Below are 57,671 nucleotides of genomic sequence, written 5' to 3' on the forward strand. Positions count from 1 at the left end.
GGTGGCATGTGCATGATGACCATGCCCATAGCCTGCGCTGTGCAACGCCATGCCGCCACGCATGGCGTGCTCGTCTGACGTGGCGAAACAGCGTGTCTTTGACATGATTTCTGACCCGTTTCCCTGCCCGCGCATTCAAGTGGCGAGCCTCATCTGCCATGGGGGGCGCAGGACAATGTCTTCCCATCGGTTTTCACAGAGGCCTTATTATAATGCGGGACCGCATGACGTAGTCCCTGCTTTCGGTCAGGTCCGACATCAACATCATGATGGCGCGCCTGTCATTCCATGATGGACCGAAGCATGAACCGCACCATGCGCCCGCTTCTGTCCATCGCCATAGCCTGCGCCGTGGCGTGGGGTCAGCCCGCGCGGGCGCAGATGTCGCAGTCCGGCCCGTCATTCCATGAAGCGGTCGGCATGGCCTGGGCCATTGATCCCGTCCGCACCGAACTGCAGGTCGGCCACCATTCCGCCCGTGCCCGCGCCAGCGCGGCGGGGTCATGGTTTGCCGGTGGTCCAACCCTGTCGGGTGAATATATGGATGACCACATGCTGGGCAGTAACGAAGGCTATACAACCTATCAGGGTGGGGTGTCCGTGCCGCTGTGGCTGCCGGGACAGGGCAGCGCCACGCAACAGGTCGCCAGCGCGGAAGCCGCGTCGATTGATGAACAGCTCAATGTCGAACACATGGCGCTGTCCATCCGGGTGCTCGACGCTGGCGCCGCCGCCCTGATCGCGCGCAGCCGGGTGGATGTGGCCCGCACCCTGTATGATGCGACCGCGCGCATGGCTACAAGCGCCACGCACGCGGTGCATGGGGGCGAACTGGCCGCGACCGACGGGCAGATGGCGCAGGCAGCGATGGAAAATGCCCGCAACGAACTGGCCCTGGCGCAGGAGGAGGCCGAAAACGCGACCGCTGCGCTGGAAGTCCTCCTCGGTCGCCCGGTCGTGCCGGATCTCGCGCGTTACGGCGAAGGCGACGTCACCCACGCCCGCTTCATCGCCCCGCGCGACATGGAAGACAATGATCCCCGCATCAGGGTGGCGCACCGCAATGTTGAAGCTGCCGAGGCCAACATGAAGCTGGCGCGCCGTTCCTTCATGCCCAACCCGGAAATTGGCGTGGATGCCATCCATGAAAAGCAGTACGGCAGCCCGTGGGATGACCGCGTGGGGCTGAATTTCAGCATTCCCCTGCCCAGCGAGGTCCGCAATACCCCCATTATGTCCGAAGCACATAACCGGCTGGCTACGGCCACCAGCCAGGAGACACAGGCACGACGCATGGTGCACCTGGAACTGCTACGCGTGCGCGAACGCCTGATTACAGCCACCACGGCACGGCAGGCCACCCGCAGCGCCGCTGAAAGCATGGAGAAGCGCGCCGTGGCACAGGAACGCGCCTGGCGGGCAGGCGAAGCCAGCCTGGACACGGCACTTGCCGCCCGGCAGGCGGCAGCCAATACCCGACTGGCCAGCGCGCGGGCGGAGGTGGAGTGGCATGTGGCCAGCATCCGCATGCTGGTCGCGACAGGCATCGTGCCATGAAGCCCGTTACCCTCGCCCTGCTGCTGCTCATGCCCGGTTGCCTTGCGGCCCGGGCGGAGGAAGCCACGCTGCCGCCCGTGGTCAAGCTGGATGCGGCGGCACTCACCAATGAAGGCATCAGCGTGGTCACGGCCACGCCCGGCACGGTTGCGCCCGTGCTGCCGGTCATGAGCCGGGTCACGGCCGATACGACACGGGTCGTGCATATCCATCCCGCAGGCAGCGGCAAGGTGCTGGCGGTGCTGGTGCAGCCGGGCGCGCATGCGGCGCGCGGGCAGGCGCTGGTGCGCTATCAGGACCATTCCCTGCATGTCGCGCGCCTGCAGGCAGCCCAGATGCGCGCCGCACTCACGGCGGCCATCGCGGCCCGTGCGGATGCCGCCGGTGCCGTGCAGCGGGCGAAAGCGCTGGCGGGCGAGAGCATCTCCATGGCCGAACTGCGCCGCAGGCAGGACGTGCTGGCGCAGGCAGACGCCACCCTGCGCGCCCGGCAGGCGGATGTGGACACGCTGGGCCACCGCTTTGCCGAGGAGTTCAATTCATCATCGGAACAGGACAGCAAGGGTGTGGAGGATGAGACCTCAACCCTGATTTCCCCGCTCGATGGCACGGTACAGGCGATCAATACATCGGTGGCCGGCGACGTGGACCCGACCGTGGATGTGGCGACCGTGGCCGACCTGTCCGGCATATGGCTTGTCTCCGACATCCCGCCCGACCAGGCGGCGCGGATCGGATCAGGCGGCCAGCAGGTGACACAAGCGCCCGGTGGCCCGCTCATCTCACGTATCGATACGGTGGATGGCATGGCCAGCCCGCTGACCGGGCTGGTCCGGGTCATCAGCGCCGTGGCCAACCCTGGCGGCGCCCTGGTGCCCGGCATGGTAATGGATGCCACGTTGGCGCAGCGCGACAGCATGGCGGGCATTGTCGTGCCATCCGAAGCCCTGCAGCATATTGACGGGCGCAGTGCCGTGTTCGTGCGGGTGAGCGAAACCGATTACCGGCCCGTCGTGGTCGATGTGGCGCTTGATGACGGGGTGCGGGCGGTCATCCGTTCCGGGCTGGAAGGCGGCGAGCCGGTCGTATCCCATGGCAGCTTCGCCCTGCGTTCGGTCATCGGCCTTGCCGGGATGGATGCGGACTGATGGCGCACAGATACCTCGAGGCCCTGCTGCGCGGGCGCATGCTGGTTCTGGGCGGCCTTGGCCTGCTGCTGGCGGCAGGCATCATGGTGGTGCTTGGCCTGCCGGTGGAGGCGGTGCCCGATATCTCGCCCAGGCAGGTGCTCGTCTCGGTCGTTGCCCCCGGTCTTGCGACGGAAGAGGTGGAAAAGCTCATCACCTTCCCGCTTGAGGCCAGCATGACTGGCATTCCCGGCATGACCGACCTGCGCTCCGTCTCCCGTGGCGGGGTGTCGGTGGTGTATGTGCAGTTTGCCGACGGGACCGACATCAACCTGGACCGCACCCGCGTCAATGAACGTATAGAGCAGGCCCGCGCCAGCATATCCGTGCCCGGCATTACGGTCAGCATGGGGCCGCTGGCCACTGGCATGGGCGAGATCATGCAGTTCCAGATCCGTGGCGCCGGGCGCTCGCTCATGGACCTTAACCGCATCATGAACTGGACCGTGGTGCCGCAGATGCGCCTCGTGCCCGGCGTGGTGGATGTCAACGTCAATGGCGGGGCGGAAGAAACCTACGAGGTGACGCTGGACCCTGCGCGGCTGATTGGCAGCAACCTGTCGGTGGGCGAGGTCTATCGCGCGGTTGATGCCAGCAATGCGGCATCGGGCGGCGGGTGGATCACCCATCATGCCGAACAGCAGAGCGTGGTCGGGCGCGGGCTGGTGGGCAGCCTGGCGGATTTTGGCAATATCGCCGTGCGCACCAACCCCGATGGCTCCGCCGTGCGGCTGCGCGACCTCGGGCGCATCACCACCGGCGCGCGCACCCGGCTGGGGGCCGTGACCCGTGATGGGCAGGGCGAGATCGTGATCGGCGTGGTGATGATGGAAAGCGGGGCGAGTTCCAACGCCACCCTTGCCGCGATAGACCGCGCCCTGCCGGGCATAAGGCAGGCGCTGCCCGCCGGGGTTACGATCGAACCCTATTACACCCGCGCCACCCTGACCGGGCAGACCATCGCCACCGTGCGTGACAATCTGGTTATGGGCGCGGTGCTGGTGGCAGGCGTGCTGGTGGTGGTGATCGGCCACTGGCAGGCGGCGCTGGTCATCGCCTCGGTCATTCCGGTGGCCCTTGTCTGCGCCATGGCGGGGATGCGACAGTTCGGCATTTCCGCCAACCTGCTCAGCCTTGGCGCGATCGATTTCGGCATGATCGTCGATGGCTCGCTGGTGGTGATCGAGCATGTGCTCTCCCGGCGCGAGGAAGAGCCGGAGATGGAATTCATGCCGCTGGTGATCTCCTCGGTGCAGGAGGTCATGCGCCCGGTGGGGTTCGCCATACTGGTCATCATCATGGTCTATCTGCCCATCCTCACCCTGCAGGGGATCGAGGGGCACATGTTCCGCCCCATGGCGCAGACGGTCATCATGGCGTTGCTGGCGTCGCTTGCGTACTGCTTCATCTGCATCCCCGTGCTGGCCAGCCTAGCGCTGGGGGGCGTGCGGCCTGCGGGCGATACGCGGCTGATCGCCTTCATGCGCCGGCCCTATACGCGCATGGTGACATGGGGCGAGGGGCATCCGCGCATCCTGTTTGGCGGTACGATCGCGGTGCTGGTCCTCTCGGCGGGGCTGGCCACGCGGCTGGGCGGCGAGTTCATTCCCCAGCTTGACGAGGGCGCGCTGGCGGTCACCACCACGCGGCTCCCTTCGGCCTCGCTTGACACCGTTCTGGCCTCGGTCACGAAGCAGGAGCAGATCCTGCGCCGCTTCCCCGAAGTGCGCTCCGTGGTCAGCAATACCGGCACATCGGCCATTCCCACCGACCCGATGGGCATGAACGAGACCGACAGCTTCATTTTCCTCAACCCGCCCTCCACATGGAAAACCGCCCGCACGCAGGCCGGGCTTGTCGCCGCGATGGACGACACGTTGCGGCGCGAACTGCCCGATGCGCTGTATTCATGGAGCCAGCCGGTGCAGATGCGCATGGATGACCTGCTCTCTGGCGTGCGCACGCAGATTGCCGTCTCGATCTTTGGCGATGACCTGACCACGCTGGCCGAACTGGGCGACCGGGTCGTGGCCGCCATGTCAGGCGTGAAGGGTGCGGCGGACGTGTCGGCGGCGGGCGATGGCACCGTGCCGCTGATCGTGGCTGACATCGACCGCACGCAGGCGGCAAGCCGCAACGTGGCGGTGCAGGACATTCTGGATACGGTGGAGGCGATTGGCGGGCATATCGGCGCCCGGCCGGTCATTGTCGATAACGCCATCATCAGCACGCAGGTGCGTCTTGACCTGCGCATTGCCGGTTCGACTGCCGCGATCGGTGCGCTGCAGGTCCGGCGCATGGACGGGCAGGGCAGCGTCATGCTCTCACAGGTGGCGCATGTGCATGAAGTCGATGGGCCGCCGCGCATAAGCCGCGACCGGGTGCGCCGCCGCATGGTGGTGCAGGCCAACGTGCGCGGGCGGGATCTGGCATCCTACGTGGCCGAGGCGCAGGCCCGCGTAGCGCGCGACGTAAAACTGCCCGCAGGTTATGCCATGCAGTGGGACGGGCAGTTCCGTAACCTGCAATCCGCCATGCAGCGGCTGGAAATCGTGCTGCCCATTGCGCTTGGCCTGATCTTTGCGCTGCTGGTGGTGGCGTTCGGGGCCATACGGCCAGCGCTGCTGGTCTTCATCAACCTGCCGGTGGCGGCGACCGGCGGCATCGTGGCGCTGACGCTGCGCGGCCTGCCGTTCAGCATTTCAGCAGGGATCGGCTTCATCGCGCTGTTTGGGGTTGCGATCCTCAACGGCGTGGTACTGCTCAGCGAGATCGCGGCCCTGAGGGCACGCGGCATGGCGGTGGCGCAGGCGGCCTTTGCGGCGGCCGAATCCCGCTTCCGCCCGGTCATGGCCACGGCCCTTGTGGCCAGCCTCGGGTTTTTTCCCATGGCGTTTTCCGATAGCGCCGGGGCGGAGGTGGAACGCCCGCTGGCCAGCGTGGTGATTGGCGGGCTGGTCACCTCCACGCTGCTGACCCTGCTGGTGCTGCCATCGCTTTATGCCCGCGTCATGCGCGAGAAAGGGCAGGACTGATGCGTATCCTTATTGTGGAAGATGAACATGACCTTGGGGCGGCCGTGCAGGAACGCGTGCGGCTGGACGGGCATGCCGTGGACCGGTTCACGACACTCGAAGACGCACGCGCGGCCATGGCCACCGTGGAATACGACTTCATGCTGCTCGACCTTGGCCTGCCGGATGGCAACGGGCGCGACCTGCTGCGCGAGATCCGCCGGACATCATCGAATATCGCCATCCTCATCACCACGGCGGAGGACCAGATCAGCGACCGCATTGCAGGGCTGAGCGAGGGGGCGGACGACTATATCGTCAAGCCCTATGACTTGAACGAGCTCGTGGCCCGCATCGCCGCCGTGGGCCGCCGGTATGCATCACCGCGCAGGCAGGCGCGCTGCCGCGTGGGCGACATCACGATAGACCGGGAAAACCGTTCGGTGTCGCGTGGCGGCGGGCGGCTGGATCTGACCGCGCGGGAATGGGCGATCATGGAACTGCTGTCGCGCAGTCCGGGCCGGATCTATTCGCGCCAGCAGATTGATACCGCGCTGTACGCGCTGGACCGGGACGTGGACAGCAACACGGTGGAGGTATTCATAAGCCGCCTGCGCAAGAAGGTGGGCAATGCCGTCATCCGGACCGTGCGCGGGCGCGGATACTGCCTGGCGGACGGAATGGCGGAATGAAAAGCTGGAGCCTGTCTACACGCATCATCAGCAGTGTACTCATGGTCGTCATACTGGGGCTGCTTGTCCTCAGCTTCGCCGTGGGCGGATTTACCCGTTACGAGGTGACGGAACGGCTGGACAATTCCCTGCAGGAGGTTTCCGAGCGCCTGCAGACGGCGGTGGCGACGCGACTGCACGATTCCGGCGCGGCGCCATCCATCGCCTGGCTGCCGGAGGTCGGGCCGCGCACATTGGCCTATCAGATCGTGGACGTGACCGGGCATGTCGTGCTGCGTTCCCAGAATGCCCCGCAGGATGCATTCGAGCGCGCGTGGCGGACCGGGTTTGCCAATGTTCCGCATTTTCGCGTTTATGTCGCGTCACCCGTGGCGGAGAAATACCGTGTCCTTGTGGGGGAACCGACCTTCCACCGGCGCGAGGCCGTCCGGCGCGCGATGCTGATCTCTGTCGTGCCCATGCTGCTTTTCCTGCCGGTGATCTGGTTGCTGGTGCGCCTGATCGTGCGGCGCGCCCTGCGCCCGCTGGACCGCCTGCATGACGAGATGCGCGCACGTGGCAGCGGCAACCTCCAGCCCATTCCGCCCCTTGACCTGCCTGATGAACTGATTTCCATCCAGCGCGCGATCAATACGTTGCTGGCGCGACTGGAGGCGGCGCTTTCTACCGAGCGGGCTTTTGCCGCCAGCGCCGCGCATGAACTGCGCAACCCGCTGGCCGCGCTGCTGGCACAGGTGCAGATGCTGGGCCGGATGGTGCCCGCAGGATCGGATGCGTACAGGCGGGTGGACATCATTGGCGACCGGACCCGCCGCTTGGGGCGCACGGTGGAAAAGCTGCTGCAGTTTTCACGCGCCTCGTCCGGTGTCGCCTTCCGGCGTGACCGTTTTGACCTGCTGACCGTTGTGCATGTGCTGGTCGATGACCTTGGCCATAACCCGCATGATGGCCGGAGTATCGGCCTGACACCCAATGGTGTTGACCATATATTCGTGCATGGCGACATGGACGCTACCGGCATCATGCTGCGCAACCTGCTTGAGAACGCCCTGCTGCATGGGAGGGACAGCGCACCCGTGCGGGTGGCTGTCCTGCCTGGTGGTGGCATTGACATCACCAATGACTGCCCCGCGCTGCCACCGGACGTGCTGGCGCGCCTGACCAGCCCGTTCGTGCGCGGCGGCAGCGGGGCACGTGGCAGCGGCCTTGGCCTGGCCATCGCCAGCAATATCGCAGCCCAGATGGACGTGACCCTGCGCCTGCGCTCCCCGCTGCCCGGGTCGGCGCGGGGATTTGGCGTATGCCTTACCTTTCCCGCTGCCGAGGTTGCATGATGATCCTGTGGCGATGGGAACGGATATGCCGGGCGCATCCTGTTCACGCGCGCCACGTCCCTGTTCAACAGCCTTGTGGAAAGCTGTTTGCCTTGAATAGCATGTTTCTGAAGCCTGTCGCGGCCGCAGATGTATTCTGGCTGATGTCTGCCGGCTGCGCCATGTGACGGCAAAGGCCATGGATGGAGCATACACGATCTTGCCGCAGGGGCCGGGACAGCGCTGGTGGCGGCATCGCCTGATGCGCACGGTTCCATGGCATCTGGCGCGGGTTCTTGATGATGTCCGCCCGCGGTATCCCGCCTTCAGGCTGCACGACCATCCATGGCGTGACTTGGGTCTGATAGGTCAGTTCCAGATGATATTCGGTGCCCTGCATGGGCAGATCCGCGCACCTGTCTGCTTGGGCAAGGCGGGAACTGGCCGCCCCTAGGTTCAGGACGCATAGCCAGAACATGACGGTTGTGGCGAGGCAGATGGTTGGGAAGAATACGGACGGGCATCTGTCGTAGCGGCTTGCAACCCGCCGCCAGTCCTTGAACCTTCCGAACATGATCTGGATGTAATTGCGGTGTTTATATTTTCTCTATACCTGCGATCTCGTAGCATCCATTGTGCTGCAGGAAGACTGTCCAGCAGGGTAGCAGCACCAGTATAACTGGATCAGATTTCCGTAGTCGAATCAATGGATACTGAGACCAAACCAAAGAAACGTAGTGTCTTTATATATTACCCATGTTGTATCTTTTGAATACGGTTTTTTGGATCAGAGATCAGCACTGATCGAAAACTTGAAGGTCTCCGGGTCACCCATGACCAGGTCACTCTGGTAAACCGATGCCCAGTAGCGCTGGTTGCCAATGTTATCGACCTCGAAGCGCGCGGTCAGCGGTTTTTTTGCCGCAAGGAAGGTATAGCGCGCGCCAAGATCGAAACGTGACCACGCAGGCAGGTGCGCCGTGTTCATGCTGTTGAACTGCTGCTTGCCGGTACTGATGACACGGCCGACCAGCGTCAGCCCCTTCACGAACGGCACGTCATATTCAAGGTTGCCGTTGATGGTATAGTTCGGCACGCCGATCACGGTTTTGCCGTCATATGTGCCGCCTGCCGTATGCATCTGCTTCGCATCGATCAGCGTCAGCCCGCCATTGAAGCGCAGGCCGCGCAGGATCTCGCCATTGAAGGTCAGTTCCATGCCCCGGTTCCGCTGCCGGCCGTCCTGCGTGTAAATTTCCTGCCCGGTATTGCCATAGGCTTCGGTCATGCCCTGCGGCATGGCGGTCTGGAAAAACGCGACACCGGCGGCAAAGCGGCCCACGTCATATTTGGCGCCCACCTCGTACTGTGTGCTCTGGTACGGGGCGAAGACCTGCCCGGCATTAACGTAGGTTGCCCCCACCGTCTGCCCCGCCGACAGGCCCTGAATACGGTTGAAATACAAGGCTGCATGTTTGACCGGATGAATGACAAGGCCGATGACGGGCGAGAACGCCGCCGCATCGTAATGGCTGCTCAACGTGCCGGTGCCATAGGCAAAGGAATCCGACAGGATATCCTGGTACCGGAAGCCGCCCGTGAGCGCGATGCGGTCATGCCAGAAGGTCATCGTATCCGACAGGAAGAGACTGTACAGCTTGTTCCATGCCACCCGGCCAGGGTCATTCATGTTCCCCCGGGCATAGGTTTCCGCAGGAGTGAACTGCGTGGGGCTGTAGATGTTGCCTGCCTGGGATGTCAGGCTCATGGCGTAGGCGGCGTCCGATTCCTCCCATATCGCGGAGCCGCCCGCGTTGATTTCATGCCTGATGGGACCGGTGGTGACATGCGCATGGATACCGGCCTGCGTGGCCTCGTTCATGACGTTGTACGCATCCGCCATGGCGCCGACATTGCCTGCCCCGGTTACGGAATCCGTCAACGTGGTGGTGGCGTAATTACCCATCTCATTACCGCCCTGCGCGCCGAATTTGCCATATGCGGTAATGTGGCTGCCAAAATCATGTTCGATGTTCAGTGTGCCGAACAGGTAGCTCAGGTCGCTATAGGCCCAGCGCTGGCCCCAGTTTGCGGAAGGAGAGGTGGCCTTCGGCGCAGGCATGCCGGTTGCCAGGCTGGAGACGATGATGGCACTACGCCCACCAAAGACCTGCTGTTTCTGGTAATTCATGTTCATGTCGATGCGCGTGTTGTCGTTATGCCAGTCAAAGGCCACGCCAAGGGCCACGTCGTCGCGCCGCTCGCCCCTGATCGCCGTCTCCCCATCCATGCCGGCAGCATTGAAGCGGAGACCGAAGGCATGGTCGTGGCCAAACCGGCGGCTTACATCAAATGCGCCACCACCCTGACCGCTGCTGGTGTAATCGCCGGTAATGCGCGTGATATCCGTCGCTGCCGCACGCTTGGGGATCAGGTTGACATTGCCGCCAACGGCCGACCCGCCGGGGGCCGCGCCATTGAGGAAGGCACTGGCGCCGTTGAGCACCTGTACTGAATCATAAAGCTGGGGCGAGACAAGCTGGCGTGGGGTCACGCCATACAGGCCGTCAATGGCTACGTCATCGCCATACAGCGTGAACCCGCGGATCTGGAACAGTTGCGCGTAATTGCCATACCCCATGGTGGTGCGCACGGTGGGATCGTTCAGCAGCACATCGCCCAGTGTCTGTGACTGCTGGTTCAGGATCAGGCTGGAATTGTAGCTGCGGATGTTGAAGGGCACGTCGAGGCCCTTCTTCTTTCCAAGTGCGCCCAGATCCCCCCCGCTGCTGACATACATGCGGTTCTGGCGGGCCGCTGTGACGACGATGTCCTCGTGCTGGCCGGGCGCGGCGTCAGGCGTGTCTTTGGCGTTCGCATCCGCGCCCTTTGCCACAACATTGCCAGGTGATGCATCGGCGGGAGAAGAAGACCGGGCTTTTTTATGCACGGGATCAGACGCGTCTGTGGCAGCGGTCGCTGCCACCCGACCATCAACGCCGAGCAGCAGGCTGGATGCGAGGACGGTGGTCAGGCAAAGCGCACGAGGATTCATTATCAAAGCTCATAGAATGATGTGTCCGTCCCTTATTTCGCAATTGATAGTAATTTGCAATAGCAGGTGAGCAGCCATGCCGGTTCATGTGCCCGCAATTCGTCATCAGGCCTAACTCCGATAGAGCCCGTCATGTCGCTGACGTTAATGAGCTTTATCCGCAGCTATTGCCTGGGTCCCGGCCATTACACGCAATCCGGGATGCATCACGGGCCGCAGCAGATGCACGAACGTGAATGCCGCTTCGGCACTTTGCAATATTTTGTATCCGACGAGGCTTTGGCTGCCTGGCGTGAAAAGACGCCATGCAAACCGCAACGGAAAGAATCCGAAACAGTTGCATCAGGCTCACCATGATCAGGGAGAACAAGGAACAGGCGCACTGCTCCGTGATATCATTATTGACGTGATGGCATGCGCCCGGCTGCTACAGTTCAACCAGACGATCGAATTTGGAAATCCGGTCATGTCACGCTTTGGACGGCGAGGCGCGAAATAAACCATCCGCGCCAGGTGATCTTCTCAGGCCGCATACCGGATGCGGCTGGATTGCCTCAGGGCCTATGGCATATGGCATGAGGCGAGTTCACCCCGGCGAAAGCAGCGTGGGCTCATGAAAAAGACGACCACGTGTTTCATGACGGTCGTCGGGCTTATGGCTGTATGGCTGGTGTATTGTATTTCAGGCGAACGGATAGGGGCCACATGGCGGTTGAACTACTCGCTGCTGCTTTATGATCGCGATCCTGGTGGCAACACGAGGATAGGCCCATTTGAACACACCTGACGCGATAATCACCGCGATGCCCACAAAGGTCCATTCATCCAGTGGTTCATGAAAGACATAGAAACTGAAGGCCACGGCCCAGAGCATCTGGCTGTATTGCGGCAGGGCGATCGCGCTGGCCGTAGCACGGGTCGCGGCCATCATCATGAGCAGTTGCCCGAGTGCGGCAAGGAAGCCATAGCCGAACAGGAACATCCAGATCGTGGCCCCCTGCGGCCAGCTTGCGTGGGCCACCATCAGGGCGCCATTGCCCAGCAGCGGGCCGCACAGGCTGGAACTGAACATGGACAGGCGCGGCGTGTTGCGCCCCGACATCCGGTAGGCAATGACGCATACGGCATTGGCAACCGCCGAGATCAGCGCACACAGATGCCCGAAGTGGAGCGCACGCAGGCCGGGCCGCAGCACGATCAGCACGCCGACAAAACCCGCGATGACCGACAGCCACCCCAGCGTGGATACTTTCTCCCGTAGCAGCACGACCGAGAGGACGGTCACGAAAAGCGGCATGAGGAAAATGAGCGAAAAGGCTTCCGGCATGGGCAGGAGCATGAAGGCTTCGACGCTTGCTGCCGTGGCAGCAAAGGTGGCGGCCGCCCGCACCAGCCACATGACCGGCTGCCGGATCACGAACAGGTCAAGGTAGGATTCGTTTTGCCCCCGGATGAAGGGGATGAGCAGCAGGCCAAAAACACCACCGAAAAACGCGACCTCAAACGGGTCGATCTGCCCCGCGAGCAGCTTGGAATAGGCATCACTGATCGAAAACGAGGCGTATGCCGCGAATGCCAGCATCATGCCCGCCGAAAGACCGGTATTCTTCATCCGCACTGCTCACGAAAAAATTGTTCAGGCGCAGATATGGATGCCAGAGGGGAAAGACCAGCGCTTGTCGGTAAATCCAGTCATGCGTTTTGTGCAGCGGATTTTATATGACGCGCCCATTTTTTTCGGGTAGCAGATTGCGCCCGAAAATCATGGCTTGCCCCTGTAACAGGGGGTAAACCGTAAAGAAGTTTTTGGTGAAGCTTTTTGCAAAAAGCTTCGAAAGAAACGCTTACCTATGCCAGCCCCTAAATTAATAGATCCAGAGCCTGGGCATTGCCCGTCCTGTCCGCGGCCAGTCCGTTGCCTGCCTCCATATTTTTCCGATCAGAAACTGTCCCGAATGAACAGCTACGTCAATTTTTGCCTGAAGTGAATGGATGGGTGTCGGCTTGCGATGCAATCGTGGCGTATGAAGGCAATGTGAAGCCGTCGTGATTGATGCGCTTGCATCTGTGGACACCGGGCGGTTGTCGGTAACATGGCCAACGGGGTATGATCGCCTGTCAGGGGGCGATGGCGGCTTCTGGCGTCGAAGAGGGACAGTAGCGGCCGATGGCTATTTCCGACATGATCGCCGACAGCATGGTGGCCGCCGTTATCAGTAATCCAAGACTGCCAGACAATCCGATCATAGAGTGCAACGCGGCGTTCGAGGCGTTGACCGGCTACACGCGCGGAGAAGTCATCGGTCGCAACTGCCGTTTTCTGACCGGCCAGGGAACGGAACCGGAGTTGGTCGAGGCCCTGCGTGCAGGTATTCGCGCGCAGCGCCCGGTCATGGTCGAGATTCTCAACTACAAAAAGGACGGCCATCCTTTTCGCAATGCCGTGATGGTGGCGCCGATATTCGACAGCGAGGGGAAACTTCAGTATTTCCTCGGCTCCCAGATGCAGATTCCAGATGAGGCCTGCGAGAGGCGCGCGGTGGCCGCGCGGGTCAAGGTCGAACGGCTATCGCCCCGTCAACGCGCCGTGTTGCTGGCGATGACACAGGGTCAGCGCAACAAGCAGATCGCCCATGCGCTGGCATTGTCCGAGCGTACGGTCAAAATGCATCGTGCCGCCATGTTGCGTGCCCTGGGCGTGCAGACGACCGCCGATGCCATGCGCCTTGCGATCGAAGCGGGGTTCTGATGGAAACCTGCCCCCAAGGTCAGGCTTCGCGCGGGGAGGCTGCATGCTAGGCTTTCAATATGAAACGCATGGTCCTTGTTCTGGGCGATCAACTGACGCCGACACTCTCCTCCCTTCGGGCGGCTGACCGGTCAGGCGATGTGGTGCTGATGGCGGAGGTCGCCACTGAAACCACCTATATCCGCCATCACAAGAAAAAGATTGCGCTGGTGCTGGCGGCGATGCGGCATTTCGCGGCGGAATTGCGTGAAGCCGGCTGGCATGTCGACTACGTCACCCTGTGCGATCCGGCCAATTCCGGCAGTCTGGGCGGGGAGGTCAGACGGGCCTGCGCCCGGCATGGGGCAACGCATGTGCTGGCAACCGAACCCGGCGAGTGGCGGTTGATGCGCGACATGGCCCAATGGCCATCCACCACCTTGCTGCCTGATGACCGTTTTGTGGCCGACCGCTACGGCTTTGCCACCTGGGCTGAAAAACGCGCGGGCCTGCGCATGGAGCATTTCTACCGGCTGATGCGCCGCAAGACTGGCCTGTTGATGGAAGGCAACCAGCCTGCCGGGGGAAAATGGAATTTCGACCACGACAATCGCAACCCCGCACCCGGTCCGCTGGGCCTGCCACAGCCGCTGCGTTTTGAGCCCGATGCCATCACCCGTGAGGTGCTGGAGATGGTGGCCACGTGTTTCCCCGATCATTTCGGGGATCTGACACCTTTCTGGTTCGCCGCGACCCGCGCCGGGGCCGAGGCCGCCTTTGCCCATTTCCTGCGCCATGGGCTGCATGATTTCGGCCACTACCAGGATGCCATGCTCAGCGGGCATCGTTTTCTGTGTCATTCGGTGGTGTCGGCCTATCTCAACCTTGGGCTGCTTGACCCGCTGGCAATGTGCCGTGCGGTCGAGATCGAATGGCGTGCCGGGCGGGTGCCGCTCAACAGCGCGGAAGGATTCATCCGCCAGGTCATCGGCTGGCGCGAGTTCGTGCGCGGCGTTTACTGGTGGCGCGGGCCGGATTATGCGCACAGCAACGTGCTGGATGCCCATCGGCCCCTGCCAGCGTTTTACTGGAGCGCCGACACGCCCATGCACTGCGTGCGGGCCTGTGTGACCCAGACGCGTGAGGAAGCCTACGCCCACCATATCCAGCGGCTGATGGTCACCGGCAATTTCGCGCTGCTTGCCGGTATCGACCCGCATGCGCTGCATGAATGGTATCTGGCCGTCTATGCGGATGCGTTCGAGTGGGTCGAACTGCCCAACACCATCGGCATGAGCCAGTTTGCCGATGGCGGTCTGCTGGCCAGCAAGCCCTATGCGGCCAGCGGTGCGTATATCGACCGCATGAGCGATTATTGCGGAGCTTGCACCTACGATGTCAGGGCAAAGGAGGGACCGAAAGCCTGCCCGTTCAACCTGCTTTACTGGCATTTCATCGCGCGGCATGCCGACCAATTGCGCCACAATCCACGCATGGTGCAGATGGTGCGCACATGGGAGCGCTTCACGCCCGAAAAACAGGCCCGGCTAACGCGTGACGCCGGGCGGTTTCTCGCTACCCTTGGCTGAGCGGCAGCGGTCTGAGCAGTAGCGCACGGCCTCCCAGTCGCGCGCCCATTTCTTGCGCCACGCGAAGGGCCGCCCGCAGGTGGCGCAGGGCTTGCTGGGCAGGTCGGCTTTCCTGCGCATCTTTACCATGGTAGCCTTTCTCCATTCCATGCGATCAGGGTGCCGCTATTGGCAGGGGTCAGGGTCTCGATCACCCGCAGGAGGTGGTCTGCTGCAGTGGTGGGCGAAAACAGCTTTCCCGCTGGCACGCCGCCCTGAAAGGGGGCCGAAAGCGCAGTGCCGACGGTGCCGGGGTGCAGGGCTACCACAATCGCTTCAGGGTGGGTGCGCCGCATCTCGATGGCGAAATTGACCACCAGCATATCCAGTGCCGCCTTGCTGGCACGGTAGGCATGCCAGCCCCCCAGCCGGTTATCGCCAATCGAGCCGACCCGTGCGGAAAGAACCGCGAATACCGCACGCCGGTCGCGCGGCAGGCTGGGCAGCATGTGCTTGGCAATCAGCGCCGGTCCGGTGGCGTTGATGGCAAAGGCGCGGGCCATGGATGCGGCATTGAGGCCGCGCATTGTCTTTTCGGGGGAAATGTTCCTTGCGGCATCATGCAGCATGCCGGTGGTGACCAGAACCAGTTCCGGGGGAGCATCAATCGCGGTTGCAGCATCGGCAATGCTGTCCTCGTCCGTCAGGTCGACGGTGAATGGCGTTACCGTGGAGCCAAAGCCTGCGCAGGGCCGACGTGACCCGGCATGGATGCGCGCATAGTAGCCGGACTGCGCAAGGCGGCCGACAACGGCATGGCCAATGCCGCCGCCTGCGCCAAACACGGCGGCAACCTTCATCTTGCCCAGCGTTGCAGAGTTGGCCGCACCCGCAGGAACCGGCGGTAAGCTGACTCGAGAACCCACAGCACCGGTGGCAGCCGGGCCAGTTCGCCAAGTGGCCGCAACACCGGAATGGCACGCCACATGGCGGCAAAGGCGGCAGCGCCATCGTAGATTACGGTGCCTTTGCGGGCATGGAAACGATCGAGCAGCAATTGCCGGTCAAGCGGGCAGGGCTGTGCGGGGTCGGCAACATCGACAAAGTGAATGCGCTTCGCACCGTTCAGCCGGCGCATCATCGCGATCTCGCGCAGGCAGAGCGGGCAGCCGCCATCGTACCATACGGTCAGGGTATCGTTGTCGGATCGATTGTTCATGACCGGATCCTATGACACCTCACGTTCCGTGACGACCTGACATTTGGGGCAGATGCCCGTGTCAAGACCCTGCTGTCATGCCCGAAACTGGCCCATGTGAGGGCCGTGCGGCTTGGCCTGCCATTTTCCATGTGTCCGGCCAGTTCGATCTGCTGGACTGCATAATGGGGGTCGAGAAGGGGCAGGTCGTACCAGTGATCGGACGCGGCAATCGGTAGGGCAGGGCACGTGCCGGGCGCTGGCCGGTTTCCTGCTGTGGCAGGGTCTGCCGGGCGGGCACGGTGGGGGAGGCAACGTGCGGGATTGTCGTGTTTCGGCCAGATAGGCGTCCGTCCAGGGCAGGCGCGCGGCGTGCCGGCGATCTGTGTGCTCCAAATCAGCCCGGTCAGGCGCCATCCCGCATTACTGCACCAATCAGGCATGCAAGTACATAACACCCTCTGGCTATGCCGCGCTCAGGTGCCTCCAGCATCTCCGGTTTTACATATCCATGAGGGTATGGGCATAAAGCCCGCGCAGGTCAGGCGGCCGCCAGGCATGTTGTCAGGCCCGCCTGTAATGGTTGGCGCCGAGAGCGGCAGGCCGCGCACGCTGCGTGCGGCAAGGAAACCGAAACATTGCGCCTCCAGCGCATCTCCGTTCCAGCCAAGGCGGTCCACCGGTTCGACCGGAGCCCCGAGTGCTGCCTGCATTGCGTGCATCAGGACGGGATTATGCCGCCCGCCACCACAGACATACCAGTGCATCGGCTGAGCGGGCAGGGGCGTGCGCCGGATGGCTTCAACGCTAAAAGCGGCAAGCGTGGCCGCACCATCCGCTGGCGTGCAGCCCGCAACCCGGTCGAGTGCCGCGACGAAGGTCTGGCGGTCCAGCGATTTCGGGGCAGGGCGGGCAAAATAGGGATCAGCCAGCAGGTCTTCCAAAACGGTCTGGTTGACCGTGCCCATGGCCGCCAGTTTCCCATCCACGTCGCATGCCGTGCCAGTATGGCGCAAGGCCCAGTCATCAAGCAGGGCATTGCCCGGCCCGGTATCACAGGCATGGATCGTGCCATCCGCCTCAATCAGCGTTATATTTGCAACCCCCCCGATATTCAGCACGGCGACCGGTCCGGGCACATCACGCAACAGGGCCGCGTGAAACCAGGGGACCAGCGGCGCACCTTCGCCACCGGCTGCGACGTCGGCACTGCGGAAATCGTGGATGACAGCCAGCCCCGTTGCGCGTGACAGAAACTGCGCATCCCCGATCTGCCATGTGTGGCGGTGCGCGGGATCATGCAGGATGGTCTGGCCATGAAAACCGATCAGGTCGACCTCTGGCACAAGGGCCTGCAACTGCCGCACGGCGTCAACATGGTGCCGGGTTATCTCGTGCTCTACGGCCTTCAGTTCCGGGTCCCGTGGGGAAAGGGTCGGCGCTTCGTCCAGAATTTTCCGGGCACGCTGGCGCAGTGCAGCCGGGTAGGGCAGGCTCAGATCCGGCCCGAATCCCTCAATCCGTTCGCCATCCGTGCGGATGACAGCGGCATCCACCCCATCGAGCGACGTGCCGCTCATCAGGCCGATAACCGTGAGCATGCGATTCATTCCTGTGTTTGCCGCAGTCCTGAGTGCCGCCATGACATCATCAAGGTCAGCACGATAGAAAAAAAATGTAGTGTTCCGTCCCGGCCATCGGGCACAAAGGCGCGTCTTTGCAATATCTGGCAAGGTTTCTGGCGTATCGCGATGCTGTATCCGGCCCGCCAGTTTGCGCCATGGGGGCAGCATCGCGGTAAAAAGCGATTTTGGGTGCCCCGCTACCTTTGCCCAGGCAGTGGTGCCTGCGCAAGGATCGCGCGCAGGTTGCCATCATGCGCCACAAGCAGTGGTTCGATCTGGCTGGCGGGAATGCCGGCACAGAGCATGACAGCACGTTTGACATTGAACCGCGTGGCCTCGAGCGCGCTCAGGGCCTGCTGTTCGGTGCTGCCGCTCAGGGTACGGACCATGCGGCAGGCCCGCTGGCGCAGCTTGGCATTGACCACCCGCATATCCACCATCTGCCCCCGATAGGCATGGCCCATACGGATCATGAGCGTGGTGGAAATCAGGTTGAGGGCGGCTTTCTGCGCCGTGCCCGCCTTGAGCCGGGTGGAGCCGGAAATGACTTCCGGCCCCGTCACCACCGCAATGCCCAGTTCCGCAACATCCATGAGCCTGCCGCCCTGATTGCAGGCAATGCCAATGCTCAGGCTGCCCGCCGCGCGCGCGGCCGCAACCGCAGCGCAGGTATAGGGGGTGGAGCCGCTTGCAGCGATACCCAGCACCACGTCATCAGGGCCGGGATTGTGGGCAAGGATGTCCGTGCGCGCCACGTCTTCGCGGTCTTCTGCCCCTTCCGCCGCCTGATGGAGGGCATCGTTCCCACCGGCCAGAAGCAGCACGAGCCGTTCGGGCGCCCAGCCGAAGGTGGGGAGCAGTTCCACCCCATCCTGCATGCCGATCCGCCCCGATGTGCCTGCGCCGACATAGAACAGCCGCCCCCCCGCCAGCAGGCGCGGCAGGGCTGCGTTGATGGCGCGTTCGAGTTCCGGCGTCGCGGCCCGCACGGCGGCAATGGCGCTCATCTGTGATTCCACCAGCGCCTCCAGCACGGACGCAACGGGCCACACATCTACATCAGCGTAACGTGGGTCCTGTCCTTCTGTGGCGATGGGCAACACGGGGGCGCTGCTGTTCGGGGTCATGTACCGTAAACTCCGGGGGATAAGGAAGGGGTCAGCCCTGCGGCGGGAGGAGGGCAAGGGCTGCGGCGGTGGCCACATCGTGCCGCAGGCGCACGACATTGCCACGGCCCGCGGGGTGCAGGCGGCTGGTCAGGATCAGCACATAGCTGTCACTGCCGGGGTCAAGCCACAGCGATGTGCCGGTAAAGCCGGTATGCCCGAAGGAGCCTACGGGAAACCTGTCTCCGCGCACGGAGGAATAATGCGTGGAAATATCCCATCCCAGTCCGCGCAGGTCGGATTTTCCTTCTGGCTGCTGCGCGGTTGTCATGAGCATGAGGGTCCGGGATTGCAGCGGGTAGGCCGATGGCCTGCCCGCACGCCGGTCGAGCAGGGCCTGTGCATACAGGCACATGTCATCCGCGTTGGAAAACAGGCCCGCATGACCGGCAACGCCCCCCATGCGGCGGGCAGAGGGGTCATGCACCTGCCCGCGCAGCATATGACCGTTTTCATCCGGCTGGGTGGGGGCAATGCGTGGCTGCCATGTTTGAGGTGGCAGGAAACGCGACTGCCGCATGCCCAGCGGGGTGAGAATGAAGCGCGTGGCATAGGCATCGAGCGTCATGCCCGTGAGTTTTTCCACCACAAACCCCAGCGTGATGAAATTGATGTCGCTATAGATGAAGCCCTGGCCCGGTGGCTGTGATGGCGAGACCTCCATGGCCAGACGGAAGGCGGCCTCGCGCCCCTGCCATGGATGATCGAGGTCCAGGTCGGGCGGCAGGCCGGAATAATGGGTCAGCAGGTGCCGGATGGTAATGGTGGATTTTCCTGCCGCCGCAAATTGCGGCAGATAGCGCGAGACAGGGTCATCAAGCCCGAAGCGCCCCTGTTCCCACAACTGCATGACGCACGGTGCGGTTATGACCGCCTTGGTCAGGGATGCCATGTCGAATACCGTATCCCACGTCATGGGTTCGGCCACGGGGGTGAGGGCGCGCCTGCCAAATACGGCCCGATGCACGATCTGCCGCCCGTGCCCGATGGCGCAGACAACGCCCGGTGTTTCACCTGCGGCCACGGTCTGTTGCAGCCTGCGGTCCACGCCGCTCATGTCGGGTGTGGCGTTGTGCGCGCCGTGCGCATGGGGTGCACATGCCGTAAGGGTTGCGCCACCGGCCAGCATCAGGACATGGCGGCGCTTCAGCCAGAGGGCGGCCGGGAAAACATGCATGAGCAAAGGGTCCGTTAAAAGACGGCATGCCAGATGCCTGATGCACGAACAATACCATCTTCCCCCACCATGACAACGACCCGCCTTGACGCAGCCGGGCGTGGCGGCATGCGCTGCCGGTCAGGCCCAGGCCTCGCACCGGATATTTCTGGCTTTCATATGGTATTCATCCGGTCATATGATTGGCCTTTCCGACCCGATGGAACCGGTATGTCCGCAATCGATATCGCGATTATCTGCCTCTATTGCCTGACCCTGCCATTCATCGCATTCGCCCTGTCAGGGCGACAGGACAGTGTTTCCACCTATGTAGGTGGTGGCCATGACCTGCCGTGGTGGGTTATCTGCCTGTCACTTGTCGCAACCGAAACATCGACCCTCACCATCATCAGCATACCCGGCATTGCTTATGGCAGCGGCATGGTATTCGTGGGGCTGGCGGTGGGGTATGTCATTGGCCGCGCACTGGTCGCATGGCTGTTTCTGCCGCGTTATTTTTCCGGGCAGGTCAGCAGCGTCTATCAATATCTGGGCCAGCGGTTCGGGCCAGCGATGGAGCGAACCGTATCCGCCACGTTCCTCGTCATGCGCGTGCTGGCGGAGGGCATCAGGCTGTTTGCGGGCATGCTGCCGGTCGCAGCCATTATGGCATCCATGCACCTGCCCCTGCCACAATGGGCGATCATGCTGGCCATTACCGGCCTTACGCTGTTTTACACGATGTTTGGCGGGCTGCGGGCCGTGGTGTGGTCCGATGCCCTGCAGCTTGCTGTCTATGCCGTGGGAGCGGCGGCCTGCATGGGGCTGCTGTACCATCAGGCGACAGACATGCAGATTCATGCGCTGCGCCACTCCAACAGGTTCCACCTGTTCCACAAATCGGCCCAATTTTTTCTTGATCCCTATACTCCCTGTGCGGCCATGATCGGGGGGGCGATCATGGCCATGGCATCGCATGGCACGGATCAGCTTCTGGTCCAGCGCGTTCTGGCCGCCCGCAACCTGCATGATGCCAGAAAGGCGCTGGTTGGCAGTGGCGTCATGGTGGGGTGCCTGTTTGCCATGCTCTCGCTCGTGGGCATGCTGCTCTGGGCGCGCAATGATGAAAAACCGCTGGCTGCAATGGGGCTTCAGGCATCGGATGCGCTGTTCCCTGCCTTTATCGTGCATGACCTGCCACCGGGGCTTGCCGGGTTGCTGATTGCAGGGCTGCTGAGTGCGACCATGGGCTCCCTGTCCGCCACGCTCAATGCCATGACCAGTGCTACGGTGCTGGATTTTGCAGCACCCTGCCGGGCACTGGCGCGGTGTATGGGCCTGTCAGCGCTGGCATTCGCCCGCGTGGTGACCCTGCTATGGGCTGTGGTGCTGGTATGTGCCGCGCTGGCATTTGCCCGGTGTCATGGGCCTGCGGTTGTGTTCGGGCTGTCGGTTGCGTCGTGTTCGTACGGGGCAATGCTGGGGGCTTTTGTGTTTGCCATGTTCAGCAGGCACGCGCTTACGCGCGAGGTCCTGCCAGCGTTTGTCATGACTGTCGTGACTGTCTGTGGCCTCATGATGTTGTGGCACCCTTATGGAGCGACGATTGCCTTTACGTGGCTGGTTCCGCTGGGTGTGATCGTGATGTTTATCTGTGCTCTGGGTTCAAGGGCTGTTGGCAAAATATGGCCATAAGGGTGCATCCCGTTATTTTGGGTGTGTGTCGGTCTATTATGTTTAAGGCGGCGTTGTTCGAAGCTTTTTGAAAAAAGCTTCACCAAAAACTTTCTCATGATTTCTGGATGTTTTTTGGACTGACTTTTCAAGCAGTCCCTGAGGGCCAGATACGGAATGCCGCCTGACAGCGTTGTTTCAGATCAGACTGTAAATTTACAAAAATCCGGACAATTCAATTTGTTGTAAGGGTCACTGTCGTCCCGGGAAATGGCTCTTTATGATCGGTTGGACTGGTAAGAGAAATGGAGCATTTTCCCCATGACTACCCTTGGTTTGGTCGATATGGAGCAGCGTGACAGGGTGGCTCTGTTTCCATCCTTTGGCCCCGGGCAGGGTGATCTGGTGGCATTCCGCCGTGATCTGGTCGAGGGGACAACGGCGCTCCTGAAGTCGGGATCGGTCGATTATGAGGCCCGCATGATCCCGGGGCCGGACGGAGCGCCTGATGTTCGTGTCATCATGTTCCGCCCCCCGACTGCCAAGGGCGCGCTGCCCGCCATTCTCTATGTTCATGGCGGTGGCATGATTGCTGGCACACCGGACATGCAGGCCGGTATGCTCGACCGGCTGGCATCGCAAACGGATGCCCTGATCATCTCGGTCGATTACCGGCTTGCACCCGAGACGCCTTTTCCCGGTGGCCTGGAAGATGTCTATGCCGCCCTGGTGTGGCTGCAGGACCAGGCCGCCATACTGGGTGTCGATCCTGATCGCATCACGGTCATGGGGGATAGCGGAGGGGGATGCCTTGCGGCGGCCACGGCCCTTCTGGCCCGCGATCGTGGCAAGGTCCGGTTGCGCGCACAGGTCCTGATCTACCCGATGCTGGACCTGCGCACAGGTGGGGCAGATGCACCTGCTGATGACCCCATGACAGGGGAATTTGTATGGACGCGCGCCCAGAACCAGCATGCATGGTCTGCCGTGCGGGGCGAACTGGCGGCTGATGACCCGCGATTTGGCTATCTGTCGCCCGCCTTCATGCGTGATCTGTCCGGGTTGCCTGCAACATTTATTGTCACCGGCGCGCTGGACCTGTTTCGTGATGAAGACGTGGCCTTTGCCCATCGCCTGTGGCAGGCGGCCGTGCCGACTGACCTCGTCGTCTATGCCAATGCGGTGCATGGCTTCGATCTGCTGCCTTCTGCTCTGGCCGAGCGTGTGCGCCATGACGTAGTGAAAAACGTGCGTCGGCTGCTGTAATGCGCGTGCGACCACGTTAACGGACTGCCGCACGATCCTTCGCCTGTTTCGGGCGCAGGAATGCCATGATCCGTGCATCACGCCCGTTACATGTCGGCCCGTAGCGGGTGATGGGTTATGTTAGGCCGTTATTGTCTTTATGGCGAAGGAAGCGATCATGTCCATTCGTGTCGGTATTGCGGGCTGGTCGCCTTTGTCCGCAATGGCTAAAGTATTGCATCTGCCCGTTACCGGTACGCAACTTGAACGGTATGCCGCTTATTTCTCAACAGTTGAAATCAATTCCAGCTTCTATCGTCCCCATCGGCGCACGACTTACATGCGCTGGGCTGCCAGCGTGCCGCCTGCGTTCCGCTTCTCGGTCAAGTTGCCCCGAACCATTACGCATGAACGCCGTCTGGTTGACTGCCAGGCGTTGATTGACCGCTTTGTCGAGGAAACGGATGGCCTTGGCGAAAAACGCGGTCCTGTCCTGGTTCAGTTTCCTCCCGGTTTTGCCTATCCCGGTGATCCTGCCGTGCGTTTCTTTCATGATCTGCGGGCAAGGCTGGCCGGGGCCATCGTTGTAGAACCCAGACATGCAAGCTGGTTCCGGCCAGCGATAGATCATATGCTGACAGAGCTACAGATATCACGCGTTGCGGCGGACCCGGCCCGTCCTGCTCCTGCGGCACAACCCGGCGGCTGGAGCGGTCTGGCCTATTTCCGGCTGCATGGCACCCCGGACATCTATAAGTCCCGTTATACGCACGAAGCCATTGAGGCCCATGCAAAAGACGTTGCAGCCCTTGCCGCACGCGGCACCGAGGTCTGGACGATCTATGACAACACCACATATGGGGCCGCCGTGCAGAACGGGTTTGAACTGATGAAAGCCTGCGCTGGCATTATTGGGCAATAATGCGCTTTAAGTGTCGGGACGGGCTTCCGGGTTTGCTGGGAGCGTCCCTACAAGTTCCTGTAGTCCAATTCGGGATTATCGCTCCTGATGGCGTTAGGAATGGCATCTTGGGAGGGAGCATGCAGCGCTATGGCAGCGGCATGCATGTATTAGCCGGTGTCTCGAACGCCCCGCTACACATGCGGACCCGGGTCAGTCTCTTCAAGCCGGATTTGGAATCGCGTTAAACCGGCTTTGCTATGATAACTGAAGCAACCGGAAGCGCATGCGTTCGTCATAAGTCACATCACATGCGATCCATTTTCGTCGTTACAGGATTTTTTCGTGCAGTCATCTTCCGTGGCAGAGACGGCTTCTGCCTATAGCCCTTCGACGCGCCGGCTTGTTTTCATCGGCCTTATCCTGACCATGATCATGGGCGCACTCGACCAGAGCATCGTCTCGACCGCACTGCCCACGATTGTCAGTGACCTTGGTGGTCTGGCGCATATGTCCTGGGTCGTTACGGCGTTCATGCTCACCTCCACAATCGCCACGCCAATGTATGGCAAACTGTCCGACATGTTTGGCAGGCGGCCATTGCTGGCGTTCAGCATCGGCGCGTTTCTCGGTGCTTCGCTGTTATGCGGCATTGCGCAGGGCATGTGGCAGCTTGTCGTGTTCCGTGGCCTTCAGGGCGTGGGCGCAGGTGGCCTGATGACACTATCGCAGACGGTGATCGGCGATATGGTATCGCCCCAGCAACGGGGCCGCTATCAGGGGCTGTTTACCGGGGCCTTTGCGGTCAGCAGTGTCGCGGGGCCATTTCTGGGTGGCGTGCTGACAAGTGCGCTGTCCTGGCGATGGGTCTTTTGGGTCAATCTGCCGATCGGGCTTCTCGCATTCGGGCTGATCATGCTGAGCCTGCCTGCTGGCCGCATCGAGGCGAGGCCGCGCATCGACTATCCCGGCGCGGCCCTCCTGAGCATTGCCACGGCTGGCTTCCTGCTGCTGTTCAACGCCCTCGGCACGACCCTGGCATGGACATCGCCGCTCACATTTCTCCTGCTCGGGGGCGCGACGCTTGTGTTCGTGGCGTTCATCTGGCAGGAGCGACGGGCGCCAGAGCCGCTCATCAGTCTTGACCTGCTGCGTATCCCGACCTTTTCCATATGCGTCGCCGCAACCGGGATCATGTCTTTCGCGATGATGGGGTCGATGATCTTCCTGCCCCTTTATTACCAGCTTGTGCTTGGTGAGACACCGGCGGCATCTGGCCTGATGATGTTGCCGCAGGTCGGCACGATGATGATCAGTTCGGTGCTGGGCGGCTATGTTTCGTCCCGCACGCAACGCTACACGCTCCTGCTTTCCATCGGTGTTGGCATTGAATTCACTTCACTCACCCTGATTGCGCTCTGTGCCCATCATGGCGCGCCTGCCCTGTTTTTCCTGCTCAGCCTCGGCTGTCTTGGCGTGGGCATGGGAATTGGCATGCCTAATGCAACAGTCATGATCCAGAATGCCGTGCCAACGGGCTCACTCGGTATCGCCACGGCCATGATGTCTTTCATCCGCTCGCTCGGCGGTTCGCTTGGCGTGGCCCTCTCGGGCGGCGTGATGGCGCTGACCTTGCAGAACCGCCTGAAGGGGCTGCCAGAAAAAATTGACGTGCCCGAATTCCTGGAAAAAGGCATGGCCGCGATCCAGACGCTTTCCCCCGCAACACATAAAGACGTAACGCAGGCCTATAAAGGCGCCATCAGCGCCAGCCTGAGCGTGAGCAGCAGCTTCATGTTCCTCGCGTTCCTGCTGATCGTTGGGTTGATGGTGCGTCAGGCTGCGTTGGGAAACAGGGCAGGGTAGGAGTAGGGCAGGCGCAGTCGGGGCTGCTGCAATCCAGAAATTTCCGTCATGGATTATCAGGCAGAAGATCAGGGCGCATTTTCCGGATAGGAAACAATACCTGAAATAACATGATTTTCGGGTTTATTTTGTTGTTATGTCGCGTTTTGTAGGGTAGCTCTGGTTTCCTATTTTGCTGGGGTGGCGTGCGGGCAGTCATCTTCTGCCCAGATGGTGCGAATCTGACAGGGCCTGATGTCGTGAATCGGTATGACCCTAGGAGGATGCAGGTCATCAGCCCTTAAAAAGCATATTGAAAAAACTGTTTATAAGCCCGGTTGGTTTTGGAAGCGGTTGCGGCCAGGCCGCCTGCGCAGGGCCAAAAAGGTATAAAAAATATACCGGAAAACCGCGGGATATAGATGATTGTTTTTTTATGTAACAAGAAAAAAGCAGTCAAAAGACACGATCGTAAAATCAATTAAACTAATTGTACTACATTGAATAAATAGAATATCACTTTTTGTTGATTTGTATGAAATACCCCTGATCGGCGATCGGAAAGCAGCAGATCGCGTACAACAAATTATTTATATCAGGAATAAATGATATAGATCGTAAAAAGACCAGTTCGCAAATATAAAACAATAAAAATAATCAATAATATATCAGTTATGTAAATAAATACCATCTGACATGACGGGATTCATGCCGTCGCGCAGGCGGTATCTATACTTAACCATGCGCTCCCCGATGGAATGATGCCGTGTTGCAATTACTTAAAATAATGATGGATTCCAACATGCCCCTCCTTATTTCTGCCCTCATCGTGTGTATCGCGGGTTCATGGATCACTGTCCGCATCATGGCGCGCATTGCCGCGACCCCGGGGCGGCAAAATCATTCATGGTACCTGCAATGCGCGGCCGCAGGGGCCACAACCATATGGTGCACCCACTTTCTGGCACTGCTGGCATATATGCCGGGCGTTGCGGGCCTTCTGAATATTCCGCTTACGCTGTTTTCGTTCATCGTTGCCGCCGCAGGCGTGCTGGCGGCAACCGTCATCGCCACCACCAGCAAAAGCCGGATGGGGCCAGCACTTGGTGGCGCCGTGCTTGGTCTTGCCATTGCAGGCATGCATTATTCCGGCATGTATGCCGTGGAATTTGGCGAGCATATGGCCTGGAGCCTGCCCACAATCGCGCTCTCCCTGTTTCTGGGCACCATTTTTGGCACGCTGTCCCTCCAATGCCTGCTGCGTAGCGGGAACCGGCATCGTGAAATTCTGGCCACGGTGCTGTTCGTCGCGGCGATCGCGGGGCTGCATTTTGTCGGTGTGTCCGCCATGCGCACGCACATGATGTCCGCCGAGCTTATGGCAACTGGCAATGCGCCTGTCGTGCTGGGTGTTGCGCTGGCCATTACGACCCTTCTGCTCGTGGCCACAGGTGGCAACAGTTTCTCGATCGATGATGCGACGCGCGCGGAATCCTATGAGCGCATGCGGCAGATGGCGTTGCATGACGCCCTGACAGCGCTCCCCAACCGCGTGAGCTTCAACGATCACCTCGATCAGGTGATCGAGGATGCGAAAGAGAAGGGCACACAGTTCGCACTGATCGGCATTGATCTTAACAAGTTCAAGGAAATCAATGACGTGCGAGGGCATGCCGCAGGCGATGTCGTGCTGGTTACCATTGCCAACCGTTTTACCGAGATGCTGGGTGAGGGCGAGTTCGTGGCCCGTCTGGGTGGGGATGAATTCGCAGCAGTCCACCTGACGAGTGACCCCGATGAACTCAATGCCTTTGTCGCCCGCATCGAGGAAGCCATCAACCTGCCCATCCCGATCGAGGACTACGAAGTCACGACCGGCGGCAGCGTGGGCCTGGCCCTGTTCCCCAAGGATGCTACCGACAAGGAAACGCTCGTAACCCGCGCCGACCTTGCCATGTATCGCGCCAAGGCGGATCCGTTGCGCACCGTGGCCTATTACGAGCCTGCTATGGATGAAACGGTGCGCGAGGCCCGCGCGCTGGCGGCGGACCTGAAAACGGCAATGGAAAAAGGTGAACTGAGCCTGCACTACCAGGTGCAGACTGCCATTGCGACGGGTGAGGTCTTTGGCTACGAGGCCCTGCTGCGCTGGAGCAGCCCCGAACGCGGAGACGTGCCGCCAGCCCTGTTCATTCCTGTCGCCGAGGAGAACGGCCTCATCATCCCGCTCGGTGAATGGGTATTGCAGACGGCCTGCGCACAGGCGGCGAAGTGGGATGTTGCGTGCAAGCTGGCGGTCAACCTGTCTCCGGTGCAGTTCTTTCACCCTGATCTGTATCGTCTGGTCAAGGAAACGCTTGAAAATACCGGCCTTTCTCCCGACCGGCTCGAGCTGGAATTAACGGAAACGTCCATTATCGAGGACAAGCAGCGCGCGCTTGAAATCGTACGCCGGATCAAGGAACTCGGCGTTGGCATTGCACTGGATGATTTCGGCACGGGCTATTCGTCGATTGATACACTGCGCTCCTTCCCGTTCGACCGCATCAAGCTTGATGGCAGTTTCATGCAGGGGATCGAAACCAATTCCGATGCAGCTGCCATTGTCCGTTCGGTCCTGGCGCTCGGCCGCACCATGAACATTGCCGTGCTGGCGGAAGGGATCGAAACGCCCCGGCAGCTTGAAGTTCTGCGTGGCGAGGGCTGCGTGGCGGGGCAGGGGTTCCTGATCGGCCGCCCGGCCTGCCCGCAAACACTGGGGCTGCAACCGGCCTGATGCCACAGCGCCCCCGCATGCCTTTTCCATTCCGTGCAGGCTCGCAGCCTGCCTGTCAAATTGTGAACCGTGGCCTATCATCATGAACAAGTTGCTCCTTACCTCGTCCTCCCCGAAGCCTGTATTGTCGGGTGATGCCGCCCTGGCTCTGCTGATTGACGCGACCGAAGCGATCATCGTGACTGACGACCGCAATGACGTCCTCTTTTTCAATAAAGGGGCGGAAAAACTCTGGGGTTACGCGCAGGATGAAGTGCGTGGCCAGAACGTGCGGATGCTGATCCCCGATTTTGCCCGCCATGAACACGATGCCCCTGACGCCGGCCGCCGCGCGACGGGTCTCGACGCCACCGTTGGCACATCGCGCGAAATCATCTTCGAGAACAGGCACGGTGACTACATCACCGGGGAACTGACGCTCTCTTCAAGCAAGGTCGGCCCGAAAGGCAGCACGTACTATCTTGCCTCCATCAAGGCGGTAACGGAAGAAAACCATCGCAAGAAACTGCTGGACCTGCAGAATACGGTGTTCCAGTCCCTCTCAACCGATATGCAGATCCAAGATGTGGCTGACCTTGTGTGCCGGGAGGTGGAAAACTTCATTCCCAATACGGTCGCCATCCTTGTCCTGATCGATGAGGACCACCGGCTTCATGTCCTGTCAGGCCCCGGCCTGCCACGGCGCTATGCCGCGGCACTCGAAAACGTAACACTTTCCGATGCGGACATCATGGCCCTGTCCAATGACCTTGACGAGGCGGCGACCGTTGTATGGGAAAGTTACCGCTCGCTTGGCGTATCGCTGGGCCTGCATGATTGCTGGGCCTCTGCAATCAAGGCCAGCAATGGCAAGATATCGGGCATATTCGCGCTGTTTTCACGCAACACCAGCACAATCAGCGACTGGCCACAGAAAATCGTGGCGGGCTGCGTTCCCTTCTGCAGTGTGCTGATCGAGCAGTATGAAGCGCGTCACCATATTTCCCAACTGGCCAATTACGACCCGCTGACCGGCTTCCTGAACCGGACCGCCATCCATAAAATTCTCAGGAACCTTGTTGGCAAACCGGGTGACAATCATTTCGCCGTGCTGATGCTCAACCTCGACCGCTTTCGCGATATCAACGATGCGCTCGGGCACAGCAATGGCGATGACTTCCTCAAGGCCGTGGCGGCGCGGATCAAGAGCCTGTGCCGGAGCCATTACATCCTCAGCCGCGCGGGCGGGGATGAGTTTGTCATCATATTGCCCGATACACAGGCTGTTCCTGCCACGGCATTTGCCGAGCGACTGATCAAGGGCATGGAAGACCCCATCGAGATTGGTGGCAACTTCATCACGGCATCGATCAGTGCCGGAATCAGCATGTTCCCTGAAAACGGGCCGGACAGTGAATCCCTGATCGGCCATGCTGAAGCCGCGATGCGCCTTGCCAAGAAAGATGCCCGCGGCACGTTCCGCGTCGCGACGCCAGAAGACCATGCCGCGGCACAGGACCGCCTTGTCCTTGGCTCCGCCCTGCGTGATTCACTGGCGAAGGGATTGCTCAACCTGCATTACCAGCCGCAGATCGAGGCCAAGACGGGCGCGCTCTATGGCGTGGAGGCCCTGTCGCGCTGGCATCATCCGCATCTGGGCAATATCTTCCCCTCCCGGTTCATTGCGGTGGCCGAGGATACCGGGCAGATCGAGGCGATCGGCGCGTGGTGCCTCGAAGAAGCCTGCCGCCAGATCGTGGCATGGGACCGCGATGGGGTCATGATCCCGGCGGTATCGGTCAACCTGTCGGCCGGGCATTTCCGCAAACGTCAGTTGCCCGAAATGATCTCGAACCTGCTGACCCGCTTCGGCATTGCCCCGGCGCGCCTTACGGTGGAAATTACCGAAAGCGTGATGATGGATGAAAACAAGGATACGATGGACGTATTACACGCCATTCGTGCCCTGGATGTTGGCCTGTCCATGGATGATTTTGGCACGGGCTACTCATCGCTGTCGCGGCTGACCCGCCTGCCGCTGACGGAAATCAAGATTGACCGCAGCTTCATCATGAACCTTGAGCATGACGCCAATGCGCAGGCGGTGACAACGGCCGTGATTGGCATCGGCAACCGCCTGGGCATGACCGTCGTGACAGAAGGGGTGGAGACGGAAGCACAATACGCGCTTCTGGAAAGCCTGCACTGTGATGTCATGCAGGGCTATCTGTTTGCCAAGCCCATGGCGCCAAAAGATCTGGAAACATGGTTCAGGCAGCCCCGCAAGATCATGCCTGCAATGCGCAGGGCGTGCGGGGAACAGTCAGCATCCGGTCAGGCTGAAAAGAAATAACCATACGGCCTGAGCGGAAGGGGCACGCCACAGCTTTATGGTGGCGTGCCTCTGGTCTGGAGCAAATCTTACTTCAGTCCGTCCACAAAGGCTGCGATCCGGCGGCAGCCTTCGCGCAGGGTATCCGTGTCGGTGGCGTAGGAAATGCGGAAGAACGGGCTCATGCCGTAGGCAGCGCCCTGCACGGAGGCAACCTGCTGCTCTTCAAGCAGGGCCATGACAAAATCGGCATCGGTTGCAATCAGGCGGCCACCGGCCGAAGTCTTGCCCATGCAGCCACTGATGTCGGGATAGACATAGAACGCGCCCTGCGGCGTATGGCACTGCACGCCGGGAATGGCATTGAGCAGGGAAACCACCAGGTCGCGCCGGGCCTGGTATTCGGCAGCGCGGTCCTTGAGGAAGTCCTGCGGGCCGTTCAGCGCCGCGACCGCAGCCGCCTGCGCCAGCGTGTTGATGCCGCTTGTGGACTGGCCCTGCATGTTGTTCATGGCAGCGATCAGCGCGCGCGGGCCACCGCAATAGCCAACGCGCCAGCCCGTCATGGCATAGGCCTTTGACACGCCATTGACGGTCAGCACCCGGTCCTTCAGGCGCGGCTCGACCTCGGCGATGGTGCAGAAGGTGAAGCCGTCATAGATCAGGTGCTCGTAGATATCATCGGTCATGATCCAGACCTGCGGATGCTTCATCAGCACGGCGGCAATGGCTTCCATGTCCGCGCGCGGGCAGCACGCGCCGGTCGGGTTGCCGGGGAAGTTGAGCACCAGCCACTTGGTCTTGGGTGTAATGGCCGCCTCAAGGGCCGCGGCCGAGAGGCGGAAGCCGCCTTCGGCAGGGCAGGGCACGGACACGATGGAGGCCCCGGCAAGGCGGGCGATATCAGCATAGCTGATCCAGCTCGGCGTGGGCAGGACCACCTCGTCACCGGGGTTGATCGTCGCCATCATGGCATCATAGATGATCTGCTTGGCGCCGTTGGCCACCAGAATTTCGTTCAGGGCGTAATCAAGGTTATTTTCACGCTGGAACTTGGCCTGGACCGCTTTTTTCAGCGCGGGCTTGCCGTCCTGCGGCGGGTATTTGGTATCGCCCGCGCGGGCTGCGGCAAAGGCTGCATCCACCACATGTGTGGGCGTGGGAAAGTCCGGCTCGCCCGATGACAGGCTGATGATCTTCACCCCTTCAGCCTTCAGTGCCGATGCCTTGTCGGTCATCGCGGCGGAAGCCGAAATCCCAATTCCATTCAGTCGATCAGCAAACCCGGGCATCAGACACGTTCTCCAATTTCACTCAATGCAACAGCATATTAGATGTTCATAGCGATCGTAGATCGTTTCGCTACAGATTAGATAGCGGTGAAAACCGCATGGCCCCATACAACAATCCTATGAAGGCCCGCGTGTTTTCCTCACCCGTCCATCCGGATGGGGTTGCGCACCATGGCGAGTGACAGCCCGGCTGCAACGAGCAGGGCGGCAGCGCACATGTACCATGCCATGTCAAAACTGCCGGTCCATGACACGATGTACCCGGTCAGGATGGGCGAGAGCAGCCCCAGCGAGTTGCTGCATGTCAGGGTGACACCTGTTACGGCGCCCATTTTGCTGCCGTCTTCCACCATGTCGGTCAGCAGCGCGGTATTGGCGCCATTGGCCGCCATCAGGCAGGCCAGCGCACCAGACAGCACCAGCAGGATGGGCATCATGGTGTGAAAATGCGGCAGCAGCCCGATCGTGGCGGCACCGAGCAGGCAGGTTGCAACAACAAAACGCCGGTTGGGCGGATGAATGCCCCTGCGAAAGACCAGATGTTCGAGAATGCGCCCGATAACCACCGCGCCAATGGCTGCGGCCAGATAACACAGGGCCGTGCTGTTGCCCGTGCCGGTCGTGTTGATGTGCAGTTCATGGATCAGGTACAGCGGCATCCATGACATGACCAGAAAGTTCAGGTAGTTCTGGGTGCACTGCACTGCCAGTATCCCCAGAAAGGAGGATGAGCGGAACAGGTTCCTGATCTCGCGCACGGCAATCGGCCTGCGCGGGGCGGCATCGGGCTTTTCCTTCGGGTTGCGGTACACCAGCCACCACACCAGCGCCCAGCCGATGCCTATGGCGCCAAGCGCCATGAACTCGCACCGCCAACCGAAGAATGTGATCAGGTATGCCCCCGCAATCGTGCCGCCCGCCAGGCCAAGCTGCATGCCCGTGAGCAGCATGGTCATGACCGATCCGCGTTCGCGCGGCTGCGCCCAGTTGCGCACCACCGTGGCCCCCACGCCAAAGGTCGGCGCCTCACCCACGCCAAGCAGCACGCGGGTCATCAGGAACTGGGTAATGTTCTGCGCCATGCCGCCAAGCAGCATGGCAAATGACCATACGCCCACGGCAAGGCTGCCAATCGTGCGCGCGCCAACCATGTCGAGCACGATGGTCGAGGGCAGGTTGAGCAGGAAATACGACCACAGGAAACTCGACGAGACCCAGCCCATCTGCACCGGTGTCAGCGAAAACTCCTTGCCCATCGTGGGCAGGGCGATGGAGAGCGCCGCGCGGTCGCCATAGCTGATGGCGTACATCAGGAAGACAAGAAAGAAGAACACGTAGCGGGCAGGAATTGCGCGCCTGCTCCGGGCGTCGGTGGTCATTTCACCTGTTGTCACGCTGTAGGACTCCTGGTGTGCCATGAATTACGGGAGGGGAGGGGACGTGCGGCGGTGGCGTGCCGCGATCAGGGCGGGGTGCCGGTGGCCGCATCCATCGTGCCTTCCGCCACCACTTTCTGCCTGGCCGGGCAGTCGCTGCGCAGCATCCACACGCCGGAGCCAATGATCAGCAGCCCGCCAATGGCCATGGCGATGCCGGGTATCTCGCCAAACCCGAACCACCCGATCAGCGCGGCCCAGAGCAGCCCGGAATAGGCAAACGGGCCAATGGCGGAGACCTGCGCCGAGGCGAACGCCTCGGTCTGGAGCACCTGCGCGATACCGGCGAAGGCGCCCACGGCAACAAGGCAGCCCGCTTCGGTCAGGCCGGGCGTGGTCCAGATGAAGGGTAGCGGCAGCGCGGTCATGACGGTCATAAGGATGGCCTGCCACAGGGCGATGGTGGTGCTGGATTCCGTAGCCGAAAGCTGGCGGATCTGCATGGTGGTCAGCGCGCCGACAGCCCCCTGCGCCAGGGCCACGAAATACGCCCAGCTCGGCACGGCAGCGCCTGTTGCGCCGTGGCCATGCAGCAGCCCCTTGCCAAGGGCCACCACGATCACGCCCGAAAACCCGATCGAGACCGCAACCCAGCGCTGGAGCGAGGGCCGTTCATGCAGCAGCGGGATCGAGAGCAGGACGAGGAACAGCGGCTGCGTGTAGGACAGCACCTGCTGTTCGGCCAGCGGCAGGCGGGTCACGGTGATCACGACCATGATCATGCTGATCAGCCCCACGACCGAGCGCAGGACATGACCGCCAAAATGACGTGTTTTCAGGACAATGCCCGAGCGCGAGGCAATCAGCAGCACGAAGGGCAGCGAAAACAGGTTCCGGAAGAAAATGATCTCGAGCGCAGGAAGCGTGGAGCCGGTCAGTTTCTGCAGGGCATTGAGGGCAGCGGTGAAAAATGTTGCCGATGCCAGAAGAAGGGCACCACGTTTCAGGTCATGCTTCATTTTATCCGTACCTCAATGCACGACAGGGATGGCGGCGCGCTTCATCGATCAATGCTGCCAGATGCCCCCACGTGCTTCATGTTACGACACCGTAACGCAGGAGGCGGATTCCGGGTCATAGGCGTTCGTTGCGGTGCGATAGAAAATTCTTATGGGTAGCGGGCGGCCCCGCTGCCTAAAGCTGGCAGGCGGGGGTCAGCACGCCGCCACTCGCCTCGATTTCCGCGCGGATGGCGCGGGCGAGTTCCAGCGATCCGGGTGTGTCGCTGTGCACCAGAATGGACTGCGCCCTGACCGGCAGGCGCGCGCCGTCAATGGTCGTGACCGATCCGTCATCCAGGAACTGCTTCACGCGCGCACGCACGCCCGCCAGGTCATGGATGACAGCACCCGGCTGCCCACGCGGCACCAGCGTGCCGGCTGTGGTATAGGCACGATCAGCCAGGAACAGGGTCTGGGCCCGCAGGCCGGCCTTCTCGGCAGCGCGTTCGGTCGCCTGGCCGGGCATGCAGAACACGCTCAGGTTGCGGTCAAGAGCCGCGATGGCGCGGGTCAGGCGCAGGGCAAGGCCCTCATCCGCATTGGCCATGTTGCCAAAAGCGGCATGGTAGCTGACATGCGTGACCCGGTGGCCGTGGCGGGCGGCGATGCCCTGCAGCGCGCCGATCTGGTAGCACATCATGGATTCCATATCCGCGTCGGATACGGCCATGGTGCGGCGGCCAAAGCCCATCAGGTCGGGCAGGCCGGGATGGGCGCCAATGCCCACGCCCTTTTCCTTCGCCAGCCGCACGGTGCGGTCCATGATGGCGTAGTCACCGGCATGGAAACCACAGGCGATGTTGGCTGACGAGACGGTGTCCATCAGCCCGTCATCATCAGCGATGCGCCAGCGGCCAAAACCTTCGCCCATGTCGGAATTGAGGTCGATCTTCATGCCTTGGCTCCAGATTTCATGCCAGCGCGGCAGCGGGCGGATGAGCGGTAACGGGCAACCAGCGTGCGCAGGTCGTCAAGATAGGCATTGACTGGCTGCATGGCGGCAACGCCTTCGGCAAAGCTGCATTCATGCAAACGGATGCGCATGCCGATGCGCGCCTGCGCCAGCCGCCACAGATCGGCTTCGATCACGGTGGCGATGCGCGGATAGCCACCCACGGTATTGGCATCAGCCAGTTGCACGATCGGCTCGCCCGCGGGTGGAACCTGCACGAGGCCCGCAATCACGCCATAGGAGCGCAGTTCAACCCGGTGGCGCAGTTCAAGCGGGGTGCCCGACAGGCGGTAGCCGACGCGGTTGCTCTGTGGCGTGATGCGCCATGCGGTTTCCCACAGCCGCTTCTGGGCTTCGGGCGTGAACAGGGCGTAGTCGGTTGCGGGCAGGGCGCGCAGGTGAATGACCTTGCTGTCCTGCGCTTCAGCCACGGCATCGAGCGCCGAAGCGGGGGGCAGGGCGCCGTAGCCCGCTATATCCAGTGTCGTGCCCGTGGTGCCGAGCGTGTCGCCTGCTTCCAGCGGGCGACCGTCCAGCCCGCCAAAGCTGCCACGGAGCTGGGTGCTGCGCGAGCCCAGAACGACCGGCACCTCAATGCCGCCTGCAAGGCAGATATAGCCGCGCGCGCCCGCCTTGGGCGGCCCGATGCGCAGCACCTGTCCCGCAGCCGCCGTCTCGACCATCCAGGGCAGGACCGTGCGGCCATCAAGTTCGATCAGGGCGTCGATGCCCGTCACCGCAAAGGTGGCGGGGGCGTCAAAGCGCAGCACGAAGGGATAGGTCTGCAGTTCGATGCAGGCATCATCGATCTGGTTGCCCAGCAGGATGTTGCCGACCTGAAGCGCAAGCGCGTCCATGGCACCCGACGTGCCCACGCCCAGGTTGCGGTAGCCGGGGCGGCCGAGATCCTGCACCGTGTTCAGGGCCGATGTTTCAAGGATCGTAATCACAGTTCGATGCTTTCGGGGTAAAAGCGGATGCGATCGCCAACGGCAAACAGGGCGGGGGGCTGTTTGTGGGGGTCGAACAGGCGCAGGTCGGTAAACCCGATGGAATTCCAGCCGTTCGGCCCCGTCAGCGCGGAAATGCCCGCCTGCATGCCGCCAATGATGACGGTCCCGGCCTGCATGTTCAGCGACGGCACGGTCTTGCGCGGCGTTGCGATGCGGGGGTCAAGCCCATGCAGGTAGCCAAAGCCCGGCGCGCTGCCAATGGCGCAGACCGTGTATTCGCTGCCGTGATGGATGGAAATGACATCCTGCGCGGACAGGCCCGAATGGGCGCAGACCGCTTCAAGATCCTCGCCCAGCGCGCCGCCATAGCGCACGCCGATCTCGAACAGATGCCCCTCGATATGCCGCTCGGGCAGGGTGTTCCAGGCATGGCACAGCCACTCCGCCACGGCCTGCGGGCGCTCGGGCGGGGCGGAAAAGATCAGCATGAGGTTGGTCACGCCGGGAATGAGTTCGAGCACGTCGGGCCGCGCCTGTGCCGCATCCATCAACGCCCAGACCCGGCGCTGGTGGGCCATGGTGAAATCACCGGGCGCCTCGAACAGCATGGCGCGCGTGCCGATCATGTTTATGGCAGGCGCCGCAGTCGTATCGCGCGCCACATCGTTCTTTATATCCGTGTTCAAAATACACAGTCCCTGCAACGGCGCCGGTTATTGAGCCTGAACCGTAACAATATAGGTTTCGTGGCATGAAGTGCCAGATGCAAGAGTATGACCGTTCACGTAACGATGGCCAGTGCGATTATGGTTGTGAGGCTATTGAATAATCTTATGGCTCAGCATGATAGCCGGGCCATCATATTATGTTATGGCGTGAGAACGAAGTGCTCTTGGCACTTGTTGTCCGTGGTCGTTAGCATAAAAATCAATAGCTGAGCATCCGGTATCCGTTGTGGGGCCGGGTGGTGTTAGTTTCTCTGTCCACGATCGGGTTTTCTTACCATGAGCAACCAGCCGTACCGTACCGCCCTCGTCACTGGCGCTTCTTCTGGCATTGGCGCGCAGATCGTGCGCCGCCTGGCGCAGGAAGGGATCGAGGTTCATGCCCTGGCGCGTGACGCGGCCCGGCTGGAGCAGCTGTCGAAGGAAACCGGCTGCGTCGTGCATGCCGTCAGTGTATCTGACCAGGCCGGGATCGAGGCGCTGGTCAAGACGCTCGAGATCGACATCCTGGTCAACAATGCCGGGCAGTCGCGCACGGGCAACATCACCAACACCACGCCCGAGGATATCGATGCGCTGGTGGATGTGAACCTGCGCGCGGTGCTGCAACTGACCCGGCTGGTGGTGGCAGGCATGATCGAGCGTGATCGTGGCCATATCGTCAACATCACCTCCATTGCAGGCCATTATGCCTTTGCTGGCGGCAACACGGTCTATCATGCCACCAAGGCGGGCGTGCATTCGCTCTCGCAGCAGCTGCGCTGCGACCTGTTCGGCCACCGCATCCGCGTGACCGAAGTCTCGCCCGCGCGTTGCGAAACCGAGGTGTTCGGCCGCCTGATCGGCAACATGGAAGAGGCGAAGAAGCGTTTCTTTGATGAATATGAGTCCCTGCTGCCCGAGGATATCGCCAATTCCGTCGCCTTCGCCGTCATGTCGCCGCAGCGCATGAATGTCAGCTTCATGGAAGTGCTGCCGACCATGCAGGTCGTGGGCGGCCTGAACTTCGCCAAAAAGACATCCGGCGCGGCGTAAGAACAGTGGATCTCACGCATGTCAGGCGGCTGATCGACCTGCTGGCCACGGCTCCGGTTACGGAGCTGGAGGTCGAGGAGGGCGGCTGCCGTATCCGCATCACCCGTGGCGGCGGCGCGCAGCCTGAGGTTGCGCCATCCGCCCCGGCCGCCGTGGCGGCTCATGCGCCCGTAGCGGCGGTGGCAGCGCCAGCCGTAGCGCCTGTGGTGGAGGAGGCGGTCATTGCCGCCCCGTCCTACGGCGTGTTCCATCTCTCGCCCGCGCCGGGAGCGCCGCCGTTTGTTACGGTGGGGCAGGACGTGCAGGCCGGGCAGGAAGTGGGGCTGGTCGAGGCGATGAAGGTGTTCAACGCCGTCCGTGCCACACAGGCTGGCAGGATTGCCGCCGTGCTGGTGGAAGACGGCACCGAAGTGGAGGCAGGCACCCCCCTGTTCCGGCTGGCATGAGTGAGACCCCACGTTTCAACCGCGTGCTGATCGCCAATCGCGGCGAGATTGCACTGCGCATCCAGCGCGCCTGCCGCCAGCTCGGGCTGGAGACGGTGGCCGTGTATTCCGAAGCCGATGCCGACAGCCGCCATGTGCACGAGGCTGACGTGGCCCTGTGCATTGGCCCTGCCGCTGCGGCCCGCAGCTATCTCGACCCCAACGGGCTGCTGCTCGCAGCCCGGCTGACCGGGGCGCAGGCCATTCACCCCGGCTACGGCTTCCTATCGGAAAATGCTGATTTTGCCGACGCGGTGGAAGAGGCGGGCCTGACCTTCATCGGCCCGACTGGGGCTTCCATCCGCATGATGGGCGACAAGATTACCGCCAAGCGCGCCATGCGCGAGGCGGGCGTGCCCTGCGTGCCCGGCTCGGACGGGCCGCTGCCTGCCGATATGGATGCCGTGAAGGCCATTGCGCTCGATGTCGGCTTTCCGGTCATCGTCAAGGCATCAGGCGGCGGCGGCGGGCGCGGGATGCGTGTGGTCGAGCGCGTGGAGGACCTGGCGCAGGCCGTAACGCTGACCGCCAAGGAGGCCGAGCAGGCCTTTGGTAACCCGACGCTGTATCTTGAGCGCTTCATGCAGAAGCCGCGCCATATCGAAATTCAGGTTCTGTGTGATACGCACGGCACAGCACTGTGGCTGGGCGCGCGTGACTGCTCGCTGCAGCGCCGCCACCAGAAAGTGCTGGAGGAAGCATCCGCCCCCGGCATATTGCCCGAGACCATTGCCGAAATTGGCGAACGTTGCGCTGAAGCGTGCAGGCGTATCGGCTACCGTGGCGCGGGCACGTTCGAGTTCCTGTATGAAGACGGCGTGTTCGCCTTTATCGAGATGAATACCCGCGTGCAGGTCGAGCACCCGATTACGGAAGAGACAACGGGCATCGACATCGTGGCCGAGCAGTTGCGCATTGCCCAGGGGGCAAAGCTTGGCATCGCGCAGGCGGATATCGGGCTGCGGGGCCATGCCATTGAATGCCGCCTCAATGCCGAGGATCCGTTCACCTTCATGCCTTCGCCCGGCACCATCACGCGCTGGGACCTGCCTGGTGGCCCGGGCATCCGGGTCGATACGCATGTCGTGGCGGGCTACACGGTGCAGCCTTATTATGACTCGCTGATCGGCAAGATTATCAGTTATGGCGCCACCCGTGAGCAGGCGATTGCGCGCATGCGCGTGGCACTGGCGGAAATGAAGGTGGAAGGGGTGTCAACCAACATCGCCCTGCATCAGGACCTGCTGGCCGACCCCGCATTTGCGCGTGGCGGGGTGGATATCCATTACCTTGAACGCTGGCTTGCAAAAAGGACGGCCTCATGAGCAACCGGTCCGAAACGCTGGTGCCCCATTTTGATCGGCTGCCAGAGCCTGAACAGATTGGCCAGATGGCAACATGGCTGGCGCAGGCAGGGCTTGAAAGCCTGGAACTGTGCAATGAGGCGGCGGGGCTGAAACTGCGGATCCGCGTAGGGCAGGCTGCACCTGCGGCAGCCACTTCCCATGCCCCGGCAGTATCGCAGCCGGATGCCGGGGCCGGACTGGTGGCGGTGAAAACACCGTATTTTGGGCATCTGTGCCTGACCCATCCGCAGCGCGACAGTGCTTTTGCCCCGGTGGGCGCAAAGGTGGCGCAGGGTGATACTGTAGCGCTCCTTACGCTGGACAGCCTGCAGGTGCCCGTTCCCGCACCGGTAGCGGGCACGGTTGCCGAGGTGACGGGGCAGGCCGGTGCACTGGTCGGATATGGCACCGCGATCATGCAGATCCAGCCGGACTGATACGCCAGGCCGGGTATCGCGGCGGTTCGCACATTGTATTCGCCGTGTTTTTTCTGGCCTGCTGTCGTGTCATGACATGCGAACACAGGCGTGGTGCGGTTTTTCTCCGCCTGCGTCGCGGCATTATTCTTAATGTGGATAGACCGAAATGATTAATATGCCCGCTCCGGCGCGAGATAGCGCGACCTGCACCACAATGGGGCAGGCGGCCCCTGCGGCAGCGGAGAATGGGCAGTTCGGCCCCCGCGTCGAGCGCGACCTGTTGGGCGAGGTCACGCTGCCGCCCGGCGTGCTATGGGGTGTGCATACCAAGCGCGCGCTGGACAACTTTCCCATAAGCGGCATCACGATCGGCAGTTTTGCCGAACTGGTGCAGGGGCTGGTGGTGGTAAAGCAGGCAGCAGCGCGGGCCAATCTCGCGCTGGGCTATCTCGACCCCACGCGTGCCGGTGCCATTGACGCTGCCTGCCAGCGCATCCTGCAAGATCCCGCCTATAATGCGCAGTTTGTGGTGGATGCCATGCAGGGCGGGGCGGGTACCTCGACAAACATGAACGCCAATGAGGTCATTGCCAATGTCGCCCTGGGGCTGCTGGGCGAAAAACCGGGCGCCTACGGCGTGCTGCACCCCAATGACCATGTCAACATGGCGCAGTCCACCAATGATGTTTACCCCACTTCGCTCCGCCTCGGCCTGCTGCTTGCGGTTGATCCGCTGCTGGTGGCCCTTGAGGGACTACATGCGGCGCTGGATGAAAAGGCGGAGGCATTTGACAAGATCCTGAAGGTTGGCCGCACGCAGTTGCGCGATGCCGTGCCCATGACGCTGGGGCAGGAATTCGGGGCGTTCCGCACGGCGGTAGCGGATGAAATCAGGAGCATAAAGGCCCATGCGGCGGCCTTTGAGCAGGTCAATCTTGGGGGTACCGCCATTGGCACGGGGCTGAATACCGACCCGCGTTATGCGCCCATGGTCATGGCGGAGCTGCGTAGCCTGACCGGGCGGCCCATGAGCAGTTCGCCCGACCTGATCGAGGCGACATCGGATGTGGGGGTTTTTGTGCTGTTTTCAGGCGCGCTCAAGCGCCTGGCGCTCAAACTGTCAAAAATGTCCAGCGATCTGCGCCTGCTTTCAAGCGGGCCGCGCACGGGCCTGGGTGAAATCGTGCTGCCTGCGGTGCAGGCCGGGTCTTCCATCATGCCGGGCAAGGTCAATCCCGTCATACCCGAGGCGGTCAATCAGGTGGCGTATCTGGTGGCGGGCCATGACCTGACCATTACCATGTGCGCCGATGGCGGGCAGTTGCAGCTTAATCCGTTTGAACCGATGATCGGCTATTGCCTGTTTACATCCATCAAGACATTACGCGCGGCCATCGAAACCCTGACCACGCGCTGCATCAGCGGCATTTGTGCTGATCGGGCGCGGTGCCAGGCGCTGTTTGACCTTAATATCGGCATCATTACCGCGCTGGTGCCGGTGCTGGGATATGATGTCTGTTCGACCCTTGCCAAGCGCGCGCTGGCGGAAGACCGCAAGGTGACGGACCTGATCGAGGAGGCGCGACTGCTTTCCCCCGAGCAGCTTGCGGCCCTGTTGCAGCCTGCTGCGCTGACCCGCCCCAATATCGGGTGCGTGCCGGTCTGAACCATGATGAACCGTTTGCAAAGTCAGCCCGGAAACTTTTATCAATCGGTTGTTTTCAAACAGTATTTTAGCCGAAAGGCTGGGCACCCGGCCAGTTATGCGAGGCGGCCATGGCCTTGGCGAGGTCGATAAGCAGATCACGCACGGCCACCGACGCCTCGGTTTCTGGAATGATCTCGGGAATGCACAGTGAAACGTCTTCCTGAATGACGGGGTTGTGCAGCGGAAAGATGCGCGACTTGCCCGGCACGACAATGCGGCTGGCAACGGACCAGGGCAGGATGGTGCTGCCAATGCCCTGTTCTATGGCGCCCTGCAGGGTAATCAGCGCCTCGATTTCGGCCACGATGCGGGGTTCAAGCTGCTTGCGTATGAAGGCCATGTCCACGCTCTTGCGGACAAAATTATGTTTGGGCGGCAGCAGCAGGGGAATGTCGGCTATATCAGCGAGTTGTACGGCCCCTTTTTCATTCTGGGGAAATTCCAGATCATGCGGCGCGAGCAGGAAGAATTCTTCCTTCATCAGCGGCGTGAAAATAACGCCCTTGATGGGGCCTGCACCATGGATTACGGCCATGTCCAGCCGCCCGGTCATGATCAGTTCGCTGTATATGTCATCAAAGCTTTCGGTCAGGTGCAGGGTAATATTGGGCAGGCGCTCGCGCACGAGCTGCAGCAGCTTGACCGAAAGCGTGGACCCCGCGCTGTAGGGGGATAGCCCGACCGAGACCTTGCCCACCAGCGGCCCGGCGCCTTGGCTGATTTCAACCATTGCCCGGTCGAACTGTTTGGTCAGGGTTTGTGCGTGCCGGTACAGTTCCGCCCCGGCGGTGGTGGGGGTTACGCCGCTTTTGCTGCGGATGACAAGCTTTTGCTTGAAAGCATTCTCAAGTGTGGCGAGCTGCTGGCTCAGTGCAGGCTGGGCAATATTGAGCAGGTCGGCCGCGCGCGAAATGCTGCCAAGATCGATAATCTTAATAAAAGCCTGTAGTCGGCGTATATCCAACGGGAGCTCCGTAAATGTTATGGGCTATGGATTTATAACCTTGACATTAGGGACTTTTCTTTAACTGTCAACATATTGTGCCATAGCCGGTGCATATGGAAGGTGGCGCGGCACGGTTGCTGCAGGTGCGCATTACAGGCGCGCCCGGACATGCATGCGGCAGGCCCTCTGATACTTGAGACTATTATGCAAAAAAGCAACACATCTGAAAAATAAGAGCGTTTTCAGTTATATAATTTGTCATGTGCAAGTAAGAACCAATCCGGATTCCGAACATATCAATAATTCATATGACGCCAAATCATAACGAACGCGCATCATAACATTACACATATTCATACGGAACGTTTCGGTCGAGTTTCAGGGGGGAGAGGCATATGTCAGGCCTGTCAAAGCGCAAGTTATATCTGGTGGCCGGGGTGGCATTTGGCACATTCATGCCGGTTGCGGGTGAAGCCGCGACCGCTACCGTTTCGTCGGCGCAAAAACATTACCGGATCGCTGCCGATAAAAAGGCGCCCGCCCCCCGGCAGGCCATGCCCGCAGCCCTTCAGGCATCAAGCCACCCCGAAGAAATCCATGTCGGCGGCCGTCAGACCAATTCCGTCTTTTCCCCCAGTACGCCCCGGCACAGCACCACGCAGGTGACGGTCGTAACGGGTGCTGAACTGCTCAAGACCGGCCAGACCAATGTACTCTCCGCGCTGGCACAGGCCAACCCTGCCATCACCACCGCAGCCCTGCCCGGTGGTGGTGCCAGTTCCTTTGTCCAGACCATGCAGCTGCGCGGCCAGTCGCCCGATGATACGCTGATCCTGGTCAACGGCCATCGCCGCCACATTGGCGCCAACTTCAACGCCAATGCGGGCACCAACTGGGGTAGTGAGCCGGCCGATATCTCGCTGATCCCCATTACCGCGATCGATCATATCGAAGTGGTGACCGAAGGGGCCTCCGCGCTTTACGGGCAGGATGCCATTGCGGGTGCGGTCAACATCGTGCTCAAGCGCGATACGCATGGTGGCACCGTCAATTTCAAGAACAGCGGCTATTACGCGGGCGACGGCCAGGCGCTTGATGGCTCGGCCAGCTACGCCATGGCGCTGGGCAACAAGGGCGGCTATCTAGACCTTGCAGCACAGGTAACCCACCAGTTGCCCACCACCCGTGGCGGCGATTACTATGGCACCCTGTTCAATGACGCGCGTAACGCCACGGCGGACCGTAACGTGCAGCGTGGCCTGGGCCTGCCCAAGAGCACGCTTGAAACCCTGAGCGAAAACATGTCCGTGCCCTTGGGGCATGGGTTCAACTTCTACAGCACGTCCACCTTCTCGCACCGTCGCGCCAATGTGGCTGAAACCTATCGCGCCAATAACGGCAATGATATATGGATCAATCCGTCGCTCTACCCCAATGGTAACCAGCCCTATATTACCATGGATCAGTACGACTTCGAGACCGATGACGGCATCCGTACGCGCAAATTCGGCTTTGCATGGGATGCGTACGTAACGTTCGGGCGTGATCAGCAGACATACGGCACCAAGGATTCCGAAAACGCTTCGCTGGCGACTGGCGGCGGATATGCATACGACCCGACCCAGACATCCTTTTATGATGGCAAGTCGATCTCGACCGAGCTGACAACAGGGCTCAGGGGGTCACGTTCGTTCCATACCGGCCTGCTGCCCAAGGACATCAACCTGCGCTTCGGTGCGGAATACCGTCATGATACCTTCCAGATGACTGAAGGTGAGCCCAATTCGTGGAGTGGGCAGGGTGCAACCGATCACCCCGGTAACCCGGCGCTGGCCGTATCGAACACGGACCGTGACGTGTACGAAGGTTTTGCCAACCTTGATTTCTATGTGACGAAGAAGTGGGAATGGACCCTGGGTGGCCGCGTTGCCAACTACAGCAACCTCGCAACCGTCGAGACAGGTTCGGTCGGCACGCGCTATAACTTCAACAAGCGCTGGGCCATCCGTGCCAACATCAATTCCGGCTACCGTCCGCCAACGCTGGGTGAGATTTCGTATTTCTATTCGGCGCCCTATCCCGGTTATGTTGTGGATCAGCTTCCATCCACCAGTGCGCTAGCCAAGTCCTATGGCGCGACCACCCTGAAGGGTGAGTATTCACGCAGCTATACCATTGGTATTGATGCAAACCCTGTGGATGGTTTTCACCTGGCGGGCAACCTGTACTACATCGCCATCAATGACCGTCTGGGCAGTTCTGCGAGCTTTCCAGTCACGTCGGGTAACGTGTATGGTTTAGGTAATGTCACGTCGCTCAGTTACTATGCCAACCTATATAATACCCAGACATTTGGTGGTGACCTGACTGCCGATTACACCCTCAATACCCACCGATACGGCAAGTTCCGTTTTGCCATGGGCATCAACTTCTCGGATAACGAAATCCGTTCGAGCAAGAGCAACCTGGTCAACGAATACACCAAGGAAATGGTGCTGCACGCCGCACCGAAAAACCGCGAGCAGATCAGCGTAAACTGGCAGTACAAGAAGTGGTCGGTCTTCGTGCAGGAAATGCGCTATGGCTCCATTACCTACATGGCGGCCCCCACGGGCCCGGGTTCCGTGCCGTTCGAGCAGAACCCGGCTTTCATTACCAACATGGAAGTTGACTACAAGCCCGTACCACGCTGGACCATTGGCATCGGTGCGAACAACCTGGGCAACAAATACCCGACCCGTGTTTCCTCCTCCATTGCCAACACGCAGCAGGGCCTTGCCAAATACGCGTCCTATTCCCCCTACGGGTTCAATGGCGGCATGTATTATGTCAAGACGTCGCTCGATTTCTGAGCCAATGCGTCAGAACACAAAGAGCATCTGATACATGGCGGGGCAGGGGTCTCATGGCCCCTGCCTTGTGCGTTGGTCCGGCAGATCCGGCCATTTGCCGGATGACGTTTGCAAGATGAACTAGAACATAAAAGCTGCTATATGCCGCCTTTCAGAGGCGGCATTTTTTTGAGCGGAACAGCATGTTTCAAAGGCAGCTTTTGCATTCCTGAGCAGTCAGATTCCCAAAACCTGAGCATATCCGTTGTGGCCACGCGGCTTTTGGTGTTCAGACGATCTTTGTGGGACAGGTAAGAAAGTTTTTGGTGAAGCTTTTTTCAAAAAGCTTCAAGGAACGCCGTCTTTTTAAAAAAAGGCGGTACCCAAAACTTTTATCATTTTTATCAATGAGTGGTTTTTTAACAGTTTTTTAAGGGCTTACGCGCAGCCCTGCGGCCAGCTTGCATGGGCCACCATCAGCGCGGCGTGTTACGCCCCGACATCCGGTAGGCAATAATGCCTACGGCATTGGCAACCGCCGAGATCAGCGCAGACAGATGCCCGAAGGGGAGCGCACGCAGGCCAGGCCGCAGCACAATCAGCACGCCAATAAAACCCACGATGACCAAAAGCCACCAGACGACAAAATTGTCGCCGTGCCGGATGCGGCCATCGGGTTCAAGGCCAGGGTCACCTGCCCCGTCGGGAAGCATGATGATTATTCCCCATGGCCTGGCCGGGCTGGCAAGCAGGGGTCATCGTGCCGCGCGACGGATCGCCTGTGGCGGCAACCCGAACACCCGCACGAATGCCCGCCGCATGCGCTCGGGGTCATGAAATCCCGTGGTGATGGCGATAGCCTCGATTGGCATTGTGGAATGCACGATCCGTTCATGCGCGGCCTCTACGCGCAGCCGTTCAACCGCCTTTGCCGGACTGGTTCCGACAGCGGCCTGAAAGGCGCGGGAAAAATGGCGCGGGCTCATGGCCATCCGCCCTGCCAGCACCTCTATGGTCAGGCGTTGCGACAGGTGGGCCCGTATCCAGCCCAGAAGGGCATCAAACCGCGCGCCGCCCCCTTCCATGTCCAGCAGGGCTGAAAACTGTGATTGCCCGCCCGGGCGGCGATAAAACACAACCATCTGCCGTGCTGTCTGGCGGGCAACATCTTCCCCATGGTCCTGGGTTATCAGTGCCAGGGCAAGGTCAATGCCCGCACTGATGCCAGCCGAGGTCCAGACAGGCCCGTCATGGATGAAGATGGCATCAGGCTCGAGGCTGATATCGGCAAACATATGGCTGAATTTCTGCGCCTGCTGCCAATGCGTGGTCACGCGCCGCCCCTGCAGCAGCCCTGCTGCGGCCAGCATGAATGCGCCGGAGCACACACTGCACATGCGGCGCGTGCGGCTGCCGTGGTGTTGAAGGAAGGCACGCAGGTCAGCGCAGTGCATGGCCGTGCCGTGGCCTTCGCCGCCAACGGTAATGAGGGTGTCAAACATGTCTGCCGCATCGAGCGGTAGGGTCTGCACGGCAATTTTGGCAGAGGAGAGCACCAGCCCGCCATGGCGCGACAGCATTCTGAGCGCGTAGTCCTGCCCGCTGATACGCCCGGCAAGTTCGAATGCCGTGGCAGGCCCGGCAGCGTCGAGCAACTGGAAATCGGGATAGAGCACAAAGCCGATGGAGCGTGTCATGGCCTGAAATGAGGGATCATTGTCATTTCGTCAATGCGGTTCAGGAACCACACTCATCCCACACGCTTGTTTTATGTTGAATACAGGAGTTTTTGCATGTCCCGTCCTCTCCTGCCGCCGTTTGATGCACAGACCGCCGCCCTCAAGGTCCGCCTTGCTGAAGATGCCTGGAACACCCAGGACCCCACGCATGTGGCCCAAGCCTATACGCCAGACAGCCAGTGGCGCAACCGCACGGAATTCATCCATGGGCGTGAGGACATCATCGCGTTCCTGACCCGCAAATGGAGCCGGGAACACGAGTACCGCCTGATCAAGGAACTCTGGGGGTTTCGCAATAATCGCATGGCTGTCCGCTTCGCCTATGAGTGGCATGATGCCACGGGCGCATGGTTTCGCTCCTATGGCAACGAGTTGTGGGAATTCGATGCAAACGGCCTGATGCGTACCCGCTTCGCGTCAATCAATGACCTGCCGATTACGGCGCCCGACCGGCTGTTTCACTGGCCACGCGGTCGCCGCCCGGATGACCATCCGGGGCTTTCCGCTCTGGGGCTGTAACCCCTGTCACAGGCTGCCCGTCCGGATCAAAGGCCGGTTCGCTGATGCCCGCACGGTCGGGCCCGGCGTCATATTGTGCCTTCTGTCGGTCCGCGTTCAGGTTCACGTCAGCTTCGCGCCCTAAACCTGTCCTGACCGGTGCCCGGCACCATTGATCGACAGAGGGAGCCTGACAGGCCATCATGCGCGTAAAGCTACGTTATCTCCCGGTTCTGCTGGCTTCCTTCGTGGCGTGGGCATGGACCGTGCCTGCAGCCGCGAAGACGGACCTGGTCTGCACAGGGCAGGCTGCGGGCATCAGGCTGCATGTCGATGGATTGTATGGCGGTTATCCCCATTCCGTCCTGCGCCAGGCGGTCTTGCGCAGCGTAGCCTGCCCTACGGGGCCAGATGTAAATGCGGCCTTTCTCAAGATCGCGCAGCCTGCCCCGCACCTGCGGGTATCGGTGATCCGCCCCATCGGGCAGGGGCAGCAGGGGTCGATTTCGGTCATGCTGTTCTCGCGCGGGCAGTTCGTGATCGGTGAGCGGATGGGCCTGTCCGTCCTGTCGCACAGCCAGTCGCCCTTTGTGGTTTCAAACGACATCAACCTCGCCACCCAGCGCATGTGGGATGATCTGGCCGCCCGCATGAAGGCAGGCGGCCCGGTTGTTCCATGAAGGCTGGCCCTGCATGCGCCCGGCCGAGCTTGCGTGCTTGGCCTTGTGCTGGCACCAGGATGCTTTGCGCTGACGGGCCTGCCGGTGGAGACCGTGCCCGACATTTTGCCCCGGCAGGTTCTGGTCTCGGTCGTGGCCCCCGTCCTTGCCAGCGAGTAGGTGGGGAAGCTCATTACCTTGCCCGTCAAGGTCAGCATCATCGACCCGATGGGCGTGAACGAGATGGACAGCTTTATTTTTCCCAATAACCCCGGCACATGAAAAACCGCGCGCATGCAGGCAGCGCTTGCAGCCGTCCTGTCATGGCTACGGCGTTTGTGGCGAGCCTCGGGTTCTTTCCCACGGCGTTCTCCAAAAGTGGGGGAGCGGCGGTGGACCGCTCTCTGGCCAGCGTGGTCATTGGCGGGCTAGTCTCCTCCACATTGCTGAGCCTGCTGGTGCTGCCATCACTGTACGCGCGGGTCATGCGCGAGAGGGAGCAGGACTGATGCGTATCCTCATTGTGGAAGACGAGGCCGATCTGGGGGCTGCGGTGCTTGAGCGCGTGCGGCAGGCAGGCCATGCGGTGGACTGGTCTGCCACCATCAAGGAGGCCCGCGCCGCTTTGGCGGCGGTGGCCTATGACTTCATGCTGCTCGATCTTGGCCTGCCTGATGGGAACGGGCGCGACCTGCTGCGCACGGTCAGGGCGCGCGGCCTTGACATTGCCGTGCTCATCACCACCGCCGAGGACCAGATCAGCGACCGCATTGCAGGCTTGTCGGATGGGGCGGATGACTATATCGTCAAACCCTACGACCTTGATGAACTTGTGGCCCGTATCACCGCCATCGCCCGGCGTTTCGCGCCGCGCCAGCATGCGCTGCCCGTGCGGGTGGGCGATGTTGCGATTGACCGGCAGAACCGCGTGGTGCGGCGCCATGGCGCACCGCTTGAACTGACAGCGCGGGAATGGGCCATCATGGAACTGCTGTCGCGCAGGCCGGGCATGATCCACTCGCGCAGCCAGATCGAGACGGCCCTGTATTCGTTTGGCGATGACGTGGAGAGCAATACGATCGAGGTGTTCATCAGCCGCCTGCGCAAGAAGGTGGGCAACGCGGCCATCCGCACCGTTCGGGGGCGCGGATACTGCCTGGCTGTGGGAACGCCAGTATGAAAAGCTGGAGCCTCGCCAACCGTATCATCAGCAGCGTGCTGGCGGTTGTCATCATCAGCCTTCTCGCACTTGGCGTCGCCATCGGGTTTTTCACCCACCATGAAATGATCGAGCGGCTGGACAACTCGCTGCAGGAGGTGTCCGAGCGGTTGCAGAGCGCGGTCGTCACCCAGCTTCATGCGGCCCCTACCGGCACGGTTGCGGTGGTGCCGGGGGCGGGGGCATGGGCGCTGGCCTATCAGATCGTGGATGCCGGGGGCCATGTGGTGCTGCGCTCGCAAAATGCGCCGGTAGCGGCTTTTGTATGGCCCGCGCAGGCAGGCTTTGCCGATACGCAGCACTTTCGTGTTTATGTGGCGGGGCCCGATGCCACATCCTACCGGGTGATGATTGGCGAGCCGATGCGCCACCGGCATGGGGCAATCCGGCGGGCCATGATCATCCACCTCCTGCCCATTCCCATCTTCATACCGGTTATCTGGCTGCTGGTGCGCCTGACGGTGCGCCGCGCGTTGCAGCCGCTCGACCGGCTTACTGTCGAGATGCAGTCACGCGGCAGCGGCAACCTGCGCCCCGTGCCCCCGCTTGACCTGCCGGTGGAACTCATTTCCATCCAGACATCGCTCAACACCTTGCTGCACCGCCTGGAAAAGGCGCTGGCCACCGAGCGCGCCTTCGCGGCAAGTGCCGCGCACGAACTGCGCAACCCCATTGCAGGGCTGCAGGCACAGATACAGATGCTTGAAGCCAGCCTGGCGCCGGGTTCGGCCATGACAGCGCGCGTGCAGGTCATTGCCGGGCGCACCCGGCAACTGGGGCGGACGGTGGAAAAGCTGTTGCAGTTTTCAAGGGCCATGTCCGGCGTGGCGTTCCGGCGTGAGCGTTTTGACCTGCTGGCCGTGCTTTATATTCTGCTTGATGACATGGACAATGCTGCAAAAGGTATGCATCGCGTGGAGATCGATGTGGGCGATGCCCAAAGCATCTTTGTCCATGGCGACATGGATGCCACCGGCATCCTGCTGCGGAACCTGATTGAAAACGCCCTGCTGCATAGCACGGGGGCGGATTGCGTACGCATCAGCCTGCGCGATGACGGCACGGTGGACATTGCCAATGATTGCCCGCCCTTGCCGGGGCCTGTCCTGACGCGCCTGACCAGCCCGTTCGTGCGCGGTTCAACCACGACGCAGGGCAGTGGCCTCGGCCTTGCCATTGCCAGTAACATTGCCGGACAGATGGATGCCGAACTGCATATTGTCTCTCCGCTGCCGCAACGGGAGCGGGGCTTCCTCATTTCCGTTCGTTTTCCCGATGCCACGATTGTGAAAGGCGAGGCGTGAAGCTCGTGGCAGGCAGGACCGGGCTTTTGATGCGCGATATAATAATGCAATCCATTATCATTAACCCGATAAGGTGGGTATGAAACGTGACCGCGTGAGCTTTGAAATGAGCCTTCGCGCCGCTGGCGAGGGAGGCTATGGCCCGGCGGTTTTCATGGTTGCGGCGCGGGTTGCGGACCAGCCCGGCAGGACAGCATTGAAAAAGCTGTTGAACCCGCGCGGAGCCAACGCGATATGATGGGAGCCATGAAGCGGCACGCACGGCCATGCCGTGCTGCCAAATGCATGAACGGAGAAAGCACGGCACATGACAGACAGCAAACGCTTTGGCGGCAGGGTCACGCTGGTAACAGGGGCTGCGGGTAATATCGGCCTGGCCACGGCGCAGCGCCTGGCGGCATCAGGCTCGGCCATCGCCCTGCTTGACCTTGCGGGCGACAAGCTTGACGAGGCCGTGCGCACGGTGGCGGCTGCCGGGGTGACGGCACGCGGCTATGGCTGTGACGTGACGGATGCGGCGGGCGTGCAGGCGGTGGTGGACCGGGTGGCGGCTGATTTTGGCCAGATCGACTTCCTGTTCAACAATGCGGGCTATCAGGGGGCCTTCGCGCCGGTGCAGGATTACCCGGTGGAGGATTTTGCCCGCGTCATGACCATCAATGTGTGTGGCGCGTTTCATGTGCTGCGCGCAGTCTCGCGCCATATGGTCGCGCGCAAATTTGGCCGCATCGTGAACACCGCCAGCATGGCGGGGGTAGGTGGGCCGCCGAACATGGCGGCTTACGGGGCCTCGAAATTCGCCATTGTCGGTCTGACCCAGACAGCATTGAAAGATCTGGCGCCTTACAATATACGTGTCAATGCCATCAGCCCGGCCTTCATGGGCCCCGGCTTCATGTGGGACCGGCAGGTGGAACTGCAGGCCAAGGCGGGCAGCCAGTATTTCTCGACCGACCCCAAGGTCGTGGCCGAGCAGATGATCAATTCCGTGCCGATGCGCCGCTATGGCGACATAAAGGAAATTCCCGGCGTGGTGGAATTCCTGCTTGGTGATGATTCCAGCTACATGACCGGCGTCAACCTGCCAATTGCAGGCGGCATCCTGTAAAACCAGCGCAATAAAAATGCAGCCTTTTTTATTTAAAGGCTGCATTTTTATAGACTATTTGAAAAGTCGGCCCAAAAAATATCCAGAAATCATAAAGAAGTTTTTGGTGAAGCTTTTTTCAAAAAGCTTCAAAGAACGCCGCCTTTTTGAAAAAAGGCAGCACCCAAAAATTTTCAGTATTTCTCCGGCACGAACATGGTCTCGGGCACGGGCTGGCGAATGTAGTCCGGGCTGTAAACCCGCTCGGGCAGGCGCACCTCGGGTTTTTGAACCTCATGGTATGGCACCTGCGAGAGCAGGTGGCTGATGCAGTTGAGGCGGGCTTTCTTCTTGTTGTCCGCGCGCACGATCCACCAGGGGGCTTCATCAATGTTCGAGCGTTCGAGCATGATTTCCTTGGCCAGGGTGTAGGATTCCCAGCGACGGCGGCTTTCAAGGTCCATCGGGCTAAGTTTCCACTGCTTCAGCGGGTCTTCCATGCGGGCGCGGAAGCGCAGTTCCTGCTCGTCATCGGAAATGGAAAACCAGTATTTGACAATCTGGATGCCGCTGCGCACCAGCATGCGCTCGAATTCTGGCACGGAGCGGAAGAACTCGTCATATTCCTCATCGGTGCAGAAATTCATCACGCGCTCGACGCCTGCGCGGTTGTACCAGCTCCGGTCAAACAGCACGATCTCGCCTGCGGCGGGCAGGTGGGCCACGTAACGCTGGAAATACCACTGCGTGCGCTCGCGGTCATTGGGGGCGGGCAGGGCGGCCACGCGGCAGATGCGCGGGTTGAGGCGCTGGGTAATGCGCTTGATCACCCCGCCCTTGCCCGCCGCGTCACGCCCTTCACAGATCACGACAAGGCGGTGGCCGGTCTCCTTCACCCAGTCCTGCAGCGTGACCAGTTCGCCCTGCAGGCGCAGCAGTTCGCGGAAGTAGTTTTTTCTGAACCCGGTGTCTTCCGCCCCATTTTCCGAACCGAGGCGGGCATCATCGAGTTCGAGTTCAATTTCCTCGTCAATGTCATCAAGCACCTCCTCGCGCAGGCGGTCGCGGTCTGACGGGGCTTTGGGGGCGTTGCGGGTGTCGTTCATGTCAGGTGTCGTTTCCATTTGCAGTGCGCCTTACCAGCTCAGCACGTAGAACAGGCCGGCGGCGATGGTGATGGTGACAGGCAGGGTAAAGACCCATGCCAGCGCGATCTTGACCAGCATGCCCCGGTTGATGCCCGAGCCCGAGCCGAGCATGGTGCCCGCGATACCGGCGGTGATGATGTGCGTGGTGCTGACCGGCAGCCCGGTATAGCCCGCCGTTGCGATCAGGCCTGCGCCCACCAGCTCGGCCGAGGCGCCCTGCGCGGGGGTGAGGTGCGTGTTGCCGATCTTCTCGCCCAGCGTGTGTACGATGCGCTTGTAGCCAATCATGGTGCCAATGCCCAGGCACAGCGCGCTGAGCAGGCGCACCCACCACGGCGCGTATTCCACTACCGGGCGCATCTGGTTGCTTAGGGTTTTGGCGCTGGCGCGGTCATGCGCCGAGGCCTGCGTGTTGAGCGAGACAGCCTTCAGCCCGGCCACGACTTCATACAGGTCGGCGCGCAACTGCGAGGGCACGACCGCATCGGGCGTGGTCTGGGCCAGGCGGTTGACCGAGGCAATGGCTTCATCGCGCAGGCCGTCATGGTCGTATTGCGTAATCAGCGGGACCGCGTCGGTGGCGTATTGGGCAATATGGCTGATCTGGGGCTTACTGTCGGGGGCGAGGGCAAAGGTTGCGGGCAGGATGCCGATGATGGTCAGCATGATGAGGCCGATGCTTTTCTGCCCGTCATTGCTGCCGTGCGAGAAGCTGACGCCGGTGCAGGTCAGGATCAGCAGGCCGCGCACCCAGCCGCGCGTGGGCTTGTCGCCCTGCGGCGGCTGATACAGTTCGGGGTCACGCACCAGGTGCCTGAGGATGAAATACAGCCCGCCCGCGCCAATCAGCCCCAGCAGGGGCGAGATGGCCAGAGCGCGCAGGATCTTCCAGATCTGTGACCAGTCAACGCTGTTGCCAATGGCGCGGGTGTGCAGCAGCGCATCGCCAATGGCAATGCCGATCAGCGCGCCAATGACGCAGTGCGAACTGGAATTGGGGATGCCGAACCACCAGGTAAACAGGTTCCACGCCAGCGCCGTGCCAAACAGGGCAATGAGCATGGGCACCGCCGGGTCGCCATTGGGCGGCGAGAGCACATCGGCAGGCAGCAGTTCCACCAGCCCGTAGGCGACGCTGATGCCACCAAGCACCACGCCCACGAAGTTCATCAGCCCCGACCAGATCACGGCGGTGCGTGGCTTGAGCGATTTGGTATAGATGACGGTGGCGACCGCGTTGGCCGTATCATGAAAGCCGTTGACGAATTCGAATACGCACACCAGCGCAAAGCATACGATCAGCGCCAGGATGGAAAAAGTTGAATAGGGTGCAAAATGGAGCATGAAACAACACACCAGAAGTTATTGTCATGCCAGTCTAAGTAAAAAGTTTCTTAAAATAAATAATACTCATTCTTATTTAATATAATATTCATATTTATGAATATGGAATGCCGCTTTCAGGCATAGCGCCGGGCAGTGTCGAGGTTGCGGGCAGGCTTGCAGCGCCCGAGGCGGAAGCGGGTGCGCGCGCGGGCCACCGCATCTTCATAGGAGGGGAGGATATCGCCATCCATCTGGGTCACGCGTTCGTGCATGGCGCGGAAGGTATAGGGTTCATCGGGGCCATCCTGAAACACGATGCCAATGAACACACCATCAATTTCAATAACGCTGGATTCAAACATGAGGCTCGTTCCTGCCTGTCCTTTTAGGGGGCGGAGCCGTCCTTGCCGGCCTGCCCGTTGCGGGTGCTATGCCGCATTTTTTCGGGTGGCTTCAACCTGAAATATGTGAACTTTATATGACGTGCCGCAAGTAGATATCAGGCATACATGCATGTAATGGCAGGCGTCATAAAAACTTCATGAAAAAATCCGCATGTTATTATTGTCACGAGTCAGTCAATTCGCTTAGTGCTGCACTCATGTCATGCATATCAGGAACTCCATGATGGAAGCGTCATCCACCACAGCAGGCCAGGAGGCGGCTGCCTCCGGGCGCAACGCAGGGGGCAATGCCGGTGATATTGCCTTTGGCGTGCTGGCACGCTTGGCCGGGTGGTCCATCCTGCTGGTCATGGCGGGCATCATCATCGTGCTGGTCAGCGGTGGGTGGCAGGCTTTTTCCACCTTCGGGCCAGGATTCATCACCAGCAAGGCGTGGAACCCCATCACGCACCATTTTGGCGCGGCGACATCGATTTTCGGCACGCTGGTCACCACGGTCGTGGCCCTTGTGTTTGCCGTGCCCTTCGCCTTTGGCGTGGCGTTCTGGCTGGTTGAAATGGCGCCCCCGGCACTTGCGCGCGTCATCGGGATGGCCGTGCAGCTTCTGGCCGCCGTGCCCTCCATCATATTTGGCATGTGGGGGTTCTTCATCGTGGTGCCGTTCATGGCGCATTATGTCGAGCCCGTGGCCACGCGCTACCTGGGTCATGTGCCGGGCATCGGGCTGCTGTTCCGGGGCGCGCCCTATGGCACGGGCCTGCTGACCGGCGGCCTCATCCTGGCCATCATGGTCACGCCCTTCATCTGTTCGGTCATGGCCGATGTGTTCGTGTCCATCCCCGCCGTGCTCAAGGAAAGCGCCTTTGGCCTTGGGGCAACCCGGTGGGAGGTGATGCGCAAGGTGGTGCTGCCGTGGTCGCGGCAGGCGGTGATGGGTGGCATCATGCTGGGCACGGGCCGCGCCCTGGGCGAGACGATGGCCGTGACCTTCGTGATCGGCAACAGCAACCGGCTGGGCTGGTCGCTGTTCGCGCCGGGCAACACCATCGCTTCGCTGATCGCGCTGGAATTTCCTGAAAGTTCGGCCGGCAGCCTCAAGCTCTCGGCGCTGCTGGCGCTGGGTGCGATCCTGATGGTCATTTCATTCATTACCTTGGCCTGCTCGCGCATGTTTCTCCAGCGCGGCATAAAGAACTAGGGAAGTAGCCTTACATGTCAGCCCAGAAAGTACAGGCCGGGGCCACGGACGGGTGGCAGCGCGGTGGCGCACAGGCCGTGCGGCGCAGGATTGTCGAGCGGCTGGTCAACGTGGCGTGTTCCATCGCCACCGTGGTTGTCCTGTTCCTGCTGTTTTCGATTTTATGGACACTGGTCACGCGCGGCGCGGCAGGGCTGTCGCTTTCAACCTTCCTGCACAGCACGGCAGCGCCCGGCAGTGGCGGGGGACTTGCCAACGCCATCGTGGGCAGTTGCGAACAGACCCTGCTTGCCGCCCTGCTCGGCACGCCCGTTGGCATGCTGACCGGCATTTACCTGTCGGAATTCAGCCATGACGGGAAAATTGTCTCGTTCGTGCGCTTCGTGTCGGACATGATGCTGTCCGTGCCTTCCATCCTTGTCGGGCTGTTCGTCTATCTTGTGGTGGTGGAGCCTGCGGGGCATTTCTCGGGCATGGCGGGCACGCTGGCGCTGGCCATCCTGTTCATTCCCATCGTGGTGCGCACGACCGAAGACATGCTGCACCTCGTGCCCCGCGCCATGCGTGAAGCCGCCTATGCGCTGGGCGCGCCGGGCTGGCGGGTGATTGTAAGCATCTGCCTGCGCGCGGCGCGTGGCGGCATCATGACCGGCATTTTGCTGGCCCTGGCCCGCATCTCGGGCGAGACGGCGCCGCTGCTCTTTACCTCTCTTGGCAACCTGAACTGGTCCACCAACCTCAACGCGCCGATGGCAAGCCTGCCTGTTACCATCTATCAATATGCCGGTTCGGCCTATGACGACTGGGTGCAGATGGCCTGGACCGGCGCGCTGCTGATTACGGTTGCGGTGCTGGCAACCAACATCTTCGCCCGCTGGTGGCTCTCGCGTAATGGAACCGCATCATCATGAATACCGTTCTTATGGATAACAGGCCCGCCCAGGCGCAG

Annotated in this window: 49 protein-coding genes and 4 pseudogenes (1 of these 53 cut by a window edge); 31 read left to right on the top strand and 22 right to left on the bottom strand. The window is 61.3% G+C overall.

Annotated elements, in window-relative coordinates; all coding sequences use genetic code 11:
- Positions 1–303 precede the first annotated feature (303 nt).
- Genes QEG70_RS00300 through QEG70_RS00320 form a run of 5 tightly spaced genes read left to right on the top strand, consistent with a single transcriptional unit; the run spans position 304 to position 7,784 of the window.
- Positions 304–1,557 carry a TolC family protein gene (locus QEG70_RS00300; protein ID WP_308718803.1) on the top strand — a complete coding sequence of 418 codons (1,254 nt, stop codon included), beginning with the start codon at positions 304–306 and terminating at the stop codon, positions 1,555–1,557.
- Positions 1,554–2,705, top strand: coding sequence for an efflux RND transporter periplasmic adaptor subunit (locus QEG70_RS00305; RefSeq protein WP_308718804.1), 1,152 nt, complete (start codon positions 1,554–1,556; stop codon positions 2,703–2,705). Before QEG70_RS00300 ends, QEG70_RS00305 begins: the two co-directional genes overlap by 4 nt.
- Positions 2,705–5,779, top strand: coding sequence for an efflux RND transporter permease subunit (locus QEG70_RS00310; protein WP_308718805.1), 3,075 nt, complete (start codon positions 2,705–2,707; stop codon positions 5,777–5,779). Before QEG70_RS00305 ends, QEG70_RS00310 begins: the two co-directional genes overlap by 1 nt.
- On the top strand, positions 5,779–6,450 hold the full coding sequence (locus tag QEG70_RS00315) for a response regulator transcription factor (protein WP_308718806.1): 672 nt from the start codon (positions 5,779–5,781) through the stop codon (positions 6,448–6,450). The genes QEG70_RS00310 and QEG70_RS00315 overlap by 1 nt, the downstream gene beginning before the upstream one ends.
- A complete protein-coding gene (locus QEG70_RS00320) occupies positions 6,447–7,784 on the top strand; it encodes a histidine kinase dimerization/phospho-acceptor domain-containing protein (RefSeq protein ID WP_308718807.1) in 1,338 nt (445 codons plus the stop codon). Before QEG70_RS00315 ends, QEG70_RS00320 begins: the two co-directional genes overlap by 4 nt.
- Before the next feature lie 304 nt (positions 7,785–8,088).
- On the opposite strand, the pseudogene QEG70_RS16955 reads toward QEG70_RS00320, so the two are convergent.
- The 3 genes and pseudogenes from QEG70_RS16955 to QEG70_RS00335 form a co-directional block, all read right to left on the bottom strand.
- A pseudogene (locus tag QEG70_RS16955) lies at positions 8,089–8,217 on the bottom strand (carbohydrate porin); the annotation flags it as partial.
- 12 nt (positions 8,218–8,229) lie between these two features.
- Positions 8,230–8,447: pseudogene (locus tag QEG70_RS00330) on the bottom strand (IS5/IS1182 family transposase); the annotation flags it as partial.
- A gap of 103 nt (positions 8,448–8,550) precedes the next feature.
- Positions 8,551–10,818, bottom strand: coding sequence for a TonB-dependent receptor (locus QEG70_RS00335; RefSeq protein ID WP_308718808.1), 2,268 nt, complete (start codon positions 10,816–10,818; stop codon positions 8,551–8,553).
- Positions 10,819–10,950: 132 nt separating this feature from the next.
- Between QEG70_RS00335 and QEG70_RS00340 the strand changes: the two genes are divergently transcribed.
- Positions 10,951–11,175 carry a hypothetical protein gene (locus tag QEG70_RS00340; RefSeq protein WP_308718809.1) on the top strand — a complete coding sequence of 75 codons (225 nt, stop codon included), beginning with the start codon at positions 10,951–10,953 and terminating at the stop codon, positions 11,173–11,175.
- A gap of 325 nt (positions 11,176–11,500) precedes the next feature.
- Here QEG70_RS00340 and QEG70_RS00345 read toward each other — a convergent pair whose 3' ends face one another.
- Positions 11,501–12,430 carry a DMT family transporter gene (locus QEG70_RS00345; protein ID WP_308718810.1) on the bottom strand — a complete coding sequence of 310 codons (930 nt, stop codon included), beginning with the start codon at positions 12,428–12,430 and terminating at the stop codon, positions 11,501–11,503.
- Positions 12,431–12,985: 555 nt separating this feature from the next.
- Here QEG70_RS00345 and QEG70_RS00350 point away from each other — a divergent pair.
- Together QEG70_RS00350 and QEG70_RS00355 are read left to right on the top strand one after the other, a co-directional pair.
- Positions 12,986–13,567, top strand: a complete 582-nt coding sequence (locus QEG70_RS00350) for a PAS domain-containing protein (protein ID WP_308718811.1) — start codon at positions 12,986–12,988, stop codon at positions 13,565–13,567.
- 59 nt (positions 13,568–13,626) lie between these two features.
- On the top strand, positions 13,627–15,135 hold the full coding sequence (locus QEG70_RS00355; RefSeq protein WP_308718812.1) for a cryptochrome/photolyase family protein: 1,509 nt from the start codon (positions 13,627–13,629) through the stop codon (positions 15,133–15,135).
- Here QEG70_RS00355 and QEG70_RS00360 read toward each other — a convergent pair.
- The 6 genes from QEG70_RS00360 to QEG70_RS00385 all read right to left on the bottom strand — a co-directional run bounded on the left by QEG70_RS00360 (position 15,094) and on the right by QEG70_RS00385 (position 20,280).
- Positions 15,094–15,264: a DUF2256 domain-containing protein gene (locus tag QEG70_RS00360; protein WP_374762520.1), complete on the bottom strand. Its 171-nt coding sequence runs from the start codon at positions 15,262–15,264 to the stop codon at positions 15,094–15,096. The genes QEG70_RS00355 and QEG70_RS00360 overlap by 42 nt on opposite strands.
- The gene (locus QEG70_RS00365) at positions 15,258–15,974 is read right to left on the bottom strand and encodes an SDR family NAD(P)-dependent oxidoreductase (protein WP_308718813.1); all 717 of its coding nucleotides are present in this window, start codon (positions 15,972–15,974) and stop codon (positions 15,258–15,260) included. Before QEG70_RS00365 ends, QEG70_RS00360 begins: the two co-directional genes overlap by 7 nt.
- The gene (locus tag QEG70_RS00370; RefSeq protein ID WP_308718814.1) at positions 15,971–16,333 is read right to left on the bottom strand and encodes a thiol-disulfide oxidoreductase DCC family protein; all 363 of its coding nucleotides are present in this window, start codon (positions 16,331–16,333) and stop codon (positions 15,971–15,973) included. The genes QEG70_RS00365 and QEG70_RS00370 overlap by 4 nt, the downstream gene beginning before the upstream one ends.
- 455 nt (positions 16,334–16,788) lie before the next feature.
- On the bottom strand, positions 16,789–17,922 hold the full coding sequence (locus QEG70_RS00375) for an anhydro-N-acetylmuramic acid kinase (RefSeq protein ID WP_308718815.1): 1,134 nt from the start codon (positions 17,920–17,922) through the stop codon (positions 16,789–16,791).
- A 212-nt stretch (positions 17,923–18,134) separates the two neighbouring features.
- Positions 18,135–19,064, bottom strand: coding sequence for an N-acetylmuramic acid 6-phosphate etherase (locus QEG70_RS00380; RefSeq protein ID WP_308718816.1), 930 nt, complete (start codon positions 19,062–19,064; stop codon positions 18,135–18,137).
- A gap of 31 nt (positions 19,065–19,095) precedes the next feature.
- Complete coding sequence (locus tag QEG70_RS00385) at positions 19,096–20,280, bottom strand: serine hydrolase domain-containing protein (RefSeq protein ID WP_308718817.1); 1,185 nt, start codon at positions 20,278–20,280, stop codon at positions 19,096–19,098.
- A 210-nt stretch (positions 20,281–20,490) separates the two neighbouring features.
- Between QEG70_RS00385 and QEG70_RS00390 the strand changes: the two genes are divergently transcribed.
- The 6 genes from QEG70_RS00390 (at position 20,491) to QEG70_RS00415 (ending at position 31,032) form a co-directional block, all read left to right on the top strand.
- Complete coding sequence (locus QEG70_RS00390) at positions 20,491–21,954, top strand: sodium:solute symporter (protein WP_308718818.1); 1,464 nt, start codon at positions 20,491–20,493, stop codon at positions 21,952–21,954.
- Positions 21,955–22,254: 300 nt separating this feature from the next.
- Positions 22,255–23,199 (top strand): alpha/beta hydrolase, encoded by a 945-nt coding sequence (locus tag QEG70_RS00395; protein ID WP_308718819.1) that lies wholly within the window; start codon positions 22,255–22,257, stop codon positions 23,197–23,199.
- Between the two features lie 157 nt (positions 23,200–23,356).
- Positions 23,357–24,100: a DUF72 domain-containing protein gene (locus QEG70_RS00400; RefSeq protein WP_308718820.1), complete on the top strand. Its 744-nt coding sequence runs from the start codon at positions 23,357–23,359 to the stop codon at positions 24,098–24,100.
- 324 nt (positions 24,101–24,424) lie between these two features.
- On the top strand, positions 24,425–25,945 hold the full coding sequence (locus tag QEG70_RS00405) for an MDR family MFS transporter (protein WP_308718821.1): 1,521 nt from the start codon (positions 24,425–24,427) through the stop codon (positions 25,943–25,945).
- A 781-nt stretch (positions 25,946–26,726) separates the two neighbouring features.
- The gene (locus tag QEG70_RS00410; RefSeq protein WP_308718822.1) at positions 26,727–28,700 is read left to right on the top strand and encodes a putative bifunctional diguanylate cyclase/phosphodiesterase; all 1,974 of its coding nucleotides are present in this window, start codon (positions 26,727–26,729) and stop codon (positions 28,698–28,700) included.
- 82 nt (positions 28,701–28,782) lie between these two features.
- Positions 28,783–31,032 carry an EAL domain-containing protein gene (locus QEG70_RS00415; RefSeq protein WP_308718823.1) on the top strand — a complete coding sequence of 750 codons (2,250 nt, stop codon included), beginning with the start codon at positions 28,783–28,785 and terminating at the stop codon, positions 31,030–31,032.
- Between the two features lie 68 nt (positions 31,033–31,100).
- Here the strand turns inward: QEG70_RS00415 and QEG70_RS00420 are convergent, their stop codons facing one another.
- From QEG70_RS00420 to pxpB, 6 genes are all read right to left on the bottom strand, one after another.
- Positions 31,101–32,303 (bottom strand): pyridoxal phosphate-dependent aminotransferase, encoded by a 1,203-nt coding sequence (locus QEG70_RS00420; protein WP_308718824.1) that lies wholly within the window; start codon positions 32,301–32,303, stop codon positions 31,101–31,103.
- Positions 32,304–32,443: 140 nt separating this feature from the next.
- On the bottom strand, positions 32,444–33,682 hold the full coding sequence (locus tag QEG70_RS00425) for an MFS transporter (protein ID WP_308719415.1): 1,239 nt from the start codon (positions 33,680–33,682) through the stop codon (positions 32,444–32,446).
- Between the two features lie 83 nt (positions 33,683–33,765).
- Positions 33,766–34,698, bottom strand: a complete 933-nt coding sequence (locus QEG70_RS00430; RefSeq protein ID WP_308718825.1) for a DMT family transporter — start codon at positions 34,696–34,698, stop codon at positions 33,766–33,768.
- 175 nt (positions 34,699–34,873) lie between these two features.
- Complete coding sequence (locus tag QEG70_RS00435) at positions 34,874–35,635, bottom strand: LamB/YcsF family protein (protein ID WP_308718826.1); 762 nt, start codon at positions 35,633–35,635, stop codon at positions 34,874–34,876.
- Positions 35,632–36,642: a 5-oxoprolinase subunit C family protein gene (locus tag QEG70_RS00440; protein ID WP_308718827.1), complete on the bottom strand. Its 1,011-nt coding sequence runs from the start codon at positions 36,640–36,642 to the stop codon at positions 35,632–35,634. Before QEG70_RS00440 ends, QEG70_RS00435 begins: the two co-directional genes overlap by 4 nt.
- Positions 36,639–37,271 (bottom strand): 5-oxoprolinase subunit PxpB, encoded by a 633-nt coding sequence (pxpB, locus tag QEG70_RS00445; protein ID WP_308719416.1) that lies wholly within the window; start codon positions 37,269–37,271, stop codon positions 36,639–36,641. The genes QEG70_RS00440 and pxpB overlap by 4 nt, the downstream gene beginning before the upstream one ends.
- A gap of 378 nt (positions 37,272–37,649) precedes the next feature.
- Here pxpB and QEG70_RS00450 point away from each other — a divergent pair, with 378 nt between their 5' ends.
- From QEG70_RS00450 to QEG70_RS00470, 5 genes are all read left to right on the top strand, one after another.
- A complete protein-coding gene (locus QEG70_RS00450; RefSeq protein WP_061271822.1) occupies positions 37,650–38,405 on the top strand; it encodes an SDR family oxidoreductase in 756 nt (251 codons plus the stop codon).
- A 5-nt stretch (positions 38,406–38,410) separates the two neighbouring features.
- Complete coding sequence (locus QEG70_RS00455; protein WP_308718828.1) at positions 38,411–38,851, top strand: acetyl-CoA carboxylase biotin carboxyl carrier protein; 441 nt, start codon at positions 38,411–38,413, stop codon at positions 38,849–38,851.
- Positions 38,848–40,215 carry an acetyl-CoA carboxylase biotin carboxylase subunit gene (gene accC, locus QEG70_RS00460; RefSeq protein ID WP_308718829.1) on the top strand — a complete coding sequence of 456 codons (1,368 nt, stop codon included), beginning with the start codon at positions 38,848–38,850 and terminating at the stop codon, positions 40,213–40,215. Before QEG70_RS00455 ends, accC begins: the two co-directional genes overlap by 4 nt.
- On the top strand, positions 40,212–40,673 hold the full coding sequence (locus tag QEG70_RS00465) for an acetyl-CoA carboxylase biotin carboxyl carrier protein (RefSeq protein ID WP_308718830.1): 462 nt from the start codon (positions 40,212–40,214) through the stop codon (positions 40,671–40,673). The genes accC and QEG70_RS00465 overlap by 4 nt, the downstream gene beginning before the upstream one ends.
- A gap of 196 nt (positions 40,674–40,869) precedes the next feature.
- Positions 40,870–42,321, top strand: coding sequence for an aspartate ammonia-lyase (locus tag QEG70_RS00470; protein ID WP_308719417.1), 1,452 nt, complete (start codon positions 40,870–40,872; stop codon positions 42,319–42,321).
- A gap of 67 nt (positions 42,322–42,388) precedes the next feature.
- Here QEG70_RS00470 and QEG70_RS00475 read toward each other — a convergent pair whose 3' ends face one another.
- Positions 42,389–43,327, bottom strand: a complete 939-nt coding sequence (locus QEG70_RS00475) for a LysR substrate-binding domain-containing protein (RefSeq protein WP_308718831.1) — start codon at positions 43,325–43,327, stop codon at positions 42,389–42,391.
- Between the two features lie 377 nt (positions 43,328–43,704).
- Between QEG70_RS00475 and QEG70_RS00480 the strand changes: the two genes are divergently transcribed.
- Positions 43,705–46,161 carry a TonB-dependent receptor plug domain-containing protein gene (locus QEG70_RS00480; RefSeq protein WP_308718832.1) on the top strand — a complete coding sequence of 819 codons (2,457 nt, stop codon included), beginning with the start codon at positions 43,705–43,707 and terminating at the stop codon, positions 46,159–46,161.
- Positions 46,162–46,619: 458 nt separating this feature from the next.
- Here QEG70_RS00480 and QEG70_RS00485 read toward each other — a convergent pair.
- Both QEG70_RS00485 and QEG70_RS00490 read right to left on the bottom strand, forming a co-directional pair.
- Positions 46,620–46,775: pseudogene (locus tag QEG70_RS00485) on the bottom strand (EamA/RhaT family transporter); the annotation flags it as partial.
- Positions 46,776–46,895: 120 nt separating this feature from the next.
- The gene (locus QEG70_RS00490; protein WP_308718833.1) at positions 46,896–47,837 is read right to left on the bottom strand and encodes a GlxA family transcriptional regulator; all 942 of its coding nucleotides are present in this window, start codon (positions 47,835–47,837) and stop codon (positions 46,896–46,898) included.
- 96 nt (positions 47,838–47,933) lie between these two features.
- Here QEG70_RS00490 and QEG70_RS00495 point away from each other — a divergent pair, with 96 nt between their 5' ends.
- The 8 genes and pseudogenes from QEG70_RS00495 (at position 47,934) to QEG70_RS00530 (ending at position 52,667) form a co-directional block, all read left to right on the top strand.
- The gene (locus QEG70_RS00495; protein ID WP_308718834.1) at positions 47,934–48,398 is read left to right on the top strand and encodes a nuclear transport factor 2 family protein; all 465 of its coding nucleotides are present in this window, start codon (positions 47,934–47,936) and stop codon (positions 48,396–48,398) included.
- Between the two features lie 182 nt (positions 48,399–48,580).
- Complete coding sequence (locus tag QEG70_RS00500; protein ID WP_308718835.1) at positions 48,581–49,057, top strand: hypothetical protein; 477 nt, start codon at positions 48,581–48,583, stop codon at positions 49,055–49,057.
- A 33-nt stretch (positions 49,058–49,090) separates the two neighbouring features.
- A complete protein-coding gene (locus QEG70_RS00505) occupies positions 49,091–49,216 on the top strand; it encodes a hypothetical protein (RefSeq protein WP_308718836.1) in 126 nt (41 codons plus the stop codon).
- A gap of 134 nt (positions 49,217–49,350) precedes the next feature.
- Positions 49,351–49,545: pseudogene (locus tag QEG70_RS00510) on the top strand (efflux RND transporter permease subunit); the annotation flags it as partial.
- Complete coding sequence (locus QEG70_RS00515) at positions 49,545–50,216, top strand: response regulator transcription factor (protein WP_308718837.1); 672 nt, start codon at positions 49,545–49,547, stop codon at positions 50,214–50,216. The pseudogene QEG70_RS00510 and the gene QEG70_RS00515, both read left to right, overlap by 1 nt.
- A complete protein-coding gene (locus tag QEG70_RS00520; protein ID WP_308718838.1) occupies positions 50,213–51,559 on the top strand; it encodes a sensor histidine kinase in 1,347 nt (448 codons plus the stop codon). The genes QEG70_RS00515 and QEG70_RS00520 overlap by 4 nt, the downstream gene beginning before the upstream one ends.
- 79 nt (positions 51,560–51,638) lie before the next feature.
- Complete coding sequence (locus tag QEG70_RS00525; protein WP_308718839.1) at positions 51,639–51,797, top strand: hypothetical protein; 159 nt, start codon at positions 51,639–51,641, stop codon at positions 51,795–51,797.
- Between the two features lie 69 nt (positions 51,798–51,866).
- Positions 51,867–52,667: an SDR family NAD(P)-dependent oxidoreductase gene (locus tag QEG70_RS00530; RefSeq protein WP_308718840.1), complete on the top strand. Its 801-nt coding sequence runs from the start codon at positions 51,867–51,869 to the stop codon at positions 52,665–52,667.
- A gap of 173 nt (positions 52,668–52,840) precedes the next feature.
- On the opposite strand, the gene ppk2 is transcribed toward QEG70_RS00530, so the two are convergent.
- From ppk2 to QEG70_RS00545, 3 genes are all read right to left on the bottom strand, one after another.
- Positions 52,841–53,770 (bottom strand): polyphosphate kinase 2, encoded by a 930-nt coding sequence (ppk2, locus tag QEG70_RS00535; RefSeq protein WP_308718841.1) that lies wholly within the window; start codon positions 53,768–53,770, stop codon positions 52,841–52,843.
- 12 nt (positions 53,771–53,782) lie between these two features.
- Entirely contained in the window at positions 53,783–55,138 is a 1,356-nt protein-coding gene (locus tag QEG70_RS00540) for an inorganic phosphate transporter (protein ID WP_308718842.1), read from the bottom strand.
- A 116-nt stretch (positions 55,139–55,254) separates the two neighbouring features.
- Complete coding sequence (locus tag QEG70_RS00545; protein WP_308718843.1) at positions 55,255–55,482, bottom strand: hypothetical protein; 228 nt, start codon at positions 55,480–55,482, stop codon at positions 55,255–55,257.
- A gap of 262 nt (positions 55,483–55,744) precedes the next feature.
- Between QEG70_RS00545 and pstC the strand changes: the two genes are divergently transcribed.
- The 3 genes in view from pstC to pstB are tightly spaced (at most 14 nt apart) and all read left to right on the top strand, a layout consistent with a single transcriptional unit that may run on beyond the window.
- Positions 55,745–56,722: a phosphate ABC transporter permease subunit PstC gene (gene pstC, locus QEG70_RS00550; protein WP_308718844.1), complete on the top strand. Its 978-nt coding sequence runs from the start codon at positions 55,745–55,747 to the stop codon at positions 56,720–56,722.
- Positions 56,723–56,736: 14 nt separating this feature from the next.
- Positions 56,737–57,633, top strand: a complete 897-nt coding sequence (pstA, locus tag QEG70_RS00555) for a phosphate ABC transporter permease PstA (protein ID WP_308718845.1) — start codon at positions 56,737–56,739, stop codon at positions 57,631–57,633.
- Positions 57,630–57,671, top strand: partial view of a phosphate ABC transporter ATP-binding protein PstB gene (gene pstB, locus QEG70_RS00560; protein WP_308718846.1) — the start only. It continues 756 nt past the right edge of the window; only the first 42 of its 798 coding nucleotides appear in the window; it begins with the start codon at positions 57,630–57,632; the stop codon falls past the right edge of the window. The genes pstA and pstB overlap by 4 nt, the downstream gene beginning before the upstream one ends.

The sequence above is a fragment of the Komagataeibacter xylinus genome, assembly GCF_031081985.1.
Lineage (GTDB): Bacteria > Pseudomonadota > Alphaproteobacteria > Acetobacterales > Acetobacteraceae > Komagataeibacter > Komagataeibacter xylinus_E.

Bases quoted from the DNA above. Each gene is read 5' to 3' on its own strand.
- QEG70_RS00300 (WP_308718803.1), top strand. From the start codon at position 304: ATGAACCGCACCATGCGCCCGCTTCTGTCCATCGCCATAGCCTGCGCC.
- QEG70_RS00305 (WP_308718804.1), top strand. From the start codon at position 1,554: ATGAAGCCCGTTACCCTCGCCCTGCTGCTGCTCATGCCCGGTTGCCTT.
- QEG70_RS00310 (WP_308718805.1), top strand. From the start codon at position 2,705: ATGGCGCACAGATACCTCGAGGCCCTGCTGCGCGGGCGCATGCTGGTT.
- QEG70_RS00315 (WP_308718806.1), top strand. From the start codon at position 5,779: ATGCGTATCCTTATTGTGGAAGATGAACATGACCTTGGGGCGGCCGTG.
- QEG70_RS00320 (WP_308718807.1), top strand. From the start codon at position 6,447: ATGAAAAGCTGGAGCCTGTCTACACGCATCATCAGCAGTGTACTCATG.
- QEG70_RS00335 (WP_308718808.1), bottom strand. From the start codon at position 10,818: ATGAATCCTCGTGCGCTTTGCCTGACCACCGTCCTCGCATCCAGCCTG.
- QEG70_RS00340 (WP_308718809.1), top strand. From the start codon at position 10,951: ATGTCGCTGACGTTAATGAGCTTTATCCGCAGCTATTGCCTGGGTCCC.
- QEG70_RS00345 (WP_308718810.1), bottom strand. From the start codon at position 12,430: ATGAAGAATACCGGTCTTTCGGCGGGCATGATGCTGGCATTCGCGGCA.
- QEG70_RS00350 (WP_308718811.1), top strand. From the start codon at position 12,986: ATGGCTATTTCCGACATGATCGCCGACAGCATGGTGGCCGCCGTTATC.
- QEG70_RS00355 (WP_308718812.1), top strand. From the start codon at position 13,627: ATGAAACGCATGGTCCTTGTTCTGGGCGATCAACTGACGCCGACACTC.
- QEG70_RS00360 (WP_374762520.1), bottom strand. From the start codon at position 15,264: ATGGTAAAGATGCGCAGGAAAGCCGACCTGCCCAGCAAGCCCTGCGCC.
- QEG70_RS00365 (WP_308718813.1), bottom strand. From the start codon at position 15,974: ATGAAGGTTGCCGCCGTGTTTGGCGCAGGCGGCGGCATTGGCCATGCC.
- QEG70_RS00370 (WP_308718814.1), bottom strand. From the start codon at position 16,333: ATGAACAATCGATCCGACAACGATACCCTGACCGTATGGTACGATGGC.
- QEG70_RS00375 (WP_308718815.1), bottom strand. From the start codon at position 17,922: ATGAATCGCATGCTCACGGTTATCGGCCTGATGAGCGGCACGTCGCTC.
- QEG70_RS00380 (WP_308718816.1), bottom strand. From the start codon at position 19,064: ATGACCCCGAACAGCAGCGCCCCCGTGTTGCCCATCGCCACAGAAGGA.
- QEG70_RS00385 (WP_308718817.1), bottom strand. From the start codon at position 20,280: ATGCATGTTTTCCCGGCCGCCCTCTGGCTGAAGCGCCGCCATGTCCTG.
- QEG70_RS00390 (WP_308718818.1), top strand. From the start codon at position 20,491: ATGTCCGCAATCGATATCGCGATTATCTGCCTCTATTGCCTGACCCTG.
- QEG70_RS00395 (WP_308718819.1), top strand. From the start codon at position 22,255: ATGACTACCCTTGGTTTGGTCGATATGGAGCAGCGTGACAGGGTGGCT.
- QEG70_RS00400 (WP_308718820.1), top strand. From the start codon at position 23,357: ATGTCCATTCGTGTCGGTATTGCGGGCTGGTCGCCTTTGTCCGCAATG.
- QEG70_RS00410 (WP_308718822.1), top strand. From the start codon at position 26,727: ATGCCCCTCCTTATTTCTGCCCTCATCGTGTGTATCGCGGGTTCATGG.
- QEG70_RS00415 (WP_308718823.1), top strand. From the start codon at position 28,783: ATGAACAAGTTGCTCCTTACCTCGTCCTCCCCGAAGCCTGTATTGTCG.
- QEG70_RS00420 (WP_308718824.1), bottom strand. From the start codon at position 32,303: ATGCCCGGGTTTGCTGATCGACTGAATGGAATTGGGATTTCGGCTTCC.
- QEG70_RS00425 (WP_308719415.1), bottom strand. From the start codon at position 33,682: ATGACCACCGACGCCCGGAGCAGGCGCGCAATTCCTGCCCGCTACGTG.
- QEG70_RS00430 (WP_308718825.1), bottom strand. From the start codon at position 34,698: ATGAAGCATGACCTGAAACGTGGTGCCCTTCTTCTGGCATCGGCAACA.
- QEG70_RS00435 (WP_308718826.1), bottom strand. From the start codon at position 35,635: ATGAAGATCGACCTCAATTCCGACATGGGCGAAGGTTTTGGCCGCTGG.
- pxpB (WP_308719416.1), bottom strand. From the start codon at position 37,271: ATGATCGGCACGCGCGCCATGCTGTTCGAGGCGCCCGGTGATTTCACC.
- QEG70_RS00450 (WP_061271822.1), top strand. From the start codon at position 37,650: ATGAGCAACCAGCCGTACCGTACCGCCCTCGTCACTGGCGCTTCTTCT.
- accC (WP_308718829.1), top strand. From the start codon at position 38,848: ATGAGTGAGACCCCACGTTTCAACCGCGTGCTGATCGCCAATCGCGGC.
- QEG70_RS00465 (WP_308718830.1), top strand. From the start codon at position 40,212: ATGAGCAACCGGTCCGAAACGCTGGTGCCCCATTTTGATCGGCTGCCA.
- QEG70_RS00470 (WP_308719417.1), top strand. From the start codon at position 40,870: ATGGGGCAGGCGGCCCCTGCGGCAGCGGAGAATGGGCAGTTCGGCCCC.
- QEG70_RS00480 (WP_308718832.1), top strand. From the start codon at position 43,705: ATGTCAGGCCTGTCAAAGCGCAAGTTATATCTGGTGGCCGGGGTGGCA.
- QEG70_RS00490 (WP_308718833.1), bottom strand. From the start codon at position 47,837: ATGACACGCTCCATCGGCTTTGTGCTCTATCCCGATTTCCAGTTGCTC.
- QEG70_RS00495 (WP_308718834.1), top strand. From the start codon at position 47,934: ATGTCCCGTCCTCTCCTGCCGCCGTTTGATGCACAGACCGCCGCCCTC.
- QEG70_RS00500 (WP_308718835.1), top strand. From the start codon at position 48,581: ATGCGCGTAAAGCTACGTTATCTCCCGGTTCTGCTGGCTTCCTTCGTG.
- QEG70_RS00515 (WP_308718837.1), top strand. From the start codon at position 49,545: ATGCGTATCCTCATTGTGGAAGACGAGGCCGATCTGGGGGCTGCGGTG.
- QEG70_RS00520 (WP_308718838.1), top strand. From the start codon at position 50,213: ATGAAAAGCTGGAGCCTCGCCAACCGTATCATCAGCAGCGTGCTGGCG.
- QEG70_RS00525 (WP_308718839.1), top strand. From the start codon at position 51,639: ATGAAACGTGACCGCGTGAGCTTTGAAATGAGCCTTCGCGCCGCTGGC.
- QEG70_RS00530 (WP_308718840.1), top strand. From the start codon at position 51,867: ATGACAGACAGCAAACGCTTTGGCGGCAGGGTCACGCTGGTAACAGGG.
- ppk2 (WP_308718841.1), bottom strand. From the start codon at position 53,770: ATGGAAACGACACCTGACATGAACGACACCCGCAACGCCCCCAAAGCC.
- QEG70_RS00540 (WP_308718842.1), bottom strand. From the start codon at position 55,138: ATGCTCCATTTTGCACCCTATTCAACTTTTTCCATCCTGGCGCTGATC.
- QEG70_RS00545 (WP_308718843.1), bottom strand. From the start codon at position 55,482: ATGTTTGAATCCAGCGTTATTGAAATTGATGGTGTGTTCATTGGCATC.
- pstC (WP_308718844.1), top strand. From the start codon at position 55,745: ATGATGGAAGCGTCATCCACCACAGCAGGCCAGGAGGCGGCTGCCTCC.
- pstA (WP_308718845.1), top strand. From the start codon at position 56,737: ATGTCAGCCCAGAAAGTACAGGCCGGGGCCACGGACGGGTGGCAGCGC.